35 protein-coding genes and 2 pseudogenes (2 of these 37 cut by a window edge) are annotated in these 57,671 nt (G+C 41.9%); 27 read left to right on the plus strand and 10 right to left on the minus strand.

Annotation, left to right across the window (positions count from 1 at the left end; genetic code table 11):
- The 11 genes and pseudogenes from QT327_RS09835 to QT327_RS09885 form a co-directional block, all read left to right on the plus strand.
- Position 1 (plus strand): annotated as a pseudogene (locus QT327_RS09835) (SusC/RagA family TonB-linked outer membrane protein); it begins 3,088 nt to the left of the window's first position.
- A gap of 11 nt (positions 2 to 12) precedes the next feature.
- Entirely contained in the window at positions 13 to 1,581 is a 1,569-nt protein-coding gene (locus QT327_RS09840) for a RagB/SusD family nutrient uptake outer membrane protein (RefSeq protein ID WP_289552723.1), read from the plus strand.
- Between the two features lie 18 nt (positions 1,582 to 1,599).
- Entirely contained in the window at positions 1,600 to 3,054 is a 1,455-nt protein-coding gene (locus tag QT327_RS09845; RefSeq protein ID WP_289552724.1) for an alpha-L-fucosidase, read from the plus strand.
- Positions 3,055 to 3,289: 235 nt separating this feature from the next.
- The gene (locus QT327_RS09850) at positions 3,290 to 5,758 is read left to right on the plus strand and encodes a glycoside hydrolase family 2 TIM barrel-domain containing protein (protein ID WP_289552726.1); all 2,469 of its coding nucleotides are present in this window, start codon (positions 3,290 to 3,292) and stop codon (positions 5,756 to 5,758) included.
- A 188-nt stretch (positions 5,759 to 5,946) separates the two neighbouring features.
- Positions 5,947 to 8,514 (plus strand): glycoside hydrolase family 95 protein, encoded by a 2,568-nt coding sequence (locus QT327_RS09855; protein WP_289552727.1) that lies wholly within the window; start codon positions 5,947 to 5,949, stop codon positions 8,512 to 8,514.
- Positions 8,515 to 8,525: 11 nt separating this feature from the next.
- The gene (locus tag QT327_RS09860; RefSeq protein WP_289552728.1) at positions 8,526 to 9,050 is read left to right on the plus strand and encodes a hypothetical protein; all 525 of its coding nucleotides are present in this window, start codon (positions 8,526 to 8,528) and stop codon (positions 9,048 to 9,050) included.
- Entirely contained in the window at positions 8,980 to 10,674 is a 1,695-nt protein-coding gene (locus tag QT327_RS09865) for a glycoside hydrolase family 31 protein (protein WP_289552729.1), read from the plus strand. The genes QT327_RS09860 and QT327_RS09865 overlap by 71 nt, the downstream gene beginning before the upstream one ends.
- Positions 10,671 to 11,855, plus strand: coding sequence for an alginate lyase family protein (locus tag QT327_RS09870; RefSeq protein ID WP_289552730.1), 1,185 nt, complete (start codon positions 10,671 to 10,673; stop codon positions 11,853 to 11,855). The genes QT327_RS09865 and QT327_RS09870 overlap by 4 nt, the downstream gene beginning before the upstream one ends.
- 126 nt (positions 11,856 to 11,981) lie before the next feature.
- The gene (locus QT327_RS09875; protein WP_242627349.1) at positions 11,982 to 13,868 is read left to right on the plus strand and encodes an alpha-L-fucosidase; all 1,887 of its coding nucleotides are present in this window, start codon (positions 11,982 to 11,984) and stop codon (positions 13,866 to 13,868) included.
- A 10-nt stretch (positions 13,869 to 13,878) separates the two neighbouring features.
- Entirely contained in the window at positions 13,879 to 15,135 is a 1,257-nt protein-coding gene (locus QT327_RS09880; RefSeq protein ID WP_289552731.1) for a glycoside hydrolase family 88 protein, read from the plus strand.
- 105 nt (positions 15,136 to 15,240) lie between these two features.
- Positions 15,241 to 19,425 carry a two-component regulator propeller domain-containing protein gene (locus QT327_RS09885; protein WP_289552733.1) on the plus strand — a complete coding sequence of 1,395 codons (4,185 nt, stop codon included), beginning with the start codon at positions 15,241 to 15,243 and terminating at the stop codon, positions 19,423 to 19,425.
- A 66-nt stretch (positions 19,426 to 19,491) separates the two neighbouring features.
- Here the strand turns inward: QT327_RS09885 and QT327_RS09890 are convergent, their stop codons facing one another.
- From QT327_RS09890 to QT327_RS09900, 3 genes are all read right to left on the minus strand, one after another.
- Entirely contained in the window at positions 19,492 to 20,493 is a 1,002-nt protein-coding gene (locus tag QT327_RS09890; protein WP_289552734.1) for an aldo/keto reductase, read from the minus strand.
- A gap of 76 nt (positions 20,494 to 20,569) precedes the next feature.
- Positions 20,570 to 21,487 (minus strand): helix-turn-helix domain-containing protein, encoded by a 918-nt coding sequence (locus QT327_RS09895; RefSeq protein ID WP_013666140.1) that lies wholly within the window; start codon positions 21,485 to 21,487, stop codon positions 20,570 to 20,572.
- 117 nt (positions 21,488 to 21,604) lie between these two features.
- Positions 21,605 to 21,856, minus strand: coding sequence for a hypothetical protein (locus QT327_RS09900; RefSeq protein ID WP_130857574.1), 252 nt, complete (start codon positions 21,854 to 21,856; stop codon positions 21,605 to 21,607).
- A gap of 109 nt (positions 21,857 to 21,965) precedes the next feature.
- On the opposite strand from QT327_RS09900, the gene QT327_RS09905 reads away from it, so the two are divergent.
- Positions 21,966 to 22,607 (plus strand): hypothetical protein, encoded by a 642-nt coding sequence (locus QT327_RS09905; protein WP_130857573.1) that lies wholly within the window; start codon positions 21,966 to 21,968, stop codon positions 22,605 to 22,607.
- Between the two features lies 1 nt (position 22,608).
- Here QT327_RS09905 and QT327_RS09910 read toward each other — a convergent pair whose 3' ends face one another.
- Genes QT327_RS09910 through QT327_RS09920 form a run of 3 tightly spaced genes read right to left on the minus strand, consistent with a single transcriptional unit; the run spans position 22,609 to position 25,321 of the window.
- The gene (locus QT327_RS09910) at positions 22,609 to 23,688 is read right to left on the minus strand and encodes a dipeptidase (protein ID WP_013666143.1); all 1,080 of its coding nucleotides are present in this window, start codon (positions 23,686 to 23,688) and stop codon (positions 22,609 to 22,611) included.
- 9 nt (positions 23,689 to 23,697) lie between these two features.
- On the minus strand, positions 23,698 to 24,822 hold the full coding sequence (locus tag QT327_RS09915) for a D-TA family PLP-dependent enzyme (protein WP_289552735.1): 1,125 nt from the start codon (positions 24,820 to 24,822) through the stop codon (positions 23,698 to 23,700).
- Positions 24,823 to 24,850: 28 nt separating this feature from the next.
- Positions 24,851 to 25,321: a RidA family protein gene (locus QT327_RS09920; RefSeq protein ID WP_289552736.1), complete on the minus strand. Its 471-nt coding sequence runs from the start codon at positions 25,319 to 25,321 to the stop codon at positions 24,851 to 24,853.
- A gap of 292 nt (positions 25,322 to 25,613) precedes the next feature.
- Between QT327_RS09920 and QT327_RS09925 the strand changes: the two genes are divergently transcribed.
- Positions 25,614 to 26,594: a sugar phosphate isomerase/epimerase family protein gene (locus QT327_RS09925; RefSeq protein WP_289552737.1), complete on the plus strand. Its 981-nt coding sequence runs from the start codon at positions 25,614 to 25,616 to the stop codon at positions 26,592 to 26,594.
- A gap of 167 nt (positions 26,595 to 26,761) precedes the next feature.
- Here the strand turns inward: QT327_RS09925 and QT327_RS09930 are convergent, their stop codons facing one another.
- A complete protein-coding gene (locus QT327_RS09930; protein ID WP_013666147.1) occupies positions 26,762 to 27,787 on the minus strand; it encodes a LacI family DNA-binding transcriptional regulator in 1,026 nt (341 codons plus the stop codon).
- Between the two features lie 236 nt (positions 27,788 to 28,023).
- On the opposite strand from QT327_RS09930, the gene QT327_RS09935 reads away from it, so the two are divergent.
- The 3 genes from QT327_RS09935 (at position 28,024) to QT327_RS09945 (ending at position 32,388) form a co-directional block, all read left to right on the plus strand.
- Positions 28,024 to 28,758 carry a rhamnogalacturonan acetylesterase gene (locus QT327_RS09935; protein WP_289552738.1) on the plus strand — a complete coding sequence of 245 codons (735 nt, stop codon included), beginning with the start codon at positions 28,024 to 28,026 and terminating at the stop codon, positions 28,756 to 28,758.
- A gap of 8 nt (positions 28,759 to 28,766) precedes the next feature.
- Positions 28,767 to 29,750 carry a pectinesterase family protein gene (locus QT327_RS09940; RefSeq protein WP_289552739.1) on the plus strand — a complete coding sequence of 328 codons (984 nt, stop codon included), beginning with the start codon at positions 28,767 to 28,769 and terminating at the stop codon, positions 29,748 to 29,750.
- 157 nt (positions 29,751 to 29,907) lie between these two features.
- On the plus strand, positions 29,908 to 32,388 hold the full coding sequence (locus QT327_RS09945) for a glycoside hydrolase family 95 protein (RefSeq protein WP_289552740.1): 2,481 nt from the start codon (positions 29,908 to 29,910) through the stop codon (positions 32,386 to 32,388).
- Positions 32,389 to 32,639: 251 nt separating this feature from the next.
- On the opposite strand, the gene pelA is transcribed toward QT327_RS09945, so the two are convergent.
- The 3 genes from pelA to QT327_RS09960 are packed head-to-tail and all read right to left on the minus strand — an operon-like array spanning position 32,640 to position 36,318.
- Positions 32,640 to 33,674 (minus strand): pectate lyase, encoded by a 1,035-nt coding sequence (pelA, locus tag QT327_RS09950; protein ID WP_130857568.1) that lies wholly within the window; start codon positions 33,672 to 33,674, stop codon positions 32,640 to 32,642.
- 2 nt (positions 33,675 to 33,676) lie between these two features.
- The gene (locus QT327_RS09955) at positions 33,677 to 35,317 is read right to left on the minus strand and encodes a glycoside hydrolase family 43 protein (RefSeq protein ID WP_446686257.1); all 1,641 of its coding nucleotides are present in this window, start codon (positions 35,315 to 35,317) and stop codon (positions 33,677 to 33,679) included.
- 2 nt (positions 35,318 to 35,319) lie between these two features.
- Positions 35,320 to 36,318 carry a pectinesterase family protein gene (locus tag QT327_RS09960; RefSeq protein ID WP_289552742.1) on the minus strand — a complete coding sequence of 333 codons (999 nt, stop codon included), beginning with the start codon at positions 36,316 to 36,318 and terminating at the stop codon, positions 35,320 to 35,322.
- Between the two features lie 337 nt (positions 36,319 to 36,655).
- Here QT327_RS09960 and QT327_RS09965 point away from each other — a divergent pair, with 337 nt between their 5' ends.
- From QT327_RS09965 to QT327_RS10015, 11 genes and pseudogenes are all read left to right on the plus strand, one after another.
- Complete coding sequence (locus QT327_RS09965) at positions 36,656 to 39,538, plus strand: SusC/RagA family TonB-linked outer membrane protein (protein WP_289552743.1); 2,883 nt, start codon at positions 36,656 to 36,658, stop codon at positions 39,536 to 39,538.
- An 11-nt stretch (positions 39,539 to 39,549) separates the two neighbouring features.
- Complete coding sequence (locus QT327_RS09970) at positions 39,550 to 41,214, plus strand: RagB/SusD family nutrient uptake outer membrane protein (protein WP_289552744.1); 1,665 nt, start codon at positions 39,550 to 39,552, stop codon at positions 41,212 to 41,214.
- Between the two features lie 370 nt (positions 41,215 to 41,584).
- Positions 41,585 to 44,686 (plus strand): SusC/RagA family TonB-linked outer membrane protein, encoded by a 3,102-nt coding sequence (locus QT327_RS09975; protein WP_013666156.1) that lies wholly within the window; start codon positions 41,585 to 41,587, stop codon positions 44,684 to 44,686.
- Between the two features lie 30 nt (positions 44,687 to 44,716).
- Positions 44,717 to 46,399, plus strand: a complete 1,683-nt coding sequence (locus QT327_RS09980; RefSeq protein WP_013666157.1) for a RagB/SusD family nutrient uptake outer membrane protein — start codon at positions 44,717 to 44,719, stop codon at positions 46,397 to 46,399.
- 122 nt (positions 46,400 to 46,521) lie between these two features.
- Positions 46,522 to 48,153 (plus strand): glycoside hydrolase family 28 protein, encoded by a 1,632-nt coding sequence (locus tag QT327_RS09985; RefSeq protein ID WP_289552745.1) that lies wholly within the window; start codon positions 46,522 to 46,524, stop codon positions 48,151 to 48,153.
- Positions 48,154 to 48,266: 113 nt separating this feature from the next.
- Positions 48,267 to 50,062 (plus strand): annotated as a pseudogene (locus tag QT327_RS09990) (glycoside hydrolase family 88 protein).
- A 139-nt stretch (positions 50,063 to 50,201) separates the two neighbouring features.
- A complete protein-coding gene (locus tag QT327_RS09995) occupies positions 50,202 to 51,743 on the plus strand; it encodes a tagaturonate reductase (protein ID WP_289552746.1) in 1,542 nt (513 codons plus the stop codon).
- Positions 51,744 to 51,746: 3 nt separating this feature from the next.
- A complete protein-coding gene (locus QT327_RS10000; protein WP_130857560.1) occupies positions 51,747 to 53,390 on the plus strand; it encodes a UxaA family hydrolase in 1,644 nt (547 codons plus the stop codon).
- Positions 53,391 to 53,506: 116 nt separating this feature from the next.
- Entirely contained in the window at positions 53,507 to 54,919 is a 1,413-nt protein-coding gene (uxaC, locus tag QT327_RS10005; RefSeq protein ID WP_013666162.1) for a glucuronate isomerase, read from the plus strand.
- A gap of 330 nt (positions 54,920 to 55,249) precedes the next feature.
- The gene (locus QT327_RS10010) at positions 55,250 to 56,692 is read left to right on the plus strand and encodes an MFS transporter (RefSeq protein WP_130857559.1); all 1,443 of its coding nucleotides are present in this window, start codon (positions 55,250 to 55,252) and stop codon (positions 56,690 to 56,692) included.
- A 233-nt stretch (positions 56,693 to 56,925) separates the two neighbouring features.
- Positions 56,926 to 57,671, plus strand: the 5' portion of a protein-coding gene (locus QT327_RS10015) for an MFS transporter (RefSeq protein WP_013666164.1). Its footprint extends 424 nt past the window's final position; the window shows 746 of its 1,170 coding nt (coding positions 1-746); it begins with the start codon at positions 56,926 to 56,928; its stop codon lies off the right edge, out of view.

Here is a 57,671-nt window from a genome sequence, read left to right on the forward strand (position 1 = left end):
AAACCTGATGTTATGAAGCTTACATTAAAAACAATATATATTACTTTGGCTACGCTTGCAGCACTTAGTCTAAATAGTTGTACAAAAGACTTGTTGGAGAAGGATCCAACCGATAAGATTTCGGAGCAGAATTTTTGGAAAACAAAAAGCGATGCGGATTTAGCGTTGGCAGGTTGTTATGAGTTCCTCAGTAGAGGATACAATGCAACATCCTCCACTGCAGCTCGTGGTGGTTGGGGTGGCGCTTCCATGCTCTGGGATGGGCTTTCTGACGATGCCTTCGTCCCCAGCAGTTCCAATAGCTTTAATGTGATTTCCCGGTCGGGAATAACGCCTACAACCGGCGGGATGCAAACGGAAGGGTATGAGATATCCTATCAAGCGATCGGTGCTTGTAACCGCTTACTTGCCAATATCGATAAGATCGCTACACTGAGTGAAGAGCAACGCAATATATATAAAGGCGAAGCAAGGTTTATCAGAGCGCACTACTATTTTTTACTTACTCGTTTGTATGGCGACGTTCCTTTAACGCTGCAACCATTAGGATTAGATGAAGCAAGTGCTATGTTGGCTCGAACGCCAAAAGCAGCGATCATTTCTGCCATTTTGGAAGACCTTGATTTTGCGATTGAACACCTACCTAACACTTCTTATAGCGGACATGCGGTGCGGGGATCTGCTTTAGGGTATAAGGTCAAAGTACTGCTCACCAATAAACAATGGGACGCTGCTGCCAACACGGCGCAAATAATTATCGACGAAAAAGTATTTTCTATTTATCAGGGAGGTTATCGGAATCTCTTTAGAAAACCCGGCCAAAATAATAATCCCGAGATTATGTTTTCAGCAAAGTTTCTGCCACCTAATATGTACAGTCCTGCTGACATGATGTATTCTTACTTGAAGGCCGTGCAACCTTTATACTATTTGGTAGACAGTTACACATGCACGGACGGTAAGCCTATTACGGAATCTCCTTTGTATGATCCGAATAATCCTTATGAAAATCGAGATCCGCGTTTGAAAGCATCCATTATTTATGAAGGCGTTTGGCGCGGGACAGATGCTTCCTCGGCCTTTGATCCCGTCTTTGAGAATGTGTTGGGCGGTTACCTGCCGCGTAAATATATTAACGAATCAAAATGGCCAACCAGCTATGCTACGCAAAGTGATCAAGATTGGGTATTTTTACGTTATGCCGATGTATTGCTTATGTACGCTGAGGCGAAAAATGAAAGCAGTGGACCCGATCAGACGATTATCGACGCACTGAATCAGGTCCGTTCTCGTTCCGATGTGAACATGCCCTTGTTTAACCTCAATGATAGTTATAGTCGGGAAGAACTTCGAGAAGTAATCAGGCAGGAACGGCGGGTTGAACTTGCTTTAGAGGGGCAACGTTATTTCGATTTAAAACGTTGGGGGGTTATCAAAGAAGTTATGGATACGATCCAAGATCCCGATGGTGCCGCAAGATTATTCCAAGCGCGTGACACGTTATGGCCGGTTCCGCAGTCTGAGGTCGATATCGCCCGAAGTTTAGGGAACGAGGGCTATAAGCAAACACCCGGTTTTTAACTGTTAACCTTATGTAAGATGAACAAGTTCGGACAATTGGCACGGATAATTTTACTCTCCATGAGCTTGGTACTTCCACTACAGCTTTTAAATGCACAAATACCGGTTGAGAAGGGTAAAGAGCGAATGAAATGGTGGACAGAAGCCCGATTTGGCATGTTTATCCATTGGGGCGTGTATGCCCAATTTGCTGGTGTTTATAAAGGCCACGAACAGGCAAGAGGTGGCACTGAGTGGATTATGAACCGTTGTAAAATTCCGGTAGCCGAATACCAGGCTGCTGCTAAAAAGTTCAATCCGGTGCACTACAACCCGGATGAATGGGTAAGAATGGCGAAAGAAGCCGGTATGAAATATTTGATTATTACCGCTAAACACCATGATGGATTTGCCTTATTTAGAACTGCTGCCAGTAAATGGAATGTAGTGGATGCAAGCCCTTATGGCCGCGATCTGTTAAAGCCTTTGGCAGAGGCCTGTAGAAAATATGGGATTAAGTTAGGCTTTTATTATTCCCAGGCCCAAGATTGGAATAATCCCGGCGGATCGGCAGCCAGAAAATTAATGCGAGAAGGATGGCCAAACCCTGATTCGGCTCGGATAGATGCATATACCTTAACTCATAAAGGGCATTGGGATCCTGCTCAGGAAACGGTTTCGTTTGATGAGTATATCAATAAGGTTTCTGTGCCGCAGGTAAAAGAACTGCTTAGTAATTACGGCGATATTGCGATACTGTGGTGGGATACACCAACGAATATGACGGATGAAGCGGCGCTTAAATTACAGGAACAACTTAAACTGCAACCCCATATTATCACGAACGATCGGTTGAAAAGACCCAACTTTCCGGGAGATACGAAAACCCCCGAGCAAAAGATTCCGGACTTCAGTGAACTGGATGGAAAGTATTGGGAAACTTGTATGACCATGAATGGGACTTGGGGATATCGAACTTCTGACAATAACTGGAAATCAAGCGAAACCCTTATCCAAAACTTAATCGATATTGCCTCTAAGGGAGGAAACTACTTGCTGAATATCGGCCCTAAGCCCGACGGTACTTTCCCCAAAGAAAGCATCGATCGGTTGAAAGCAATCGGTGATTGGATGAAAGTAAATGGGGAAGCTATTTACGCAACTAAGGCTAGTCCACTTGCTCCATTGAATTGGGGTAGATGCACCATGAAAGAGACCGGAAATAACACCATTCTTTATTTATCTGTATTTGACTGGCCCTCGGACGGGAAATTGGTTGTCCCTAAATTGAGAAACAAGGTGCTATCTGCGATGCTTTTGGCCAACGGGCAAATCATAAAGGCGGGTAACAAAGGGGATACGGTCTCAATAGCTCTTCCTTTAGAAGCACCTGATAAGGTGGCGACTGTTGTTAAACTGGAGCTAAAAGGTCATGTGGAGGCTGTAAAACACGGATTACCTGCAAAAATGATGAAAAGTGGTGCATTGGATTAAGTGGTTGATCGTTGAGTAGTGAAATGGTCGAGTAGTTAAGTGGTTAAATGGTTGAGTAGTTAAGTGGTTAAATGGTTGAGTAGTTAAGTGGTTAAGTGGTAAATGGTTGAGTAGTTAAGTGGTTAAGTGGTAAATGGTCGAGTAGTTAAGTGGTTAAATGGTTGAGTAGTTAAGTAGTTAAGTGATTAAATGGTCGAGTAGTTAAGTGGTTAAATGGTTGAGTAGTTAATACATTATGTTTAGGTTAAAATATTGTTTATTATATACACTTTTTTTTATAGGTTTCTTTTTAACCGCTCGTAGTCAAGAAACCCGTCGTATCGATAAAAGTTGGGAGTTTCTAAAAAGTGATTTAGGCGGTATTTGGGAAGCCGTAAGACCCGTTGGGAAAGGCAATCCGGAAGCGGTGCCGATTTGGCAGCAGGTTGACTTACCGCACTGCTTCAATGCAACTGACGGGGTCGATCCGGATGTAAATTATTACCAAGGTCCTGGATGGTATCGGAAAAACATAAAGGTTGATAACCCTTATCAAAATGGGCGGACGCGTTTGCATTTTGAAGGCGTCGGACAAAAAACGGAGGTTTATGTTTATACAACAAAGGTAGCTGAACATATCGGTGGCTACGACGAATGGGTGGTGGATATTACGGATGCGGTAAAAACCTTTACCGCAAACCCCATCTGTGAAAAACAATTTCACGGACAGGTTCCTATCATTGTTCGAGCAGATAATTCCCGTGACCTGGAAATGATTCCCTCCGATCTATCCGATTTTAATCTATATGGGGGTATCTATCGGCATCTTAACCTGCAATATATACCACAAGCTTCCATTGATAGGGTTTTTACTAAAGTGAGTGTGGATCCTCAAGGTAAGGAGGGTTCGTTGCACATCAGCACACGGTTCTTGCGTGATGGCGGCAGCCGAAATTTAAAAGTAGATATCCGTCTTTTAGATCCACAAGGGGAACAGGTGGCACAATTTGAAAAAGAGGTATCGACACAAATAAAAGAAATTGATTTAGCTTGCCTGAACGTTAAGAAGCCGATTTTATGGAGTCCTGCCCAGCCGTCATTATACAAGTTAATCGTGACTGCAAAAACAGGAATGGATAGCTGTACGGTAGAAGAAAAAATAGGATTTCGACATTTCGAGTTTAAAAAGAAGGGGCCATTTTATCTGAATGGAGAGCGTTTGTTACTACGCGGTACCCATCGGCATGAAGATCATGCCGGTGTTGGGGCAGCCATGACGGATTCCATGATCCTTAAAGAAATGCAACTCATGAAAGAGATGGGGGTTAACTTCATCCGATTGGGACATTATCAACAGTCGAGGGTTGTTCTGAATGCCTGCGATAGCCTCGGTATGCTGGTTTGGGAAGAAATTCCATGGTGCAGGGGTGGCCTGGGAGGAGAACAGTATCAAGCGCAAGCGCGACAAATGTTGACTAATATGATCGAGCAGCATTATAATCATCCGTCCATTATTATCTGGGGATTGGGAAATGAAAATGACTGGCCAGGCGATTTCTCAGTGTTTGATAAGGAGAAAATTAGAGCCTTTATGAAGGAGCTGAACGATCTGTCTCACCGCTTAGATCCATCAAGAAAAACAGCTATTCGGCGCTGCGACTTTTGTAAAGATATCGTAGATGTTTATTCGCCGTCTATCTGGGCTGGTTGGTACCGAGGTTTGTACACTGATTATAAACAGGCTTCGGAAGAGGAAATGAAAAAAGTCAACCATTTCCTTCATGTCGAATGGGGAGGTGATAGTCATGCACGCCGACATGCCGAAAATCCGGACAAAGCCTTAGCGAAGATTACAACAGGAGATGGGGTGGATGAAAGAGCGGGGGATGCGTCGCTGTATGGTGGGGCAGCGAGGGTTTCAAAAGATGGTGACTGGAGTGAAAGTTATATCTGCAATCTGATTGATTGGCACTTGAAAGAACAGGAAAATATGCCTTGGTTAACGGGAACAGCTTATTGGCCTTTTAAGGACTTTTCTACACCGGTGAGGCCGGATAATCCAGTACCGTATGTGAATCAAAAGGGTGTTGTAGAACGTAATTTAAATAAAAAGGAAGCCTATTATGTGTTCCAATCTTATTGGGTTAAAAAGCCAATGGTACGTATTTACGGGCACACTTGGCCAACGCGCTGGGGTGAACCGAATGAAGAAAAAATGATCAAGGTCTATTCCAATGCAGAAGAGGTGGAGCTTTTTGTTAATGGAAAAAGTATGGGAATTAAAAAAAGAAATGTACAGGATTTTCCTGCCGCCGGTTTACGATGGATGGTGCGGCTTCGTGAAGGTGAAAACCATTTTAAAGCCGTAGCAAAAAATGGAAAAGAGATGGTGAGCGATGAACTTAGGCAAAACTATCTAACAGCAAAATGGGATAAACCCGTACGAATGAACCTACAGGAAGTCGACCGTGAGGGTGACATTGTCACCCTTCAGGCTGATTTGCTGGATGCGAAAGGTGTCCTGTGTTTGGATGCCCAAAATTGGTTACACTTTTCAGCTGTGGGTGATGGAAGTTTGATCGACAATCAGGGAACCTCCGATGGCTCGCGGAAGGTGCAGGCTTACAATGGTCGGGCGATGATTAAAGTGCGCCTAGCAAAGGGGAAATGTGTAGCTAGCGTGCAGTCGGAGGGGATGGAAACGACTTTTGTGAACTTGCAATAGTTAAATCGTAAAGGAGTAGAGTCGTTAAATGCTTGAGTAGTAGAGTGGTTAAATGGTTGAGTAGTTTAGTGGTTGAATAGTGGGTGTCTACATTTTAGCATGGCGCGATCGAACACTTAATAAATACAAAGGAATGTCGATGACGATTTGAATCCAAGTTTGAGCGTGGGATAATAACCAAATAGAAAATGAATAAACCTAAGATCTCTCTTTTTGTGTTCGCAAGCTGTGTCTTTGCCACATTAATGGGTAATACGCAAGAGCAAGAAAAGTTACTAAAATTATGGTATACGAAACCGGCATCGGTTTGGGAAGAGGCCTTGCCGTTGGGCAACGCCAAAACAGGGGCCATGGTATTTGGGGGTGTTCAAGTAGAACGCTATCAACTGAACGACAATACCCTTTGGTCGGGCTTTCCTAATCCAGGGAATAATCCAAATGGCCCCAAAATACTCCCGCGGGTACGAAGGGCCATTTTTGACGGCGACTATGAAAAAGCGGCAAGTTTATGGAAGCAAATGCAGGGTCCCTACTCGGCTCGCTATTTACCGCTTGGCGACTTATTACTCGATTTTCATCGTCCCGATTCATTGACTACTTCGTATCAACGCGATTTGGATCTTGATAAGGCCCTGTCTACGATAAAATATACTTATCGTGGAGTAATGTATACACGTGAGACCTTCATCAGCCGACCTGATAAGACGATGGCTATACGAATAACAGCGAATAAACCGGGTGCAGTCGCCTTTGATGTCGCGTTAACAAGTAAATTGAAACATCAAACAAAGGCCACTCGTCATGATTATCTGATACTTCAAGGGAAAGCGCCCAAATTTGTCGCAAACCGTGAATATGAGCCACAACAGATTGTTTATGACGACAGGGATGGCGAAGGTATGAACTTCGAAATACATGTGAAAGTGCAAGCAATAGGCGGTGAAGTAAAAACGGACGACAATAGATTGTGTGTTTCAGGAGCCGATTCGGTAATACTTTGGCTAACAGAAGCAACGAGCTTTAACGGTTTTGATAAATCGCCTGGTTTGAACGGGAAGGACCCCGCCGTAGAAGCGGCAGCTTGTATGGAACGAGCTTCAAAATCAAGCTATCAGGAAGTGAAGTCGCGGCATATAGCGGACCATGCGGCACTCTTTCGCCGAGTGTCTATCGACTTAGGGAAAGATCCGGAAGCTGTGCGATTACCCATTGATGAAAGGATGTTACGTTTAGCAGAAGGGAAATCGGATAATGCGCTACAGGCTTTATATTATCAGTATGGCCGCTATCTATTGATCGCTAGTTCTAGGCCGGGAGGGAGGCCGGCAAACTTACAGGGAATATGGAATGATATGGTTCAACCGCCTTGGGGGAGTAATTATACCACCAATATTAACACCGAAATGAATTATTGGTTAGCAGAAAATACCAATCTCTCCGAATGCCATCAACCCTTGTTTGATTTTATGAAAGAATTGGCAGTTAATGGAGCGGTGACAGCTAAAGTGAATTATAACATTGACGATGGATGGGTGACACATCATAACTCCGATTTATGGGCAAAAACATCACCTCCCGGCGGTTACGACTGGGACCCGAAAGGCATGCCTCGGTGGTCGGCATGGCCTATGGCAGGTGCTTGGTTTTGTACGCATTTGTGGGAACATTATCTCTATACCGGCGATAAAAAGTTTCTCAAAGAGGAAGCTTATCCTTTGATGAAGGGAGCCGCTTCTTTTATGCTACATTGGCTTATTGAAGATCCCGGTAGCCATTATCTTATTACTAACCCGTCAACTTCACCTGAAAATACGGTTAAAATCGCTGGAAAGGAGCATCAGTTGTCAATGGCTTCTACCATGGATATGGCAATCATAAGGGAATTGTTTAATGCCTGTATTCGTTCTGCCGATATTTTGGGAAGTGATAAAGATTTTAAAGAAAAATTGATAATGGCTAAAGCAAAACTTTATCCGTATCATATCGGCCAATACGGACAATTACAGGAGTGGTACCAAGATTGGGATGATCCAGCAGATAAACATCGGCATATCTCTCATCTATTTGGTCTTTATCCAGGTAATCAAATAACCGTACTCGGCTCTCCGGAATTGGCAGCAGCAACCAAACAGTCGTTGATTCACCGAGGCGATGTGAGTACTGGCTGGTCAATGGCTTGGAAAACCAACTGGTGGGCTCGCTTACAGGATGGAAATCATGCTTACAAGATTTTGAAGGATGCGTTGCGTTATATCGACCCGAATGAAGAAAAGGAACAGATGAGCGGAGGTGGTGCATATCCGAACCTCTTCGATGCACATCCACCGTTTCAAATTGACGGGAATTTTGGCGCAACCGCTGGCATGACCGAGATGTTATTGCAAAGCCATGCCGGAGAAGTTCAATTGCTGCCTGCCTTGCCAGACGCTTGGCCAGCAGGCAGTATAAAGGGCATAAAGGCACGCGGAAATTTTACAGTTGAAATCAATTGGGCAAATAGGAATTTAACACGTGCGCTTATTCGTTCGGAATTGGGGGGGAATTGTAGATTAAGAACACCTATTCCGGTTAAAGTGTTGGAAACTACCGGTCAATCTTTGAGAAATGCTTCCCAAAATGAATTATTAATGAAGCCTGAAAAACCACGCTTTGAGCAAAGTGGGCAGGCTTCTTTGCAATCCCTGAACTTAAAAGAAACCTATGTAATAGATTTTCCAACGGAAAAAGGGCGAATATATACGATTGTGCCCTTGTAAAACTCATTTGAATGAATAATATACGTTATTATAGACTTTTATTTTTTCTGCTCATAACATGCTTTAAAAGTTACGGACAGGAAATTAATTGGACGGAAGTATTGCCAGGTGTTTGGAAAGGTGTCGTAGGGAAGCCTGAATCTTATAACTTATTAACTGCCGCTGGTGTGACGCCCCGGTCGGAAGCAATTCGAAAGTTGAGTAATACTTCATTTCCGTTCGTAATGGCTGATGTTTATGGAGGTACGGTGGATGGAAAAACCTACCTGCGTTTTCCTTTGGATTCGTTGGAACAACTATTTGGTTTCGGTCTTCACTTTCAGTCCGTGCATCAGCGAGGGAAAATTTTGCGATTACATGTCGACCATTATGGAGGGGTAGATAATGGCCGAACGCATGCACCTACCCCTTTTTATGTTTCTTCAAATGGTTATGGCGTTTTTATCAATAGCGCACGTTACTTGGATGTATACGCTGGTTCTGCAGTGCGAAAGGATAGTAAACACCCCCCCTCAAGCAAAGGATCGCAACGTTGATAAAACCTGGACAGCACGACCTTATAGCGATGCGGTTGAAATATTGGTCCCTGCTGCGGGTGTGGAGTTTTATGTCTTCGGTGGACCGACACCCTTGGATGCCGTTCGTCGATTCAATTTATTTAATGGGGGTGGTGTATTGCCGCCTCGCTGGGGATTAGGTTTTACCCAGCGCGTCCAACGACTGTACAATGCTGAAGAGGTGGAAGAGGAGGTGAAAGCTTTTGAACAAAGGGGATATCCTTTGGATTTTGTAGGCTTGGAGCCCGGGTGGCAAAGCAAATCATACCCTTGTACTTTTGAATGGGATCCAAAGCGCTTTCCCAATCCAGAAGCTTTGGTGCAAAGATTGCTAAAAAAAGGTGTCCGAATTAATTTGTGGACGAACCCCTATGTTTCTCCCGCGTCGCCGATTTTTAAAGAAATTAAACCTTTTACCTCCTCCCATACGGTATGGGTAGGCTTGGTGCCCGACTTAATGATGGCGCAAGCTAGAAACACCCTCTTTTCTCAATGGCAACGAAGCCAAGTCGATATTGGCATTAGCGGTTATAAGATAGATGAAGTTGATGGAGGCGATCACTATTTGTGGCCTGATGTGGCATCCTTTCCTTCCGGTTATGCTGCCGAACAGATGCGGCAGACCTATGGCGTGCTTATGCAGCGATATAGTACGGGCTTATATAGAAAGGAGAATAAGCGCACTTATGGTTTAATACGAGGATCCAATGCGGGTGCGGTATCATTCCCTTATGTTATTTATAACGACTATTACAAGCATGAAGATTTTATTACCGCATTGGTAAATAGTGGTTTCGCCGGCGTGCTGTGGACACCGGAAGTTCGTGCTTCCAAGAGTGAAGAGGAATGGTTACGGCGTTTCCAGTCGACTATTTTTTCTCCGATGGCCATGATTAATGCCTGGGCAAGCGGCACAAAACCCTGGTCTTTTCCCGATGTGGAGGCGCACGTAAAAGAAGCAGCACTTTTGAGAATGCGCATGATGCCTTATTGGTACAGCGAATTTGCTAAATATCATTTTGAAGGAACGCCGCCATTTCGCGCTATGAATTTAGAAGAGGGTTTTACGCTAGGGGAATCAAAAAAGGTAGTGACAAACGATCTGGAAAAGAATCCTTACGCAGAAGCATATCATCGAGAAATTAAGGATCAATATATGGCGGGTGAATATCTTCTGGTGGCACCCATGTTTGCGGGGCAGACGAGCAGAGAAGTGCTATTGCCGAAAGGCAACTGGTACGACTTTTACACGGGAGCATATGTAGGCAATGGCGAAACCATCACCGCCACACCGGGCTTAGATAAAATACCGGTATATGTGAAAGATGGAGGAATAATACCATTCATGCCTCCTTTGCTACATGCACCTAAAGCTGGTGAACAAGTCGCTATTGAGGTTAGGCACTATGGTAAAAAAAACGGTGAATATGATTTATACGAGGATGACGGCGAAAGTTATGATTATGAAAATGGAGAATATAGTTTTAGAAAGATAAAGGTTGAACGTGGGAAGGAGGGCAATTGGGAGGGTTGGATAGCACCGCCCGAAAAAGGGAAGCCAAATACGATCGAAAAGGTAACGTTTAAATTCATGACGCCATGAGGTATTTAGACTACATGATCTATGTATGCTTGCTGGTGGGTAGCTTGTGCGTATCGTGGGTAGACCTGGCGATCGATACGTCTTATGAAAAAGAGGCGGAACAAATTCTAGGCAAGCAGATTTTACGGCGAGCAGCATGGGCTATGCAACAGCAACCGGTAACGATTACAGCGGAGCAATCGTCAAGAAGCAGCGGGGAAAAGCACGATTTCTTTTCTGAAGGTGATTATTGGTGGCCTAATCCCGCGGATCCAAATGGTCCTTATATACAACGTGATGGTATGACAAATCCGGATAACTTTGTCGCTCACCGCAAGGCAATGATCCGCTTTAGTCAGATAGTAGGTGCCTTGGCTTCCGCTTATCGGCTAACTAATGACGAAAAATATGTTATGCATGCCTTGAAGCATCTGGAAGCATGGTTTGTGAATCCTGAAACGCGGATGAATCCTAATCTTTTGTACGCACAGGCAATTAAAGGACGCTTTACCGGGAGGGGCATTGGTATCATTGATACCATTCATCTCATGGAAGTTGCACAGGGAATTTTAGTCATGAAGGATGCTGCGGTTTTTTCTAATGGACGGCTAAAACAATTTAAAGCATGGTTTTCGGCTTATTTAGCGTGGCTGATCAATCATCCCTATGGTAAGGATGAAATGAGTGCAGAGAATAACCATGGGACCTGTTGGACAATGCAAGTGGCTTCCTTTGCGAAGCTCGTGGGTGATGAGCAATTGCTGGATTTTTGTCGCAAACGATACAAGACGGTTTTGTTACCTAATCAAATGGCACAGGATGGTAGCTTTCCACGTGAACTTAAACGTACCAAACCTTATGGTTATTCGCTTTTCAATCTGGACGCCATGGTTATGTTATGTCAAATAGCTTCCATACCGACGGATAATTTATGGGATTTTCAATTGGCAGATGGGCGTTCGATAAAAAAGGGAATGACCTTCATGTTTCCATACATAAAAGAAAAGGACACTTGGCCCTATGCAAAAGATGTGATGTATTGGGATTATTGGCCGGTTGCACAGCCCGCTTTATTGTTCGGTGCGAAAGCCTTCGACGAGAAGCTTTGGTTAGCCACGTGGAAAAAGCTCGATCATGAGCCAAAGGTAGAAGAAGTAATTCGAAATCTACCAATTCGAAACCCTATTATTTGGTTTAGGTAGTTGAGTCGTTAACTGGTTAATAGTTGAATAGTTGAGTGGTTAAATAGTTGGGTTGTTAATGGTAGAATAGTAAAATAGTTAGTGTGGGTCGAAGACGATTGCAGAAATCTGATAACGGATAAAATAATGAGAAAACGAAATTACCTTTTATACTTTCAAGTCTTTAGTATTGCTTGTATGCTGAACACTGCGCTGTATGCACAGGACGTGGGTGACGAGGGAACAAAAATGTACAATGATCCAAAGATGCGGGATATCACAGCTATTGAAGAGGCGAAAGCGGGGTGGTGGACCGCCGCCATGCGTAAACACAACCAACGGATTGCTTGGTGGCGGGAAGCCAAATTTGGTATGTTTATTCATTGGGGAGTTTATTCGCATGCAGGTGGCGAATGGAAAGGCAAGGAAGTGGGCGGTTATGCGGAGCATTTGATGCGTAAGGAGAAGATCAGTCGACGTGATTACTTAGCTTTGGCAAAGCAATTCAATCCGGTACATTTTAATGCAGAACAGTGGGTACTGGCAGCAAAAAAAGCCGGGATGAACTACTTTATCGTTACAGCCAAGCATCATGACGGCTTTGCAATGTATAATACGCAATATTCCGATTTTAATAGTATAAAGCAAACGCCTTTTCATCGTGACCCCATGGCCGAAATAGCACAGGCTTGCCGCAAATATGGTATGAAATTCGGCTTTTACTATTCGCACGCTTTTGATTGGGAACATCCGGATGCGCCCGGTAATGATTGGGAGTACCATAATCCCGGTGGTGATAAATTGATCGGAGGTGCCGATTGGTATGATAAGCATCCGGGATGGCTTCCGAAAGCCCAACGATATGTAAATGAAAAGGCCATTCCACAAATTCGGGAGCTATTGCTTAATTACCACCCGGATATATTATGGTTCGATACGCCGCACAAATTACCTTTCTCGGAAAATCTGCGTATTTTGAAAGCAATACGAGAAACTGATCCTGAGGTCGTCGTTAACGGCCGCCTCGCGCGTAGTACGGGCGGAAATTTTGGCGATTACTTGAACACGGCCGACAGACCCGCGGAATTTTATCCGGTAAAGGGCGACTGGGAGGCCATTCCTACTACCAATGAATCCTACGGATACTCCAAATATGATCATAGTCATAAACCCGCCTCGTTCTTTATCCGTTTATTGGCAAAAGCCGCTTCAAGAGGAGGTAACCTACTCATGAACGTCGGACCAATGGGGGACGGAGCCTTTGATCCAAAGGATACGCGGATATTGGATAGCATTGGAATTTGGATTAACAAGAATAAAGAAAGTATCTATGGATCAACTCCCACAACTCTACCTGTTCAATCCTGGGGCGTAGTTACGCAGCGCGAAGATAAATTATACTTACATGTGTTCAATTGGCCAAAGGACGGAAGGTTACTGGTTGGAGGTCTGAAAAACGAAATCCGGCGAGCATATTGCTTAAATAATCAGAAAAAAAACTTCGCTACAGCGCGGATCACCTTAGAAGATCTCGCTATTGAGCTTCCTGCTCAGGCGCCGGATCCAGTTAATAGTGTAATCGTTATTGAATTGAAAAATAAGGTGTTGTCGGTAGATAACGCCCGACTTTTGAATGATCATATTCCAAATCGTTTACTTGCCTTTGATGCTATATTGATCGGTAAGGAATTTAAGTATGGCGATGGGAAGTCGAACCGATACTATGTTGATGGATGGAAAACTTGCAAACAAAAAATGTACTGGCCAATTCGTGTCATCAAACCTGCACCTTACCGGTTAAGGATAAAATATAGTGCTAACACCCTAGGTAGTTTATACGAGATCAGTATAGGTGAAAAGATGTTAAAAGGCGAAACCAAAAAGAATAAACCGAACGAAGATTTTGTAATAGATGACTTAGGGGAAATCGCACTTACTGATTCACGGTCTATGCTTGAGCTCAAAGCTGATCGAATAGTGGGAGATGAACTTATGAAACTGTTTGAAATTCAGTTAATACCTATTAATCCTTAAAAAACTAGTTATGATTTTTATATTCGTCAATACCCGTCAGTCAGACCTGAAACAACCGAAGCGAATTGCATCCCAATGCAGTGTTGCAATTGCATGCCAACTATTGTTTTACTATTTGTTCCTTCCGCACTTGTCTTATAGCCAAGTAATCCCAAAAGAAAAAGAAATGTGGCAATTGGCTGAAAGACAATCCAAATTAATGATCAAGGAGTTAGCGACTGTTCACCAATCAGATACCTCCTTGGTTTCTCCCCGGTCGCTGTCAGAAAAGGGGGATTTAATTGTGGTAAAGCGAAGCGATTGGACAAGCGGTTTTTTCCCGGGTGTGTTATGGTATCTTTACGAGTATACGGGTAACCAAGATTGGAAACGGGAAGCCCGTAGGCTTACGACTATGACAGAAGACGAACAATACAATGGCAGAACGCACGATATGGGCTTTAAAATCTATTGTAGCGTCGGTAATGGTTATCGCTTAACAGATGATCCGCATGATCGGGAAGTACTTATTCAAGCCGCAAAAACCTTGGCAACCCGTTTTAATCCAAAAGTGGGTTGTATACGCTCTTGGGATCATAACAACGATAAGTGGGATTTTCCTGTTATTATTGACAATATGCTCAACCTAGAGTTGCTGTTTGCAGCTACCAAGCTCACGGGCGATTCTTCTTTTTATAAAATTGCGGTCAGCCATGCAAATACAACCATGAAGAACCATTTTCGCGCCGACTATAGCACCTACCATGTTGTTGATTACAATCCTGAAACGGGTAATGTGCGAAAAAAGAATACCCATCAGGGATATCGCGATGAATCGACTTGGGCAAGAGGTCAGGCTTGGGCTTTGTATGGATATACAATGTGTTACCGCGAAACAAGAGATCGCCGTTATTTGAAACAAGCTGATCATATAGCTAAATGGCTTTTCAGCCAGCCTAATATGCCAAATGACTTGGTACCCTATTGGGACTTCAACGCTCCACAAATACCAAATGAACCCAGAGATGTGTCAGCCGCTGCAGTTATGGCTTCTGCATTATTGGAACTAAGTGGTTTTAGTCAGGAACGCAATGCATACCGAGAAAAAGCTACACGCCTTCTAAACAATTTGATAGACCACTATACCACTAACATAGGTAGGAACCGCGGCTTTATTCTCATGCATAGCACGGGTTCTAAACCGGCAGGAATGGAGGTGGATAAGCCTTTAAGCTATGCCGATTACTATTTTTTGGAAGCGCTATTAAGAGCGAGAAAGCTAAAGTAATAACGCATCCAATTTGTTTTGGCCAGATCACAAAACAAGCTCATTGTTTCTAATATATTCCGTACTTTTACGCTAACCAAATAGTGTTAACCTAGTATTCAATCAATGAAATGTTTTTTTGCGAAGCCTTTGTTGGTAGTGATTAGTCTTTTAACAAGCTTCTATATTTTGGAGGCAAAAGATATCCGATTTTTACATCTCGACGTAACTGAAGGGTTATCTCAAGGAAGTGTATTTGCGATCGTACAAGACTACAAGGGTTTCATATGGATCGGTACACGAGATGGTTTGAATAAATATAATGCACGCAAATTTATTGTTTATAGAAACAATCCAAAAGATACTACTTCATTAGGTGATAATTTCATCCAGTCGATTGCAGAAGATAGCAAGAAACGATTGTGGATCGGTACAGGAAATGGCCTTAATCTGTACGATCGTGCACTTGATAATTTCAGAAGGATTCCCTTAGCTAATGTTGAAACAGCAAGTTCTCCAAGCGAACCCGCGGTCCATTTTATTATGGAAGATCACGACCATCAGGTGTGGGTGGGAACCAATCAAGGGCTCTACCGGATTAAGGAGGATACGCAAATTGTTGCGGAACTGGTTTTTAATAATATCTCTGTAGACATCGGTGACGAAAAAAGATATTTTAAGAATATTCGATCAATTTATGAAGATAGTGAACATAAACTATGGTTTTGTACTGATGAAGGTGTAGTTTCCACAAGCTATGTGCCCCCTTATAAGAAGCTTAGGATTAACCGCGCTTATCCAACTTATGCAAGGTTAACGGAAGCGCGTGACCAGCGTGCCGTAGCCATTTTGGAAATAAGTCCTCATGTTTTCTGGATTGCAACAAAAACCAACGGTATAGCTGTGCTGAATGAAAAAACAGGCGAGATTAGCTACCACAAACATATCGAAGGCGATCCATACAGTCTGCCTAGCAATGATATCCGATCTATTACCAAAGATCGGAAGGGAAGACTGTGGATAGGAACATTTAATGGCTTAAGCTTATATGAACACGGACGGTTTAAGAGTTTTCACGCTAATGACAATGACGAGTACAGCTTAAGCAACAATTCTATCAGGCCGATATATCAGGATAAAAGGGGATCCATATGGATTGGAACTTACTTTGGTGGCCTGAATGTGATTGATAATGATATACCGGCTTTTAAAAATTTTGCCCATCAACCTCATAACAATAGCCTAAGTTATAATGTAGTAAGCTCTTTCGCCGAAGATGGTATGGGCAACCTAATAATCGGAACGGAAGGTGGCGGGATAAATTACTTAGATAATCGTCAACTTAAATTCAAACATGCTAAATACCAAGCAGGGGAAGCGGGAAGCCTGAGTCACAATAACGTGAAATCGCTATGTATTGATCGTGAAGGTAACTTATGGATTGGAACATACGATGGAGGCCTCAACTTAAAGCGGAAGGGTGCAACGAATTTTGAACATATTAAGCATAACCCAAACAATGATCGTTCACTTTCCAATGACAATATATATGCTTTAGCTGAAGATAGTAAAGGAGACTTATGGGTAGGGACTTACGGTGGCGGTTTAAACGTTAAGCGTAGAGGTGACCGAACGCTTTCTTTTGACAAATATAATCTAGAAAATAAAAAGCTCTCCTCTAACATGGTTCGATCCATTTATGAAGACTCACAGGGAAATCTATGGGTAGGAACACAAAACGGATTAAATCTAAAGCGACGAGGCAGTGACTATTTTCAGACTTTTGTTTGCGATCCCAATAATCCTAAGTCTATTAGCGGAAACGACATCATCAGTATACACGAAGACGGGTTGCATCGCATTTGGGTAGGAACTTATATGAATGGACTGAATTTATACCATCCCAATGATAACAACTTTACGCACTTTAATGCAAATATGGGACTGCCCGGAAATAATATTTTCGGAATCTTGAGTGATGACCATCACAATTTATGGTTAAGCACCAATGCGGGCATATCTTGTTTTAATCCGAATACAGAGAGCGTTCGAAATTACAATACCATCGACGGATTAATTGGTGATGAATTTATTTACGGGGCGTATCATAAGCTGGCCAATGGTACCTTAGCTTTCGGAAGTTCGGCAGGGTTTACATTGTTCGATCCGGACAGTATCAGTATCAATTATTTTGAACCGCCTGTAGTTTTTACGGATTTACGCCTGTTTAATAAGAAAATAGTGCCGGGAAGCCAAAGTGTCATCGACAAAGATATTTCTTTATTGGATGAGTTGGTCCTTAATCACAAGCAATATGTCTTCAGCGTAGAATTTAGTGTTTTGAATTATATACATGCTGATAAAAATAAATATGCTTATTTGTTAAAAGGATTTGATAATGACTGGAACTTTGTAAATACACCCATTGCCACCTATACTAATTTAGATCCCGGGACTTACGAGTTGATGGTTAAAGGAACCAATAATGATGGGATTTGGAGCAAACCAACAAGCCTTATAATTCATATTTTGCCGCCACCTTGGAAAACTTGGTGGGCCTATGGTCTATACCTATTACTCGTAAGTATAGTCGCCTATTTTGTAATCCAGTTCCTTAAAGGAAGAAATCAATTAAAACACGAATTACTACTGGAGCACCTCGCTTTGGAAAAACAGAAAGAGATACACGAGGCAAAGCTTAACTTTTTCACGAACATATCGCATGAATTTAGAACGCCGCTTTCTTTAATTGTAGGGCCTATTGAGCGTTTGCAGGAAGAAGATTTGCCAACAAATGCGAAGCCGCTTTTGCATAATGCTTATAAGAATGCAAATAGATTGCTGAATTTAGTAAATCAATTACTCGATTTTAGAAAGCAGGAGAGTGGCCATCTTGATTTACAGATACAGAAAACAAACCTTGTGCGGTTTGTGGAAGAAATTGTAAGTAATTTTCTATTCCTTGCGGCAAAAAAAAATGTTCAGATTACTATTGAAAATAAAATAAATGATGGCGTCGATGTTTGGATAGATCATGAGCAGATGGAGAAGGTGCTCACCAATTTACTTTATAACGCCTTTAAGTTTACCGATAGTGAAGGGCGGATCAAGGTACAGATCGAAAAAAAAATAGAAACGCCGACATACCCATCCGGAAACTGTATTATCGAGGTTTGGGATACCGGTTGCGGTATTCCGGAAAAACATCTTCCTTATATATTTGCTCAATTTTATCAGTCGAAATCCTATGAGGATCAAACCCACACCGGTTCTGGAGTAGGTTTAGCATTGGCTCAGGGTTTGGTGAAAATGCATCATGGAAATCTTTCCGTGCGAAGTAATCTCGCAAAGGAGTTGAATGATTTTAACACGGTATTCCGAATTGAATTGCCGCTAGGGAAATCACACTTCAAAGCAACGCAATTATTAGCAAATGAAAACAAAATGGAGCTACACAAAGTGAACGATTTAAACGATGCGCTCTCTTGCGACGCAAAAGAGGACGAAGTAGTTGATAACTCAACTAACCAGTCGGTCGTGCTGATTGTAGAAGATAATGTAGAATTGCGACGATTTATTGTGGGAAGCTTGCAGGATAAATTTAAAGTACTCGAAGCTGGAGATGGCTTGGAAGCTTGGCCGATTGTTGAATCAATACAGCCGGATATTGTGGTAACAGATGTAATGATGCCTACATGCGATGGAATCAGCTTACTTCGTAAGATCAAAGGAGAAAAAAATACGAATCATATTCCCGTCATCTTATTAACGGCGAGAACCGCAGACCCCTATATGATGGAGGCTTTCAAGGAAGGTGGAGATGATTACATTACGAAGCCTTTTAGCTTTAAATTGTTGGCGTGGAAAATTGCCAATATGTTGGAAAGCAGAAAACGACTTAAAGAGAAGTTTGTTCAGGAGTATTTATTGCAACCACATAAGACTGATGTTGTGGAAACAAACAGCTTTATGGACGATGTGATCACAATCGTAGAGGAGAATTTAAACGATGATAACTTCAGTGTGCACGCATTGGCAAGCGAAGTGGGAGTCAGCCGCACGGTGCTGTATCGTAAAATAAGGCAACTATCGGGCTTGAATTTAGTGGAATTTATTAAGGTTGTACGTCTTAAGAAAGCAGCACAGTTGCTTGAGACGAATAGCGGGTTAACTATTAGTGAGATCGCCTATAAAGTCGGATTTTCTGATCCGAAATATTTCAGTAAATCGTTTAAAGCTTTTTATCATAAATCGCCAAAAAGGTATATAGAAGACGTGATGGAACAAAAGAGCAAACTAAACATGATCTAAATGTAAGGTGTTCTATAAGCAAGTTATTAGACTTTCCCGAACACCTTACATCTTCATCTGATCAATTTAATTATTTACTAACTTTAAAGCCCCTTCACTGTAACGTTGGCCCGTATTTGGATATTTATCCATGAGTTTCTGTATCTCGTCTAAATCAGACTGACTAAGATGAACGTCTACGGCTTTTGCATTCTCTTCCAAGTACTTTCTTTTTTTGGTGCCTGGAATAGGGATCATGTCTTTTCCTTGTGCAAGCACCCAAGCTAAAGCCAATTGAGCAGGTGTAATTTGCTTGTCGTTGGCCATTGCAGCAAATTCGGCTGCTAACGACTGATTATTAGCGAGGTTTTCACCGCTGTATCGAGGTAAGGTTTTTCTGAAATCGCTTTCGTCTAAACTGTTGACATCCAGTGCATTGGTTACCAAACCTCTGGCGAGCGGTGAATAGGGAATCAAACTAATATTCAGTGCGCGTGCTGTGTCTAAAATTTCACCTTCTACATCCCTGGTCAATAGCGAATACTCACTCTGTAAAGCCGCGATCGGGTGTACAGCATGGGCTTTTTTCAAGGAACTTGCCGAAGCCTCGCTTAAGCCAAGGTAGCGTACCTTTCCTTCTTTCACCAATTCAGCCATGGCGCCGAAGGTTTCCTCTACGGGAATGTTTGGATCGACACGATGCGCGTAATAGAGATCGATGGTATCGATCTTAAGCCTACGAAGACTATTTTCTACTGCTACTTTTAACCAAGCTGGAGAGCCGTCAAAATAGGTGCCCGAGGCGGCGCTAGGGCCTGCTTTACCATCTTTAAAGCGGAAACCAAACTTGGTAGCGATAAAAACTTTATCGCGATTTGGAACAAGCACCTTTGAAATAAGCTCTTCGTTTGCGCCGTTTCCATACATATCAGCTGTATCCCAGAAGTTGATACCTAAATCAAGCGCTTTATGTAAGGTTGCTATACTTTCGTTATCGTCGGTTGGGCCATAAGCAAAACTCATCCCCATGCAACCAAGTCCTATAGCAGATAATTGGGCTGTTGTGTTACTTAAATTTCTGTATTCCATATGTTATGTTTTTTTAACAAATTTAGGATGAATAAGATAGGCTGTCCTATACTAATCAAACGACTTATTATAAAATTCACACATGCACATACTGTTCTCTGAAAATGCCCGGTGTCATCCGCGTTTGTTTTCTGAAAAAGTTGTTGAAGTACGGTGGATAGGAAAAACCTAAACTATAGGCGATTTCCGAAATGGTCCAATCTGAATGAATGAGAAGTGCCTTTGCTTCTTTAACTAACCGTTCGGCAATATGCTGCGTGGTTGTTTTGCCGGTGATTTCTTTCACTGAACGATTTAAGTGATTTACATGCACCGAAAGAATGTTCGCGTAATCTTGTGCAGAGCGGAGCCCCAATGTCCTTTCTTGACTATCGATTGGAAACTGCCGTTCTAAAAGATCCAAAAATAAATCGCATACGCGTGAAGCGGAAGAATGTGGTAAGTAACTTCGTACAGGTTGCATTTTCATCGCTTCATGAATAATCAATTGGAGATAATTACGCAGCAGATCGTATTTATGCACGTAGTTAGTGGTAATCTCCTCCATCATCTTTTCGAAAAGCTCACTCACAGCCCGACATTGTGCCTCGTTTACAAAGAAAACGAAGTCGCCACCCACCTTAAACAGCGAGAGCTGATTTAAAAGAAAATGTGGGCTGTCAGTTTGTAAAAAAGACGCCGTAAAGAGGCAAAAATAACCTTCCTGTTTATCACTGATTGCTTCCCATGAATAGGGAACGGTAGGATTTGAAAACAGCAAGGCAGGGCGATCGATATCTACCCACTTATCTGCATAGTAAAGTCGTCCGGAACCAATGATTAGTGAGATTTTATAAAAGTCCCGCCGATTGTATGGTGTAGATCGAAAACAATTCTCCCGTGTAAATACATTAAAGTGGCCCAAACCATTGGCATTATTGGTTGAAAGGCCAAATGGATTAGCCCGTGGGTTTCTATTATAAAAGTCTTGTAAGCTCTCTGCTTTATTGATCATATTTGTTCTCCGTTCCTCATTACTAACGAAAATACGAAGATTATAGTCTTTTGTCAATTAGGCAATAACACGCCCAACCCATCTTTATGAAAGTCCTACAAAGCCTACGGCTTACAGCTAATTACCAGCTAGTTCCTTCTGCTCAATAGCTTTTCCAATCGAAGTTAGACTGGCTTGGTCCAGTTCACCCCAAAGCTGTACCCACTCGTTGCTTTCTTCCTTTCGAATTTCTGCTAGCTGCTTGTCTTTATCAAAACAGCTATAATAAGGTGCGCCATCACTTGTTTCCAGTTGATCCACGCGTAGTGTTTTTTCCGTTCCTTGAATATGAGCCTTTATATTAAAGGAGATGTCCGCTGTATCTGCCATAACAATCGTTTTCTATCCTATTTGAAAAACAGTTAATATATTATATTGTTTGTATATTAGTATAACCGTGCTGCGGATTTGAAAGACCAAACATGATATACTAATTTGCATGAACGTAATAATCCACGAAAAAAAGTGGCTCCATATAGGCCTATTCTTACTTATCGGTATATTGGGTTTAGGGGTGCTGAAGGCTTTGATACCGGCTGCCTTTCTAAAAAAAGTGACCGGGACGGTACAAGAAATACAGCAAAAGTATAGTGCTGAGGGAGATAAAAAGTTAATCCTAATTTCATTTAAACAACAACCACTGCTTAAACATAGCTATGTAAATAAAGACTATCTTCCAAGCCCGCAAGTGAGTGAAATTAAAGAGCAATCGCAACTGGTAACTTACATATCGAGGAATGGAGGGGATCGTTTTTATGGGCTTGAATTAACTGATGGTACGCTTATACAGTCGAAGCGATGGGATTTATTGTCAGCCTATTTAAATCATTCTTTCGTGATTTTTACGTTAATGGCAATTCCCATTGGACTTTACCTGATTTACGGAAAGAAATTATTACAGTATAAACGTGATTGGATAGGATTTGCTATCTATGCCCTTACGCTGGCCTTTGTTTGGGGAAAACTGCATATTTTCTTGATGATATTACTGGTAATTGGCTTAATTCAAATAGGAAAAAGACTTTCAAAGCAAAAGGATGAGCAGGTGACAAACGACATCGATCTACCTGCTCAAACCTAAATTAATTGTTTTGCCATGCCTTCCTTAAGAACCGTAGCCAATTGCCATGACATATCTTCACAATATCGTCGGCTGTATAGCCCCGGTCAGCCAGCTTTTCATTGAATGATTGTAGGTCGGCAATCGTCTCCAAATCATACGGGCATTGCTCTTTCCCAAAGGCACCATCCAAATCTGATCCAATACCGACGTGGTTGCAATTTCCGGCTATTTGACAAATGTGATCGAGATGATCTATCAATACGTCCAGATTGCACTGCATCTCTTTCGGTGTGGAAATGCCACGCTGCCAATTGGGAACCATCATCCAAGCATCTAAAGCGCCACCTATAACGGCCCCTCGTTCAATCAGCACTTTTATTTGTTCATCGCTAAATTGCCGATTGTGATTAACCAACGCTCGGCAATTATTATGGCTCGCCCAAACAGGTCCATTGAAATGATCCAATGCCTCCCAAAAGCTATCATCACAAAGGTGTGTTGCGTCCAATATGATGTTGAGCTTCTCCATTTCTTCCAATAATTTACGCCCTTCGGGTCCCATAAAGCCTGTTGCATCCGTCCCTTGGGCATAACGACCAGGTCCGTAATGTGCCGGGCCTACCGCACGAAGCCCACTTTGCCAAGCTAGGTGCAAATGCTCAGTGGTGATTAGAGAGTCCGCTCCCTCTAAACTTAAGATGTAGCCAATCGCTTTCTTTTCGGATGGAGTGCCTTCATCCTTCCATAAAGTGACATGCGCTTCCAATGACGTTAAATTGTTTATTTGACGCATCTCACCTTTGGCCTCCATGGCCTTGTACCACGCCAATTGCCCTTGCGTTTGTGCCCAGGCCTGTTCAGGCGAATGCCATCCGGGTAACGGATTATCGGGTGCAACATATCGGGCAATTTGAGTGGCTACTACAAGGCCTATACGGCCTTTCCGCAATTCAGGTAAAGATACCACCGCCTTCCCGCGGTCGGGTTTATCAGTCAACCCTTCTTCTCGTTGGTTGATTTCCTTAACAGATTTGGTTAAATCTCGGTTCCATTCCAAGGCATTCATGCTCAAATCAAGATGGGCATCTATAATAAACATAGTATGTCTTTAAATTGTAAGTTTTCGTTTCCTGGCAATGATCTGCCACTCGCCGTTCCACTGATTATCTGTAACCGCAAATGCGGTATCGTATAAAGCAACTGTCGGACAAATGTGATACGGCATTCCGTACAGAACATCGCCAACTGTATAATCGCCGGTATCGGAAACTTCTATAACAAGATGTTCCTCACTATGCGATATAGCACGGGCCTCCGGTGCGTTTATAAAAAACACTCGTTTACCCAGCTCATTTTCGGAAGCAATAGCTTTATGCCCTAAGTCTAAACAGAGCCTTTTATCATCTATAATTGAGATAACCCTACTAAGGACAAGGGCTGCTATTTGAAAGGGTTGCTCCGTGAAGAGATTTTGATAACCCTTATCCCAAAAGATAAAGGTTCCGGGACTACATTCTACATCGTCCCGCTCGCTCGCAGCATGAATCGGAAAGGTTGGTGTCCCGCCTGCAACAATGATGAGACGCCGTTGGTAAAGCGCATTTAATTGTACAATAAGTTGCTCGATTTCCGTGAAGTAGCGATGGCATTGATTTTGACGTGCCTCTAGTGATGCTTCATGAATATGGCCATCATAACAGTGTAAACCTAAAAGTATCAAATTCGATAGCGATGAACATTGTTCGGCAAGAGCAGAAACTTTATCGGTTTTAATACCGGTACGGTTCATGCCTACATTGATGTCGAAATAAATATTTAGGTTGAAGCTTTCAGCAAAGGCCACCTGATTTAATTGGCTGGCAATATCAAATTGATCAACCAGGCAGGCGAAAGACGTATTGGGAAATCGCTTTACAAGCGCGATAAAGCGATTAATATTAGGTCCGACAGGTTGGTATGCCAGTAATACATCCTGAACGCCACAATCGCCTAACAGCTCTGCTTCCGCAATTGTGGCGCATTTGAATTTGTTGATACCTGCTAGTTGCAAAAGCTGTATGGCGTCAGCCGATTTGGATGTTTTGATATGCGGGCGAAGCTTGTCGACTGATTTAACCATCGACATCAGCAGCTGAATATTATTTTTTACAAGCTCCGGGAAAACAACAAGTGCAGGTGTCGATATATCTTCTACATTGCTAATTCTATATGTAGAGGCTATTTCAGTTTCCATATTATCAGATTAGTAGATTGGCCGATTCTTATTCTATTTCAAACAGTGCTTCTACTTCCACCGGAATATTGTCGGGTAAACTTCCCATACCGACGGCACTCCGTACGCCGATACCGTTTTCTTCGCCCCATACTTTTGCAAATAATTCACTGCAACCGTTAATAATATAAGGATGTTTCTCAAAATTACCGGTACAGTTTACCATGCCCAAGACTTTAATAACACGTTTTACTTTATTAAGGCTTCCTAAGTTCGTTTTGATCGTCGAGAGCATCGTTAACCCTACCTGTTGCGCCGCCAGTTTACCGTCTTCCATATTGATGGTTTCCCCGATGCGGCCTATAATGAGACTTTTATCGTCTCGGACAGGGCCATGTCCCGAAAGATAAAGATACTTTCCATCAATTAAATAAGGCTTATATACACCTAAAGGTGCCGGTGCAGGAGGTAAACTTAACCCAAGTGCTTCAAAATTCTTATCAGCGTCTATAAATTCCATGTTTTTGTTCTTTTTGTTATTTAGTACGTCTATAAATGTAGGATATTGTTTCTATTTGGCAAAACCTTTCAAAGCGATATGCCCTAAGCCGTAAGCCATATGCCTCTTAAATAGCAAAATAAGAATAAAAATACGTGTCGCGTACGATTCTATATGAACTTTTTTCAAGTAAATGACAACTTCGTCATAAAAGCTTAGTGCTTACTGCCAGTTGCTTACCGCCAACATCAACTTGATTTTACCATAAATAAGTGTAAATTAGACGAGCTAAATTATCCTATAACACTTGAATATGGTATCTAGAAGAAAATTTATAAAGCAATCCGGCCTAGCCGTTGCTTCTGCTATGGTAAGTAGCCAGGTATTAGCCGCATGTGGTAACAAGCGTCCTCAGGAAGCGGAAATAGGCTTGCAATTATACACAATGCGTGATGAGCTTGCGAAAGACGCGAAGCAAACGATCATGAAAATAGCTAATATCGGTTATGGACATGTCGAAACTTTTTATGATTACGGTACAGAAAAAGGCTCCGGCAAATATTGGGGCTTAAGTACCGAAGAGCTAAAAAATGTGTTGGCAGACAATAATCTGCAGACCTATAGCGGGCACTATCAGCTGAATAATTTTCTAACAATGGGGAAGGGGCAAGAGGACGAGTTGAAAGCACAAGCAGATATTGCCGTTAAGCTTGGTCAACGTTATCTAATTGTTCCGGTACCACCCTTTAATCTTATCGATAAGTTAACGCTTGAAGACTTTAAATTTATGGCAGAACAGCTGAATAAAGGTGGTGAATATTGTAAAAGCTTGGGACTTAAAATTGGATACCATAATCATTTTTGGGAATTTAGAAGCTATGGACCAGACAAAAGAACAGGATATGACGTACTTGTTAGCGAAACGCAACCTGACTTGGTTGCTTTTGAATTGGATATGTTTTGGGCAATAAAGTCCGGCGCTCATCCAATAGAACTATTTGCCAAGTATCCTAAGCGTTTTGAAATGTGGCATGTAAAGGATATCGATAAATCAAAACCGGATGTTATTGTTGGCGAGGGAAAAGACTCACTCCCTTCGATGGATATCTTAAAGGACATCAAATTTGCAGAAGTTGGAACAGGAGCAGTAGATTACAGGGCGATCTTCAAAAAGTCGGAGGAAGCAGGTTTAAAACACTTCTTCGTTGAGCAGGATGGTATTTACATGGAGAACCATTTTGAAAGCATCCGATTGAGTTTTAATTATATTAAAGATAATTTGATTGGGAAATAGTTAAATAGTTGAGTGGTAGAGTAGTTGAGTCGTTAAGTGGTAAAGTAGTAGAGCTGTTTAGTGATTCGGCAATAAATAATAGAAAAGTAGTAGGAGCCGTAGCACCAACTATAACTTTGCTAAGTGATATAAATGAAGCTGAAAGCTGATTTCCGATTGTCTAAAGCCTACAGCAGTTTACCCGGAATCCGTTCGATCAACTCCGTTCCTAATACGATGGATTCGTGCTCATAGACGGGATATTTACTTTCAATGAGCTGAATTAAACGATCAGTCGCCACCCTGCCCATTTCAAAGGCAGGTTGGCGTATACTCGAGAAATCGGTGCTGAATAAATCCAGTACGTCACTGTTTGAAAAACCGGCTATAGCTGGCATATAAGCCTTGTCGCCATATTTTTTGATTGCCGTTAAGCAACCAATACTGAGGCGATCGCTCGCCACGAAAATCGAATCGGGTTTTTCATCCATCGATAAAAAATATTGAACGGCAGCATCCACCTCTTTTTGATTACTGCCTCCATGATGACAATACGTAATGTTAGCCTCCTCAATAGGAATACCATTTTCTGTTAGCGCCTCTCTATATCCCGCTAACCGTTCCTTTGTAATAGAAAGATGGGGTGCATTCGCTAAATGAGCGATCTTTCTGTAACCTTTTTCTATCAGGTGTTGAGTCGCCATTTTTGCACCATTTCGATTATCGGAAGACACTTTGTGCGTGGCTAGCCCATCATAGATGCGATCAAAAAAGACAATTGGTAAACCGGCATCATGGAGTTTCTTAATATGATCAAAATTGGTCGTTTCAGCGGATAGAGAGATGAGAATACCATCTACTGATCGGTTTGCTAAATGTTTGATATTCATCACTTCTCGGTCGTACGAGTCATGCGTTTGCGTAATAATGATATTATAGCCATTTTTATACGCAATGGATTCGATACCGTCAATTGCCTGCGAAAAAAAGCTGTTTGCTACCTCGCAAACCACCACCCCGATGGAATAACTCTTACGTTGTTTTAAGCTTAAAGCAATCGGATTTCGTTTATAGTTGTTTTGTTCGGCATAGGCCAATACCCTCTTTTTTGTTTCCGGATTGATCTCATAACTATCACTTAAAGCCCGGGAAACGGTAGAAGCGGATAGATTGAGTGCTTGAGCAATGTCTTTTATTGTTATTGGTTTAAACACATTTAGCTTTTTTGAATATCAAACTTAGCTAAAAATGACTTTAAATGCAACGATTTCCAATAGCTTGGTCGCGATTTTTGTTAATTGGAAGATATCGTGACGGTTAGGTGCAAACGATACCGGTATCGTTTGCGCTAATTTTCTTGTTTGGCTTTTCCATCTTTGTTTAACAATTATGTAAACTTGCCGGTAAACGCTTACAACCAAATTAGAAATCTTAACGTACCAACTGAGAAATGGAAAAGAAAAAATTACTGCTTCTGCTGTTTTGTAGCCTGTTGTTGTACGCTTTCACCAAAAGACAACCTACTACCCTATGGATGATGGGCGATTCAACGATGGCTATAAAAGATGCCGATAAGTACCCTGAGACGGGCTGGGGCGTCCCTTTTGCCACTCTATTTAAACCAAGCGTGCGGGTGAGAAATATGGCAAAAAATGGGAGAAGCACGCGCTCGTTTATTGATGAAGGTCGGTGGCAGGAAATCTACAATCAACTCAAATCGGGCGATTATCTTTTTATTCAATTCGGACATAACGACGAAAAGGTGAATAAGCCAAAGGTAGGTACGGATATAGCCACATTTAAAGCCAACCTAAGTATGTTTGTCGAAAAAGCCCGCGAAAAAGGGGCTGAGCCGGTGTTGTTGACTTCTATTGCACGACGCAATTTTGAACAGGGAGTTTTGGTTGATACACATAAAGGTTATCCGGCGGCAACTCGGGAGGTGGCGGATAGTTTACAAGTGCCCCTAATTGATCTTACCGAGAAAACAAATCGCTTGTTAACTAAATTGGGTGAACGGAAGTCCGAAAAACTCTTCCTCCACTTAAAACCGGGAAATAAAAACTATCCGGAAGGGGTTGTCGATAATACACATTTGAATAAGGAAGGAGCGATGACTGTTGCCAAATTAGCTGTGGAGGGGATAAAAGAGCTAAAGCTCAGCCTTGTCAAAGAGTTTAAATAAGATACATCATGGGAAGAGCTTTAAGCAGTATTGTTTTCTTAATTATCAGTATGGCTTATGGGTTAGCATCGGTAAAGCAATCGACAATCGTTGTAGCACAGGATGGTTCGGGAGACTTTAAAAGCATTCAGGAGGCTTTCAATGCTGTTCCGGATTACAGCAAAAATGTTACCACTATTTTGATAAGACCCGGTGTCTACAAAGAACGTCTCCTTTTAAAGTCCTCAAAGCGGCGTGTCAAATTACTGGGAGAAGATCCTCATAAGACCTTGTTGACCTACGATAATTTTGCTGCCAAACTTAATCCGGAAACAGGAAAGAACTATGGCACTACCGGATCTTCTTCTTTTTTTATAGAGGCGGATGATTTCACCGCTGAAAATCTAACATTTGCGAATTCCTCCGGACCCGTGGGACAAGCGGTTGCTGTTAACATAACCGGTAATCGTGTAGCATTTAAAAACTGTCGATTCTTAGGCTTCCAAGATACACTTTATACAAAAGGGCCCCAAGATGATAAAAGCAAGGAAAGTTTGCAATACTTTGAAAATTGCTATATCGAAGGAACGGTAGATTTTGTTTTTGGCGCAGCAACCGCTCTTTTCATGGAATGTGAATTGCACAGCAAAGGTGATGGCTATGTGACGGCAGCTTCTACTCCACAAGGCAAATCCTATGGTTATGTATTTATCAACTGCAAACTAGCAGCGGCAAATGCTGCCATTTCTGCGGCTTTAGGACGACCTTGGCGTCCTTATTCGAAAGTGGTTTATATTAACTGTGATATGGGCGAACATATTCGTCCTGAAGGTTGGGACAATTGGGGAAAAGAAGAAAATGAAAGGACCGTTTTTTATGCGGAGTACAATAGTCAGGGCGCTGGCGCAAATTCCGACAAAAGGGTCGATTGGGCTAAGATTCTGAATAAGGAAGACGTTGAGGAATATACTAAAGAAAAGATATTAGGTGATTGGGCTCCTTTTAACCGTTAATGTTAATATGGTCCTATAAGCGTAAACCGTGTTGTATACGGCCGTATCAATCAGGGGAATAATAATTTTGCATACATCCGAATGCCAACGTTGGAAAAATGGAAGGTTTTTAGTAATATTGAACCTGATAACCGATTATGCCATTAAGTTATATCCTATGATGCAAACAACCTTTCTACAGAAACGTGCATATATCCTTCTTTTATTAGTTGTGTTCATTTACTCAGCAGTTAATGCGACCGGATCGGATTCATACAAACTTTGGTATGATAAGCCCGCGGCCCATTGGAACGAGGCCTTGCCTATCGGTAACGGTCGGTTGGGAGCGATGCTATTTGGTGGTGTAAAGCAAGATCATCTGCAGCTGAACGAAGAGACCATTTGGTCGGGCGGACCGGGAAATAATAGTAGCAAAGATTTGTATTCGACTATGCAGGAAATACGGCGTCTGTTATTTGCAGGAAAATACAAAGAGGCTCAAGACCTTTCGAATAAAGAAATGCCAAGGGAACCGGAAGCAAACAATAATTACGGTATGTCCTATCAACCTGCGGGTGATTTATGGATTGATTTTTTACATGAGGGTGAAACAGTGGCATATCGGCGCGAATTAGATATTGCTGATGCGTTGTCTACGGTGACTTATAGAGTAGGTGAGGTAACCTATAAAAGAGAGTACTTAGCCACAGCTCATGATCAGGTAATAATGATGCGCGTGACCGCTGATAGAGCAGGAAGTATAAGCTGCAATTTGAAATTGAATACGCCGCATCTCATACATCAACAACATTTTATTGGCAATCGAATCTATGTAAACGGCACCTCGGGAGATAAGCAGAACAAAAAAGGTCAGGTTAAATTCTCAATTGCTGTAGAACCGAAAGTAAAAGGGGGGGCGCTACAAGCAGAAGGAGAAATGTTGCGTGTACGTCAAGCGGATGAATTGACGGTGTATATAGCTATCGGAACAAATTTCAATAATTATCATGATTTGGGTGGGGATGCTCGCGAACGGGCTGATGATTACCTAAACACCGCGTTGAAAAAAAGCTACAGAAAAATCAAATCAAAGCATGTAGAAGATTATAGGCGATACTTTGATCGTGTATCGTTAGACCTGGGCCAAACAGTTGCTATGAATAAAGCCACTGATCAACGAGTGGCGGATTTTCATTTAGGTAATGATCCGCAATTGGTGTCGCTTTATTTTCAATTTGGCAGGTACCTGTTGATCTCTTCTTCCCGTCCAGGCACGCAGCCTGCCAATTTGCAGGGAATCTGGAATGATAAATTATCACCTCCTTGGAGTAGTAAGTATACCGTTAATATTAATACCGAGATGAATTACTGGCCTGCCGAGGTAACCAATCTGAGCGAGATGCATGAACCTTTGTTTGCTATGCTCGAAGATTTATCGGTTACAGGAAAGGAAAGCGCCTGGAACTATTACCGTGCTCGGGGTTGGAACATGCATCACAATACCGACATATGGCGTGTTACGGGGATTATCGATGGTGGTTTTTATGGTATGTGGCCAATGGGTGGAGCGTGGCTTTCGCAACATATTTGGCAACACTACTTGTTTAACGGAGACAATGCCTTCTTGGCTAAATATTATCCGATACTGAAAGGAGTAACGCAGTTTTATGTAGATGTGCTGCAGGAAGAGCCGAAGCATAAATGGTTAGTCGTAGCGCCATCGATGTCACCCGAAAATTCTTACCAATCGGGTGTAGGTATCTCAGCCGGGACTACTATGGATAATCAACTGGTTTTTGATGTCTTTTCAAATTTTCTGGAAGCAGCACATGTTTTGCAGGTAGACGAAGATTTTATGGACACTGTAGCTAGTAAACTAAAACGATTGCCCCCAATGCAGATCGGTAAACTCGGACAGTTACAGGAATGGATGGAAGATTGGGATCGCGCAGATGACCGTCATCGGCACATATCTCATCTCTATGGATTATACCCCGCTGCACAGATATCACCTATTCGGCACCCTACTCTTTTTGAAGCCGCTAAGAAGTCACTTGTTTTCCGGGGCGACAAATCAACTGGTTGGTCTATGGGTTGGAAAGTAAACTGGTGGGCAAGGTTACTGGATGGCAATCGTGCTTATAAATTAATAGCTGATCAACTGAGTCCTGCTGCTAATGATGGCAACGGCGAAGCAGGCGGTACTTACGCTAATCTGTTAGACGCACATCCACCTTTTCAAATTGATGGAAATTTTGGTTGTACCGCGGGAATAGCTGAAATGCTGATCCAATCGCATGATGGTTGTTTACACATTTTGCCAGCTTTGCCCGATCAGTGGCAGAATGGTGAGGTGAAAGGATTGAAAGCCCGAGGTGGCTTTATTGTGGACATAGCATGGAAAGATGGTAAGCTACAAAAGCTGAAGGTACATTCTCGACTTGGAGGCAATTGCAGAATCCGGATTGCTAGCGCGAAGATGGTCGATAAACTTGCTGTAGAGAAAGCAATAGGCGAAAATTCGAATCTCTTATATAAGGTACCCGAAATTAAAGAACCAATTAGTCACATAGGTAAATTAGCGGCAAATTATACGGAAGAATTCGAGGAATATGATTTACCAACTAAAAAGGGAAAGACTTATTTTCTCTTAAAGTAAGATACTTGTGAAAGCCCATTTACATTCTTGTTCCATTCGAGCTATATCCGATATAGGTACGCACTATAGAAACCGAAGGAATACCCAATGGGTAGCGGAGATATACCGAATGACAGGTGGATATAACGTGGACTAAAGGTGGACTTGATGTGGACTTAACGTGGATTTAGACAACTTGTGATACCTTTTAAAAAAATGAGATACTAATTGTGAATGAGAAAGGATTTACAAAGATACGAATAATTACCCCATTAAAATTGGTTCAACTTCCATTTTTTATAGGTCTTCCTTACTTTATCTCCCCAATTTCCATACCAAGCATAGCCTACGCGGCGCTCGTTTTCAATAGCTGAAAGTGTCTGACGAGGTACACCATCGCGTCCGACAAATAAAGGTTCTTGCTGCTTTAAATCATAAAAGCGAGCCCAGCAGTCGGTTCCCGGTTGGTGAACCAGTACACGATCTTTTCCACTAGGTTGCGTTGAATCTTCAATAATTACAGCTTCTTTATTCTCAATTTTATGATCGGCAAACCATTTCACACCAGTTTCGATTGCTTCTATTAATAGAGGTGATTTTGGCTGGTCCATTAGGAAAAGCAAAACATCACTAGACTCAGCAGCAGCAAGCGAAGGTAATTCATAAACCCTCGCTTTTGCCGGTTGTAACCTATCTTTATCATATTGTGCTGCCCAGATTGTTTTTTGTCCGTTTATTATAACCTGCGTTTTCAATATACAATCGACACCCAAATAAAGTGCCTTTTTTGCCTTTTGCTTATAGTCTTCTCCAAGAATACCAAAGCTGTTTGTTGCTGCCACAATGTCTTGCATAATCCGCAAGACATTGATCATTGCGCGATCATTATACGTGATTTGCGATCGATAAAGATGGGTGTCGGGATAATACTGCGGCCACCCTCCATTGGGATATTGAGCTTCTATAAGATAATTAATGCCTTTTTTTGCCGCACTTAAATATAATTTATTCTGCGTTTTCTCATACGCCTTGATCAGGTAGCGGATTTCGCTACTGGTTGCATTATTATCTATCGTAGCATCCGTTAAATCTTTTTGTTCCTCAGCAAGCGCAATTTCTGATGTCGTAAATACATGCTGATAGTCCACTTTTTGTTTGTTGAAAAATTTGGACCAGCCACCGCAGCTTCTTTGTAATAACAACATGTTTTCAGCCGTTGGATCCGTTTTTTCCTGCTCCTGTACAAAACCAAAGGAGCAGAGCAAAAAAATTAAACTAAGCCACCGAAAACATTTCAACGCAAGCATACTTATTTTTCTATTCTAAACCAGTCGTAATCGCCCCATCCGGAATCGTTGATTTGGGTTGAACGGGTACTAAAAAGGCCAACTTTTGCGCCAATCCATTGCCCGGGAGTGGCCTTAAATAAGGCATCAATTTCTATAAATGTCTTGCCATCTTCGCTATAGCTAAACTGACATTGCGCGCCGGCATTTACACGGACACGAAGGTAAAGCGTATTTGTTTTTATTTTCGAGATAATTCTCTCCTTTTCTGTTGCACCTTTATGTGCATCTTTCGCTTCTCCGTATACCAGCGCTATGCCGTCTTGCCCGTTTTTTAGACTTAAATGGGCATAACTTTGCCCCATGATAATTAAACCGGTTTTTTCATCCTTTATTTTCTCATTCGGTGAGAAAGTGACCTTTGTGGTTGCTGTAAATACTTCCGTGGGAAATTTTTGTAATAATATATTTGGAACATCCCATAAATTGCGGGCGCTGTCCGGAGCCTGCTGTGTATAAAGTCGCAGTACGCCCTTTTCAGGATAAAAGAACGACCAAGTGGCCTTCGGATTGGCTTGCCATTGCCATTGTTTGCCCATGGCTCGATCATTGAACTCATCACTTTCGACAGGTGTTTGTATAGGATAGTTTTTTCCCACATTCGGTTTTTGATGGGATAAAACCGGTTCACCCGTTCCTTTTCCTTCCACATCTTTCCCTATAACAGGCCAGTCCTTTACCCATTTCATGGGTTGAAGATGCACCACTCTTCCATAAGCATCTTTATCCTGAAAATGAAGGAACCAATCTTCACCTTTCTGCGTGTCTACCCATCCACCTTGATGAGGCCCATTGATGCTTGTATTCCCTTGTTCCATGGCTACATGCCTTTCGTAAGGGCCGTAGATGTTTTTTGAACGTAGTATGAGCTGCCAGCCCGTGGCTACTCCGCCAGCTGGCGCCATGATATAATAATATCCGTTCCGCTTATAAAATTTAGGTCCTTCAATCGTAGGATCTAAAGCATGCCCATCATAAACAATCGTACCCTCGTCTAGGTTTTTTGTGCCATCAGCACTTAACCTCTTGATGGCTATGATACTTTTAATACCGGCGCGACTACCGGCATATGCATATGCAATGTAAGCTTGGCCATCGTCATCCCACAAAGGGCAAACATCAATCATTCCTTTACCTGCTTCAACAAGCACCGGCTCCTCCCAATCACCCCACGGGTCTTTTGTTTTGATCATATAGATGCCAAAATCAGGATCACCATAGTAGATATAGAACTCACCATTATGATGACGGATGGATGGTGCCCAAACCCCGTTGCCATGTTGCGTTTTTGAGAAGTGATCAAAGGGCGGCTGCCTTTTTAAGGCATGTCCAATAAGCTGCCAGTTTACCAAGTCCTTCGAATGTAAGATTGGTAAACCGGGAACGGCATCAAAGCTGGAAGCTGTCATGTAAAAATCATCACCTACCCGAATGACGTCGGGATCGGAATAATCGGCGTCAAGCACGGGATTCTTATAGGTACCGTTGCCCTGATCGGCCACCCAAACCTGCGAGACATAAGGCTTGTCTTGCGCTGTCGATTTTATGAGGGAACAAACTATTAACAATAAGGATAATAAGCCTGTGTTTCGTAGCATTTTCATGTTTACTTGTTAGTTGTCGGATTCCAAGGATCCTGGTAATTTAATATCTGCTTAAGCGTATAAGACTCTATGTCTTTTTCTGTCAGCTGTTTACTCCATTTCACGCGAGCTGCTGCATGAGCTCCCGGTCCTTCACTGTGGAATTCTGCATAATAAGCAGTTGATTCGTTTGCCGGGTTACGCCAGTTGTCCCATCCTTGCGGAAGGATATGTGGACCCATATGGCAGCGTATAAAGACTGTCTTGGCATAAGGGCGCCAAGGTCGGCCAAGATACACCTTCGTTGCTTCTTTATCTGCAGTAAGCTTGCAATCTAAAAAGACAAAGCCGAAGGCTTGCCGTGGTGTTGTGGATGCTGCTGTAATATACGAGTTACTTAAACTATGAATAGTACACCGTTGAAAAACTGCAGTAGCCTGTCCAAATATAAAATCGGTGGTTCCTTCAATATAACAATTGACGTAGTATTGTCGACTGTTTTCCGTGGCTGTATAGAGTGTGTCTTGATTCCCCAAGAGCCTGCAGTTTTTTATGACAACCCGATCCGCTTCCACATGCAAAGCCACTGCTTGGCCAACGCGACCCGCTGTATTTTGTATTGTCAGTCCTTCAGCGGTAAAATCATTTCCCTGCACCAAAACCGTATATGAATTATAGGTTGTAAAGGCTTTTTTTCCAAAGGCATCAACCGTATCCGTATAGGACTTCCCGGAATAGTCTGCGTTAGTAATGATTGTTTGCCCGGTACCGTCTCCAATGAAAGAAATATTCGTTTTCCATGACGGGATAACTATCTTTTCTCTATAAACACCTTTTCGGATATAAATCCGAACCTGTTGCTGTGATAAGTCGCGCACGGCATTGACTGCTTCTTGAATCGTACGGAAGTCGCCATCGCCCTCTTGGCTAACAATAAAGCGATCCGGATAAACGGTTTGGGAAAAAATCGAATGATGAAATATACAGCCGAATATAATAATCAATAGTGCGATCCTCTTCATAATATATAGGAAGGTTATGGATTTTCTGATTGGTCCGTAGAACAAGAATAGGGAGAATTTTTATAATGCTAGCAGGGCAGAACGATAATTTTTACGCAATCGTTTCCGGGATCGATTGCGTAAATTTCAAGTGATGCCAACGTTGGAAATACACTGGGATAATTCTATACTTGCGAATCAGATGCTAAGCAATTAAAATCACAAGCCAAAATTAATACTAGCTAATCAAAATGATGCAATTACCTAAAAGAATCAGCAGTTTTTTTATTATGTTTTTTTGTCTGACGGGGATTAACTTATCCTTGCGGTTGGACAAAATGGGACCGTTACAGGAAAGGTGGTCGATAAAGAAGGGTTACCCCTAATTGCTGTCAGCGTGTTGGTGAAAGGAACCACCACTGGCACCAGTACAAATAATCAAGGAGAATTCAGCTTAACACTGCCTGCGATGCCAGCTACCTTGGTTTTTAATTATGTGGGATACAAAACCCGGGAGATACCAATTGATGCACCAAAGAGATTATCAAATGTCGTGTTAGAAGAAGACGCAACTAACTTGGATGAGGTAGTAGTAATCGGCTATGGCACGGTTAAAAAAAGGGATCTCACAGGAGCAGTCACTTCAGTCGCGCGTGAAGAGCTAACAAAATTACCTACTACGAATGTAATGGAGTCAGTACAAGGAAAAGCGCCTGGAGTAGATATTGTGCGACAAAGCGGTTCTGCCACATCCGGTGTAAGCATTACTGTGAGAGGTAATCGCTCCATTACCGCTGGCAATGGACCACTCTTTATTGTTGACGGGATGCAATATTCCAGCATTCAGGATATCAACCCCAATGACATTGAAAGTATGGAAGTGTTAAAGGATGCCTCTTCCACTGCCATATATGGTTCAAGAGGAGCGAATGGTGTGATCATTGTCACCACCAAGCGAGGTGTATCCGGTGCTCCTAAGGTTTCCTTTAATGCTTATTACGGCGTACAAAACGTGGCGGGATATCCGCGCGTAATGAACGGACAGGAATATGTGGCTTTACGTAGGGAAGCTTATCGTACTACGGGTGTTTGGAGCGGTCCGGCCGACGATGCCAAAATATTCAGTAATGAGCAACTCAGTTTTATCGAAAACAATGTTTCTACCGATTATGCGGATATGTTATTAGGAACAGGACATCAACAGGATTATCAGCTAAACATTTCCGGGGGTACGGAGAAACTGAAATCTTACTTCTCGGTTGATTTTTTCAATGAAAAGGGACTATTCGAAATGGATGATGCCAGACGCTATACCGCTCGGTTAAATCTTGATTACCAAGTGGCCGGTACACTTAAAGTGGGAACGCAAACCCAGTTAACTTATTACGATCAAAACAAGCGTGCCGATCCGCTTAATCAGGCAAATAAAATTAGTCCGCTGAATACACCCTTTGACACAGAAGGTAATTATATTATTTACCCCGGACAGGGTGGGGCCATCAACCCCTTGGCAGATGAGCAACCAGGCAATTACAAAAACAATGTAAAAACACTCCGTGTATTCCCAACCGTTTTTGCGGAGTTTAAACCCGTTGAAGGATTGAGTATTCGCGGTAACTTTGCAGTAAATCTTTCTAATTTACGCGATGGTTTATATGAGGGTTCCTACTCAATTCGTCGTAACGGAGCGAATTCACGCGCTACCTATGTGACAAACAATGGGTTAGGCTATAACTGGCAAGCAATTGTGAATTACCAGAAGACTTTCGGTGAACATGATTTCAGTATAACAGGTATCAGTGAATACCTTTATAATGATACCGAGAATGCGACAGCGCAAGGGGAAAATCAATTATTAGACAATAATTTCTTTTATAACCTTGGTTCGAATACGCAAAACCTCGCTATAACCAGCGCTTATACCGAAACAAAACTACTATCGTATGCCGCTCGGGTAAATTATGGTTATAAAGGAAAATACCTGTTGACACTAACGGCACGGACGGATGGTGCTAGTCAGCTGGCTGTAGGGAACAAATGGGACTTTTTTCCTTCTGTAGCGGGCGCTTGGCGTATCGTAGATGAGGGATTTATGAAGGAGCAATCGTTGTTTAGCGATCTTAAATTGCGAGCAAGTTATGGTGTTTCCGGCAACTCTTCAGTCGTTGCTTATTCATCGCAGAGTACGCTCACCAGAATCCCTTTTGCTTATGGTGACGCGTCTGCTCCTGGATACGGTTTTCCAAACAATTCACGAAACCCCCAGTTAGGTTGGGAAAAATCGGCTAACACCAATATCGGGTTGGACTTCGGATTGTTCAAAGGAAGACTAAACGGTACCTTAGAACTCTATCACACCAGTACGAGCGACTTATTGCTCGATAGAATCCTGCCACCTACTTCCGGCTATTCTTTCGTTACACAAAATATTGGTAAAACAGAAAATAAAGGTATTGAGTTTATGTTAAATGCGGCTCCAATAAGCAACAACCAATTTAAATGGAACAGTACGGTATCATTTACCAAAAATATTGAAAAGGTGAAAGAGCTGATCGATAACCAAGATGTGATCAGCTTGGATGCTCGTTACGTAGTTGTTGGCTATCCCGTTAATTCTTATTTCGATTATGAAAAGCTCGGTATCTGGCAACTAGGAGAAGAAGAACTAGCGGGTCAATATGGTCAAAGACCCGGTGACATACGAGTAAAAGATCAGAACGGCGATAACGTGATTACCGCAGATGGTGATCGCGTAGTAGTAGGCTCGCAAGTGCCTAAATGGAGCTTGGGTTGGAACAACGATTTTAGCTATAAAAATTTCGATTTAAACATTAATGTTTTTGCGCGCATTGGACAAATGATCAACGCCAATTACCTGACCCGATACGATCCCCAAGCCGTTGAAAATAGCACAGCTGATATTAGTTACTGGACACCCGAAAATCCTAGTAATCAATGGCCACGGCCTAATGCCAATTTAAGTAGAACAAGTATGCTCTATACTTCTACCTTGGGTTATACGGACGGCTCTTTTGTGAAATTGAGAAATGTAACCCTAGGGTATACTTTACCCACTTCCGTGACGGATAAATGGGGCTTAGCTAAATTGAAGGTATATGTGTCGGGTAGAAACTTGGCGATGTGGACCAAAACCATTAACGGATACGATCCGGAGCGTGGAGGCGGTGAATCAGCTCCCTTAACGCGCTTAATTGTGGCAGGTATTAATGTTAACTTTTAAAGGCTATTATAATGATTGTACATACTAGATATAAAACAGTTTTAATCGCTACTTTTTTATTGGCAGCTGGACTAACTTCATGCAAAAAAATGCTTGATGAGGAGAACCTCAGTGGTATTACCGACGAGACTTTGTATACAACACCTAAAGGTTTTGAGACCTTGGTTAATGCCGCTTATAGTTATCAACGTTGGTGGTATGGTAAGGAGCGTGGCTATAATATAGGAGAAACTGGTACCGACTTATGGACCAATGGTGCGGGTGATGTATATCCGGATCTTACGACCTATCAAAATCTTCAAGCAACCAACGGCGCCTTACAGGAAGTATGGTCTAATTTTTACAAGGCCATTAATGTATGTAATGCCGGTATCGCAAGAGTCGGAAATTCGGGGATGGATCAGGCACTGCAAATACAGCGGACAGCGGAATTTCGATTTCTGCGCGCCTTCTATTACTATCACATTGTAGAAACCTGGGGAGGCGTCCATTTGACAACCGAGGAAACAGTAGGTGTCGTTACAGAAGCAAGGAAATCGAGTGTCGATGATTTTTACAACTTAATTATCGAAGATTTACGTTTTGCTGTTGATCATTTAGCGCCTACTACCGCTGATTATGGGCGCGTAACAAAGCCAGCTGCGGAGGCGTTTTTGGCACGTGTATACTTAACCAGAGGGTTGAATGCCGAAGCGGGTGCTTTAGCTAAAAAGGTAATTAGTGATTATGGTTTTGCTTTACTGCCTAATTATGCTGACTTATGGAGAATGAACAATCTCCAAAATAGTGAAATTGTTTATGCCGTTAATTATTCTTCTAATCTGAACGATAATGACAAACAGGACGATAATGTTTATCCGGATGGAGATAATAGAGGGTCAAATAGTGCCCATATGCTTTTCCTGATGAAGTATGATGATCAACCGGGAGTGATTAGAAGCTTGGAATATGGTCGGCCTTTTAACCGTTATCAGCCATCAAGATATTTATTATATCTTTTTAATGAAAACATCGATAGCCGATTTGAAGCCTCTTTTCAGAACGTATGGTATTGTAATCAACCGAATGCGTCGGGAAGACCTGCAGGGATGAATGTTGGCGACACAGCCGTATTTATTTCAAAGTATACGGTTCCGGCCTCGGTACGTGCAACAAAAAATTACACCATCTATGATGATGGCGATATTTATAATACAGATGGCTCATCGAAGAATCGGCTACGTTATATTTCACTTAAAAAGTTCATGGATAACACCCGAGGAAGTATAAACGAAGCGCAGAGTGTTCGGGATGCTTTTGTTATTCGCTTAGCCGAAATGTACTTGATCGTAGCCGAAGCTGCCTTTAAAACCGGCAATAACGAGGAGGCCGTGACTTATTTGAATATTATTCGTGAACGTGCTGCAAAAGAAGGACATAAAGAAGAAATGGATGTTAACGCTGCTGATGTAACGCTCGATTTTATATTAGAGGAACGGGCAAGAGAGTTCGCGGGAGAGCAGATGCGATGGTTTGATTTAAAACGTACCGGAAAATTAAAAGAAAGTCTGCAAAAATACAACCCACATGCGATTACTTATTTCAGAGATTATCATATGCTTCGTCCAATCCCTCAAAACCAATTAGACGCCGTAACCAATAAAAGTGAATTTACTCAAAATCCGGGATATCAGTAGCAGGTGGTTGAGTAGTTGAATAGTTGAGTAGGGAAGTAGTTAAGTAGTTGAGTTGTCAAGTAGGGAAGTGGTGAATTAGCCAATGTGATGATTAGCCAATGTGATGATTAGTCTTTATACTTACCTGCTTACCGTCAGGCAGGTGTCCTGATACTTATATCTTGATTACTCAAATTAGCCTCCAGCATATTGCCTATTGCTTAAGGCTTAAAACTACGCAATCGTTGCCGGCAACGATTGCGTAGTTTTTTACGAGATCTCTTGAGGGGATTTCTTTTTTATCCATGTATCTTGTAGCTATCAACGAGCCAATCATAGCTTTTTGATTAACCAATAAATCCACAATTTCTATTAACTTATTAGAACCATTATGACTAAAAAATTATGGACGCTTTTTGGGCTCTTATTTTTCAGTTATTGCTCTTCGTTTGCCCAAACAAGATCAATTACCGGAAAGGTCGTCAATACAGCGCAAGAGCCGCTACCTGGTGTAACGGTAGCCGTAAAAGGAACAAGTACAACTACAAGTACAAATGATGTCGGAGCGTTTAACATACAGCTGCCAAATACGCAGAACCCCGTGTTAACCGTTACCTACCTGGGTTACAAAATGCAGGAAATTCCTATTAACGGACAACAAACCCTCACAATTACTCTAGAAGAAGATGCAACAGGTTTAGACGAGGTGGTCGTAGTCGGCTACGGGACGATGAAAAAAGGAGACCTTACAGGTGCCGTCGGTTCGGTCACTTCCGAGACTTTAAAAGCTCGTGGAACTACCTCTGCTATGGCTGCTTTACAAGGCTCTGTTCCGGGGGTCGATATCAGCTCCACCTCAACAAAACCCGGCGGTGGATTTAATATCCAGATCCGGGGGCAAAACTCGTTAGCGGGTGGAAGCCCTTTGTATGTTGTGGATGGCGTAGTGATGGGCGATATCAATTTTTTAAATCCAGCCGATATTGAGCAAATTGACGTTTTGCGTGATGCCTCTTCGACAGCCATCTACGGTTCGCGCGGCTCGAACGGCGTTGTTATTGTGCGAACAAAGAATGCTGGCAGTAATCATGGTTCGCGAATGTCAGTGACTTACGATGGTTTCTACGGCATTCGTAAAATTGCAAGATTACCGGATTTTATGAGCGGACGAGAATGGGTAGACTTCCGCACGTCGGCCTACTATACTTATAACACCAATTTAGGTCAGTATGAATTAACGCCCGCTAATAGAAATTCTGTTTTACAGCGAAGCCCGCTATTGGAACAACGTCTATTTGATGAAGATTATGAAGATTGGCTTGCTTTGGGTACACAAGATGGGCATCAGCAAAATCATTATGTAAATATTGGTGGAAGCTCAAGTGATCTAGCTTATAATCTCGGTTTAGGTTATCAAGATGAAGAAGGTAATTTTATCAACGAAAACCTAAAGCGATACAATATGAAATTGAGTATCGACCACCGGGGATCCAAGTTTTTTTCGGCAGGAGGTACCATTAATTTATCCCATACCGTTACTAATCAAGGAAGCCAGTACGGCTATCGCGATATTATGCGAATGCCCGTTATCTTGCGTGCGTATGATGATCAAGGTAATCTTATTCAACAACCCGGTATTGCCGCATCTATTCAAGGTAGTGGAAACTTTACGAGCTCACCCAATCCACTGCAAGAGATTAATAGCGGTAATCAAGAGACTAGACGGTATGACGTGTTAGCAAGCGCCTACGCGCAAGTAAACCTGTTTGATGGATTCTCTATAAAAAGTACCATCATGCCACGATTTACCCGTGAGCGAGTGGGACAATACTATGACGTTGTGCCAGGTAATAGGAACCAGAATGAGGCTTATCAACAAAATGATGAAAGTTTGGAATATACCTGGGATAATCAAATAACCTATAATAAGACCTTTAATGATAATCATCACTTAAATGCCACCCTTATAAACAGTTTTTATAAAACTCGATTTGAAAGAATACAGGCCGCTACCCAGAATTTACCTTACGATTCTCAGTGGTATAATTTATTTACAGGTAACTTAATGCGGGACAATTCACTAACTTCATATAACGAGTCTGGTTTGATCTCTTATGCCGCACGTGTTAACTATGATTATAAAGGAAAGTACTTAGTTACCGGAACAATCCGTTATGACGGAAGCTCTAAATTGGCCGACAAATGGGCCTCTTTTCCTTCCTTTGCACTAGGTTGGCGCTTATCAGAAGAAGAATTTATGAAGGCCGATTGGCTCTCCGATTTAAAGGCTCGATTTAGTTTTGGTTACTCGGGAAACAATAACGGAATTAGCCCTTACGGATCAATGCAAACACCGATTTCGGATGAATTGATATGGTATGATTTTGGCGATGGTAATGCAGTTTCCGGCCTCCGACCAGGCTATCCAGTCAATCCTGCAATTACGTGGGAGAAGACACGGGAGCTGAACTTCGGACTGGACTTTGGTTTTTTCAATCAACGACTTTATGGATCACTTGATGTCTATGATAAGTTGTCCGATGGCTTGTTAATGAGTAGATCGTTGGCTATTGAATCGGGTGTTGCTACCATGACAGATAATATTGGTTCAGTAAGCAATCGCGGAATTGAAATTTCCCTAAACTCAACCAATATCCGTACGCCTAATTTCCAATGGACTACCTCTCTGAATTTCGCTCATAATAAAAATGCCATCGAATCTCTTTATGGTAAAAAGGAAGATGTAATGGGCGAAAAAAGGTTTATCGGACACCCTATTGAGGTAATTTACGACTATCGTGTTGTAGGAATTTGGAAATCGGATGAAGTGGAGGAAGCTGCGCGATGGGGGCAACAGCCGGGTCAGGCACGAGTAGAGGATATTAACGGTGACGGCATTATTACAGCGGCTAACGACCGGGTAATTTTGGGTAGTCCTAATCCTAAATGGACTGCCAATCTTCGCTCAACTTTTAATTACAAAAGCTGGGATTTATCAGTTGATTTGTTTACTCGTCAAGGGATTTTTGTACAGGATCGATTTTTGGAAGAATTTGGCCCAGGTAATACGCAGCGTGGAAGACCTAAAATTCGCTTCGATTATTTCGTGCCTCAAGGGATCGATAGATACGATTGGAATAATTGGGGTACAAAAGAAGACGGATCTCCCTCGGCTACTTGGTCACCTACCGCTGGAAACGAAAACGGGAAATATCCGGCTATTAATAACGCCGGACCATATTATGGCAGTAACGGACAATATACTGACGCCTCTTTTGTAAAAATAAGAAACATTATCTTGGGTTACACGCTTCCAAGCAAAATGTTGTCGAAAGCGAAAATAAGTCAGTTACGCGTATACCTTAACATACTTAACCCATTCACTTTTACCAAATACGAAGGTTGGGATCCGGAATATGCAACTACCTCCTTACAGAACGGTAATGGTCCAAGTACAGTTACTTATCAATTGGGTGTAAATCTTAAGTTCTAATTTGATTATTGACGATTTAATATAACGATCATGAAGCGTATTTTAATATATATAGTTCTTACATTGTTACTCAGTGGCTGTAAGAAATTTTTAGAGGAAGATAATAAAGGAGGGATCACGAACGAAGAGTTCTATCGAACCGAGGCGGGTTATGAAACTTTAGTAACAGCCTCTTATTCATCCTTACGTGAGACGTTCCGACTAACTCCCTGGTTGCTGGTAGCGGGTACTGATATGTATCAACGAGCGAGAGGTACGGGTGATCGATCTATTCAGGAATACGAACAACTTTATGCCACGGATTCCTATGTAAAGGACTATTACCAACTCTGTTATAAAGCTATTCAAACTGTTAATATGGCTATTTTTTATAATGATATAGCCGAAATTGACGCGGAGAAAAAAGCAACTTACCTAGCTGAATTGCGCTTTTTGCGCGCTTTTTATCACTTTCTTTTGGTGGAGCAGTTTGGCGGGATCTATATTAATACAGAAGCCACTTTTGAACCGCGATTAAATATGCCGAGAAACAGCTTGGAGGAATGCTATACCTTTATCATTGGCGAAATGGAAGCAGCCCTTCCCCTTGTCGGAACAGCTAAGGCGCGAGTAAATAAAACAGTCATTAACCATTACTTAGCGAAAGTGCATCTCACCAGCGCATGGGACCTGAAACAAGCGGCTGATTTTGAAAAAGCAAAGACTTATGCCTTGGCTGCGATAAATGGCAAAACAATTAGTATTCCATTTGAGCAATTATGGAGCCCTTATAATGAAAATAATGATGAGATCATTTTTGCGATACAATATGATTTGGAATCCATTGCTTCCAGTACGGACGGAAACAATCAACAGGGTATTTTCGGTCCCTACTTAGGTGGATCCGAGCTAAATCATAAATACATGAGTGCTCAATTATACCCTTCCTGGAATTTACATACTTTTTATGGAGAGAATGACGCTCGATACGATGCAACTTTTATGCTAACCATTTATGATCAATATTTTGATTATTATGATGCCAGCAAAGATAAATCCAGCATCTTGATCAGAGCCTATTATCCGCGCGTTTGGGGTAGAGAATATACAAGCGCCGATTCTTTAGCGTGGGCAAATCAACACCAGGGACAAATAGCAAGTAATTTCCGGTATTACCCGTTTAAGTACGATGAAGAGGCTTATAGAGCCTTCTATGACGCGGATATGAGTACACCGGTTATTAAAAAGTTTGATAGTCCGCAAACTCGTACCATATTTCAGCAAACAGCCAGTGTGCGAGATATTGTATTGGCACGTTTGGCCGAAACCTACTTCCTTTATGCAGAAGCTTGTATTGGATTGAATGATTTCGCCAGTGCAGCAACTTATGTACAGGCGGTGTTGGATAGACCGGGTAATGCAAAAGACGGCGGACGGTTAAGTCCGAACATAGATATCGCCACAGCCGCTGGCCAAAGTCAGGCACTTGATGCTTATCTGATTGAAAGTGCGAAAGAGTTTGCGGGCGAATATTTAAGGTGGCCGGAGTTGAGAAGAACAGGGAAATTGAAAGAATTTTGTGCCAAATATAACTATGATATCAAACGGATTGGAGTCGATCGCGCCTTTAGAGGACCAGACGGTCAAGATAAGATTTTGCGACCGATTCCACAGGACGCTATTGATCTCAATGAAGCGGAAATCCAACAAAACCCAGGATACGAAGCCAGATAAAAAAACAGCGCAATCGTTATCGGTAACGATTGCGCAAATAAAGACCTTTAAATGTTTGAAAAGATTAGCGGATAGCCTTAGAATTGTAGGGGCATAACCGATTGATACCTTGATAATGCTTTATGAATAAGATACTGAAAACTGTTATACTCTTAATTTTTACCCATGGGGCATTCGCCCAAAAACTTGCTGAACCAACTGTCTCATTACCTACTTTTAAAAAGGATACGGTATCAATCACTGCTTTCGGAGCGATTTCCGGTGGACGTCATTTAAATACGGAATCGATTAATCAAGCTATTGATCAAACACATAAGAAGGGTGGAGGCGTGGTCTTAATTCCTGCAGGTGTATGGCTATCGGGGCCTATTACCTTAAAGAGCAATATAAACTTGCATTTGGCCGCTAACGCGTTGCTGCAGTTTACAAAAGATTTTTCGCAATATTCCTTGGTACAGACCAGCTGGGAAGGGATCCCGCAGATGCGGAACCAATCGCCTATATGGGCCTTAAATCAGCAAAATATAGCGATTACCGGGAAAGGGGTTATTGACGGAAATGGTGATGCTTGGCGAATGGTGAAAAAGGCGAAAATGACAGAAACGCAATGGAAGAAGCTTATAAGCTCCGGAGGCGTTCTTAACGAAAAAGGAGATATTTGGTATCCTTCTCAGAGTTCTTTGAAAGGAGCTTCTTATAAGGATCCCGGACTTGTGGAGAAGGGGAAAAATGCACAGTTCTATGAGGAAATAAAGGACTATTTGAGACCGAATATGATTTTGCTCGAGAAATGTGAGCGTATTTTACTGGAGGGTGTAACATTTCAAAATTCAGCTGCTTGGAATATCCATCCCTTAATGAGCGCCGATTTAACCATACGGAATATTAATGTACGCAATCCTTGGTATTCCCAAAATGGAGATGGCTTGGATATTGAGTCTTGTAAAAACGTACTGGTGGAACAAAGCACCTTTGATGTAGGTGATGATGCTATCTGTATTAAAAGCGGCAGAAATGAAGCGGGTAGGGAACGTGGTATGCCAACGGAAAATCTGTGGGTACGGAATTGTACGGTTTATCATGCGCATGGTGGTTTTGTTGTGGGAAGCGAAATGAGCGGCGGTGCGAAAAATTTATATGTTGACAATTGTACGTTTATCGGAACCGATATCGGTTTACGATTTAAAACGACACGTGGAAGGGGAGGCGTAGTAGAAAATGTATATATCAATAACATTTTCATGAAAGATATTCCCGGAGAGGCTATTCTGTTCGATATGTATTATGAAGCAAAGGATCCGATCGTGTTAAGTGGAGAACATTGGGAACCTCCTAAAGTGGAATTTTTGCCTGTTACTGAAGCAACACCGCAATTTAAGGATTTTTATATTAATAATGTGGTTTGCGATGGGGCAGCTAAAGCGCTCTTTATCCGAGGCTTACCTGAAATGCACATAAAGAATATTCAATTGACTAGGCTTGACATGGTTGCTAAAGAGGGCATCGATATACAGGAAGCATCCAATATAAGCCTGCGCGACGTAAAGTTGCAGGTTGAAGATGCTTCTAAGCAAATTGCCTATATTTTAAACAGCAATGATATAAAACTGCATCAGCTAGAAGTGAAAAATGCAAATATCTTTCATCTTCAGGGCGAACGTACTTCTACAGTTGATGTGCAAGGCTTGACGGGAGCTCAACCGGTTATTAAAGCCGATTTTGGTGCCAATAAAAACGTTATAAACATTAATTAAGATAAGGAATGGATTGGATTTTTAAGCGGCTCTTGTTGCTATCGCTCATGATAAGCTATTTTAATGTACAAGCACAGGAAGTAAAATATAGTGAGTTGATGACGCAAACGGCTATGCGACTTTGGCCTGATGCTTTTACACTGGAAAAAAATCAGCCGGCTAAATGGAGTTATGACTTGGGGGTAATTCTAAAAGGAGTAGAAGGGGTTTGGAAGAATACAGCGAATAAGCGCTATTTCGATTATATCCAGCATAAAATGGACCATTATGTGCAGGAAGACGGTACCATCAATGCTTATAAAATGGAGGATTATAATATCGACTTCATTAATAACGGAAAAATCCTCTTATTTCTATATCAGGTAACTGGAAAAGAAAAGTACTTAAAAGCAGTCCGGCATTTAAGAAAACAACTTGATACACATCCACGAACCAAACAGGGTAGTTTCTGGCATAAGAAGATCTATACACATCAAGTCTGGTTAGACGGCTTGTACATGGGACAACCTTTTTATGCGGAATATGCAAAGCTGTTTAACGAGCCGAAAGCTTTCGACGACATTAGCCGTCAATTTGCTTTAATTGAAAAGAATACGCGTGACGAAAAAACGGGTTTATTATACCATGTTGGGACGAATCGAAAGAACAACAGTGGGCTAATAAGGAAACGGGTCGGTCACCAAATTTTTGGAGCCGTGCGTTAGGATGGTACGGCATGGCCTTGGTAGATGTACTGGATTATTTTCCTAAAAATCATTCCGGTAGAGATACGATTGTAGCTATTTTGAATCGTTACGCAGATGCAGTTGCCAGGTTTCAGCAAGCGAATGGTCTTTGGTACCAGGTGACCGATATGCCTAGTAGAAAAGGAAACTACCCAGAGGCTTCTGCTTCATCGATGATTGTCTATACTTTAGCAAAAGGTGTGCGTTTAGGATATTTACCTGCTAAATTTTTGAAAAATGCTGAAAAGGGTTATACGGGTATTTTGAAAGAGTTCATTGAAAAAGATGAACAGGGCAATGTCAACTTAAACGGCACGGTGAAAGTTTCCGGTTTAGGAGGAAAACCCTATCGTGACGGCTCCTTTGAATATTACATGAGCGAACCGGTCATTCAAAACGACCCGAAGGGGATCGGTGCTTTCATACAATGTGCAGTTGAAATGGAAATGGTCCCTAATTTGAAATTCGCTAAAGGAAAAAAGGTGCTGTTGGATTATTATTACAACCATGAAACAAGGAAAAGCTTACTAGGGCAGCAAGAACGTTATCATTATACCTGGGAAGAGCAGGATAACGGTGGTTATTCCCTGTTAGGGTACATTTTCCGTTCCTACGGTGCAGTTACTGATTCATTGGGAGTAAAACCTACAGAAGAAAATCTTCGAAAGGCCGATGTATATATCATCGTAGATCCTGACACCGAAAAGGAATCTGCCCATCCAAATTATTTGGCTACTCCTGAAATCGATGTAATTGTTAAATGGGTTAAAAATGGAGGAACACTTGTATTGCTTGGAAATGATGCCGGCAATGCTGAGTTTACGCATTTTAATGAGCTTGCAGGCCATTTTGGTGTTCAATTCAATGAAGACAACCATTTGATGGTGAAAAACAATCAATTTGAACAGGGAGCCGTTCAAGTCGATAAAAGTAACCCTATATTTAAAAGGCCCTATAAATTGTATATCAAGGAAATCAGTTCACTTCGCGTTTTTGCTCCTGCCACACCAATCGTTGGAACAAAAGGGTTAAATATCATGGCCATTAGCAAATACGGCAAGGGAAAAGTGTTTGTGTTAGGAGACCCATGGATATACAATGAATATTTAGATGGAAGGAAGTTACCTGCAGAATACCAAAATTTTCAAGCAACACATGATTGGGTGAAATGGTTAGTGAAATAGTTAAGTAGTTAAGTAGTGAAATAGTTAAGTAGTGAAATAGTTAAGTAGTGATAGCATACAGGTTAAGTACCATTGGTGATCGTATTTAAGAACTACTCAACAACTTAACTACTCGACAACTCAACATAAAGCAATAAAAATGGAACGTTTAAACAATAAGTTTTTGCAAAAGGGTACGTTACCTGTCGAGGTTGAAGTGCCCGCGGCCAATTGGAAGGAATTGCCGGTAAAGGTAATACAGTTTGGTACGGGCGTATTATTAAGAGGTCTGCCTGAATATTTTATTGACAAGGCAAACAGAAAGCAGGTATTTAATGGAAGAATCGTTGTGGTGAAATCTACGGCAAGTGGCAGAACAGATAGCTTTGAGGAGCAGGATGGCTTATATACCCTTTGTGTAAAAGGAATTGAAAACGGAAAAGAAATCGAAGAGATCAGTATTAATTCTTCCATTAAGGAAGTATTAACCGCTTCGGAAAATTGGGGAGAAATATTACGTTATGCAGAAGAACCGCAATTGCGGGTAGTAATATCGAATACAACGGAAGTAGGTATAATGTATGATAAAGATGATAAGATTACATTGAACCCACCGCATAGCTATCCAGCTAAATTATTGGCTTTCTTGTATAAACGTTTTCAGTACTTCGGTGGTGATAAGGAGGCGGGAATGGTTATATTGCCAACAGAATTAATCTCAGACAATGGAAAAAAACTGAAAGAAATTATAGTGAAATTAGCTGAGCAACATCGGTTGGAGGCGGCATTTTTACATTGGCTTGAAGATGCCAATTATTTTTGCAATACATTGGTGGACCGGATCGTACCAGGAAAGCTTCCCTTCGAAGAACATCAAAAAATGCAGGAGCGTGTAGGATATCAAGACGACTTAATGATCATGGCGGAGCCTTTTCGACTTTGGGCAATAGAGGCGAAGGATCCGAAAGTTGCGGAAATTTTATCATTCAGTACCGTGGACGATGGAATGGTCATCACTTCAGACATAAGTAAATTTAAAGAGTTAAAGTTACGGCTGTTAAATGGTACGCATACCTTTTCGTGTGGACTAGCTGTTTTAGCTGGTTGCGAAACTGTAAAAGCAGCCATGGCTGATCCTCTTTTAGAAGGCTTTATAAAAAAACTACTAATGGAGGAAATTGTTCCAACCGTTGTGTCTCGCGGTGGTATCGAAAACGAGGAAGCCAAGCTTTTTGCCGAAAAAGTGCTGGATCGTTTTAGAAATCAGTCACTCGACCATAAGTGGATTAACATTACATTGAATTACACGTCTAAAATGGAAATGCGTAACGTAGCGCTTATAAAAGGATTTTATGATGCAGTAGGTGAGGCACCGGAGTTTATGGCCATGGGCTTTGCAGCTTATATACTTTTTATGAAGGCGAAGCGCAGTATTGACAATACCTATAAAGGTTATACTAACGAGAAGGGGTATTATACCATTAATGATGAACATGCCGCCTTATTTGAGGGACTGTGGAGTAAAGAACCGGAACAAGTGGTTGAAGCAGTTTTGAATGATCAACGCATATGGAAACAGAAGCTGACACTCCCCGGTTTTCAGGAGAAGGTACTGCATTATTTACGTTTATTAATGGATAATAAGGTTAAAGAAGTAATAAAAGAGGCTGTTAATAACAAAAAATACAATCAGCTTAATTAGGTTATGGGAGCAAGGGTTTTAAAGATACATCCGAAAGACAATGTATTGGTCGCGCTGCAAGATTTACAGCAAGGAGAACAAATCGTATATCAGTCGGAAACATATCTGCTGAAGGAAGATATTCCGGCAAAGCATAAGTTTTATACGCAGGATTTGGAAAAAGGAGCGGAGGTTCTCATGTACGGAACGCTCGTTGGGAAAACACAATATCCCGTGAAGGTGGGGGAACGTATGAGTACGGATAATCTAAAGCATGCGGCTGCAGCTTACGCATTCCGACCCTACAATTACCATTGGGAAGCCCCGGATGTATCCAAGTTTGCTAATAGAACTTTCAATGGATATCACCGGTCTAATGGTGAAGTTGGAACGGCAAATTACTGGTTATTTATACCTACCGTTTTCTGTGAAAACAGAAACCTAGACGTCATAAGAGAGGCATTGCATAATGAATTAGGGTATGCCGTGACAGATAAATACAAGAGGAAGGCGCGCTTACTGAAGGAATGGTACCGACAAGGTAAGGACCTTGCTTCAGTTGATTTAGATTTGCAGGAAGCATGGGTCCCAACCGATCGGGTTTTCAAAAATGTAGACGGCATTAAATTTCTGAACCATCAAGGTGGTTGTGGTGGTATTCGACAGGATGCGGCGGTATTAAGTAAGCTTTTGGCAGCTTATGCCGATCATCCGAACGTGGCCGGTGTAACCGTGCTCAGTTTAGGATGTCAAAATTTACAGGTGCAGGACTTTTTAAATGACTTAAAAGACCGTAATCCAAACTTTGACAAGCCGCTTTACATTTTCGAACAGCAGCAGTCTAAAAGCGAAGAACAAATGGTTACGGAAGCGATTAGACAAACGTTCATAGGTTTAGCCGAAGCTGATAAATTGGAACGGAAACCTGCACCGCTCAGCAAGCTTACACTCGGTGTGAAATGCGGAGGCAGTGATGGTTTCAGTGGTATCTCTGCCAACCCTGCTGTAGGCTACTGTGCTGACCTACTAGTAGCACTGGGGGGGAAAGTTTTATTAGCTGAATTTCCGGAACTATGTGGGGCCGAGCAAAATTTGATAGACCGCACAAAGAATGAAGAGGCTGCAAAAAAATTTATAACCCTTATGGGGGCCTATAGCCAAGCGGCCGAAAATGCCGGTTCGGGATTTCATATGAATCCTTCTCCCGGAAATATTAAGGATGGCTTGATTACGGATGCCATTAAAAGTAATGGTGCCGCTAAAAAGGGTGGGACAGCGCCGGTAGAGGATGTGTTAGACTACACGGAACCAGCTATTAAACCGGGTTTAAACTTGGTTTGCACCCCTGGTAATGACGTAGAAGCAACCACGGGTAAAGCAGCCAGCGGAGCAACACTGATTTTATTTACAACAGGTTTAGGAACGCCCACAGGAAATCCCGTATGTCCGGTAATTAAAGTCGCCACCAATTCTTCGCTCGCTTCTCGTATGGCAGATATTATTGATATTGATTGCGGTCCGATTATTTCCGGTGAAAAAACCATCGAAGAAATGGGTGAGGATATTCTGGAATATTGTATTCGGGCAGCAAGCGGTGAGGTGATTCCCAAAGCAGTGCAATTGAATCAAGATGACTTTATTCCTTGGAAGAGAGGGGTGTCTTTGTAGTTGCTAGTTATTAGTTGTTAGTTGTTGGTTATTAGTTATTAGTTGTTAGTTATTGGTTGTTAGTTATTAGTAGAAGCAGGCATAAAGCGTACGCCTACTGCCTAAAGCTCACGAGTATGAAAAAATTCTTAGATAAAAATTTCTTATTAGAAAGTAATACAGCGCAAACATTATATCATGAATATGCGGCGAAAATGCCCATTATCGATTACCATTGTCATTTGTCCCCTCAACAGATAGCCGAGGATGCCCGATTTGAAAATATTACACAAGTATGGTTATATGGCGATCATTATAAATGGCGGGCAATGCGTACGAATGGTGTAGATGAACGCTATTGTACCGGCGATGCCAGTGATCGGGATAAGTTTTTAAAGTGGGCTGAAACTGTACCATATACCCTAAGGAACCCCCTTTACCATTGGACGCATTTAGAATTGCAGCGGTATTTTGGCATTGATAAAATACTGGACGCTAGTACTGCTGAAGAAATATACGATGAAGCGAGCGATTTACTTAAGAAGCCGGAATATAGTGTCAGGAATCTATTAAGGAAGATGAATGTAAAGATTGTGTGTACAACAGACGATCCGACAGACAGTTTAATATATCATCAACAGCTAAAAAAAGAGGGCTTTGAAATTCGGGTACTACCTGCCTTCCGGCCAGATAATGCGATGAACCTTTCTGTACTGTCGAAATTCCAGCAGTATGTAGAAAAATTGAGCCGCGTTTCGGGGGTAACTGTTCAAAATTTTGATGACTATTTGCAAGCGCTGAAAGTTAGACACGATTATTTTGCTGAAAATGGATGCTGTGTGTCAGATCATGGGTTAGAGGAAATTTATAACGAATCCTACAGATTAGAAGATATTAGAACCATCTTCTCCAACGCATTGCAGGGTAAAGTTATTTCTGATGAACAGCATAATCAATTTCGATCGGCCATGCTAACCTATTTCGCTGAATGGGACCACGAAAAGGGATGGGTGCAACAGTATCATTTGGGTGCACTTCGAAATAATAATTCAAGAATGATGCAAAAATTAGGTCCTGATACGGGTTGGGATTCTATCGGTGATTTTTCGCAGGGAAGGGCTCTAGCGGGTTTCCTTGACAAACTGGATAGTCAGGATAAATTAGCTAAAACCATCCTGTATAATCTTAACCCGGCAGATAATGAATTAATAGCGACCATGATTGGCAACTTCAACGACGGTTCTTCGGCCGGAAAGATTCAATTCGGCTCCGGTTGGTGGTTCCTTGATCAGAAAGACGGTATGATCAAACAGATGAATGCGTTGTCGAATATGGGACTGATCAGTAAATTTGTCGGCATGCTGACTGACTCGCGAAGCTTTCTGTCTTATCCTCGTCACGAATACTTTAGACGAATCCTTTGTAACTTGTTCGGCGAAGAAGTCGAAAACGGTGAGTTACCTGAGAATTTACCTTGGATTGGCAAAGTTATCGAAGATATTTGCTATCATAATGCCGCTAGTTACTTCAATTGGCCTACAGAGGGGTGAGGGATAAGGTGTAGGGTGTGAGGTTTAAGGTATAGAGTATAAGGTATAGGGTGTAGGGTATAAGTATACGGTTTTAGGTATATTAGGGGATAAGGTTTAAGAGATGAGGTGTCAGAATAAGATTTTTTCTTGATACTTACCTGCCTGCCGGTAGGCAGGTGTCTTGACACCTATATCCTGACACCTATATCCTAACCACAGAAAGCCGACTCTACGCTAGGATTATTAGCCAAAATTTAATATCATTGTAGCTGAATAACTAACGTAAGGAAAACGTATGAATGTGCAAACGTTTTCTTTTAACCTAATTAACATTTATTGCCATAAATCATGAATTCTAAAGAGACAATAGGTAAGTACAGATGGACAATTTGTACACTGCTATTTTTTGCTACTACGATCAACTATATGGACCGTCAGGTGCTTTCCTTAACATGGAAAGATTTCATTGCACCTGAATTCAAATGGACCAATAATGATTATGGTAACATAACAGCTTTGTTCTCTATATTTTACGCGATATCTCTTTTGTTCGCTGGTAGATTCGTAGATTGGTTAGATACAAAAAAAGGTTTTCTATGGGCAATAGGAATTTGGTCGATCGGTGCCTGTCTTCACGCATTTTGTGGTATTGCAACGTCAGGGTTGTTAACCGGCAAATGGTTCGTAGGGTTTGAAGGCGCGAAAGAGGCACTAGCCCTCGTTGGCGATTCTGCAAAAATTATATCAATCAGTGTCACGCTTTTTATCTTTGCTCGACTTGTATTAGCGATAGGGGAAGCGGGTAATTTTCCGGCGGCAATTAAGGCGACGGCTGAATATTTTCCGAAAAAAGATAGAGCCTTTGCTACCAGTATTTTTAATGCGGGTGCAACGGTAGGTGCACTTGCGGCTCCTGTTACCATACCGTTTATAGCCGAAGCCTATGGATGGGAGATGTCCTTTATCATCATAGGCGCTTTAGGGTTCATATGGATGGGATTTTGGGTGTTTATGTACCATAAACCAGAGGTACACCCACGCGTTGGAAAAGCGGAACTCGACTATATTCAGCAAGATTTAATAAACGATAGGAAGTTGGTTGACTATGTAGAAGAAACAACCGATAAAGCTTCTTTCGTTAAATGTTTGAAATATAATCAGACATGGGCATTTGCCTTTGGTAAGTTTATGACTGATGGAGTTTGGTGGTTTTTCCTCTTTTGGACACCTGCTTATTTAAGTTCCGTATACGGTATGGATTCTACACAAAGTGCCTTACCTCTTTTTGTTTTATACCTTATTACCCTGCTTTCTATAATTGGCGGTTGGCTTCCAACTTACTTCGTCGATAAAAAAGGGATGAATCCGTATGAGGGCCGTATGCGATCGATGTTGATTTTTGCCTTTTTCCCTTTGTTAGCGCTGTTTGCTCAACCTTTAGGACATATAAGTTATTGGCTTCCTGTAATTATTATCGGTATAGCTGGTGCAGCACATCAGGCTTGGTCTGCCAATATTTTCACCACCGTAGGTGATATGTTCCCCAAAAAAGCTATTGCTACGATTACGGGTATCGGCGGTATGGCTGGAGGCGTGGGTTCTTTCTTTATTAATAAGGGTTCCGGAATGCTCTTCGATTACAGCAAAGAAACGGAGATGTCCTTCATGGGTTTTCATGGTATTGAAGCTGGTTATTTTATTATATTTTCCGTTTGCGCGGTTTGCTATATCATTGGCTGGGTAGTTATGAAATCGCTAGTACCTCGATATTCGCCTATTACGGATTTATAGTTATTGGTTGCTAGGTTGAATAGTTGAGTTGTCGAGCAGTTCTTAAATGTGATCGCCACTCAACTACTTAACTAGTATAAAAACTCTACTAATCCCAAAAAAAAATTTATGTAATCTATGTTCTTTTTATGAACTTTGCGTAAGAATTGGATATTGAAAAGAGAGCCAAACTACACCTGCTCTTATCGTCTTTGGCTCAATTTGAACCGATTCGTTAAGTTTATTAAATAAACGTGGAAACTCATATACTTCCTGCTACTGCGTATAATCGCAACCGTGTCCGTTTGGCTGTATCTCTTTTTTATTTTTGTCAAGGCTTGGCTTTTGCCTCTTGGGCAAGTCGTATTCCGGATATTAAAACTAAACTTCATCTTTCTGACGGGCAATTAGGTAGCTTACTATTTGCACTACCGCTAGGCCAATTGGCTACAATGGCGCTCTCCGGTACCTTAGTAACTAAGTTTGGCAGTAAAAAAGTGTTAACCGTAGCTGCCGCTTTATATGTGGTTGCACTTACTAATTTAGGTTTAGCTTCTCAGGGTTGGCATTTAGGTGTTTCCTTATTTATATTTGGAATCATCGGTAACATGTGTAATATAGCAGTAAATACACAAGGGGTTGCCGCAGAGAATCTTTTCGACAAACCAATCATGTCCTCTTTTCATGGGGCTTGGAGTATTGCAGGGTTTACAGGTGCTTTGGTAGGCCTACTGATGATCAATCTACATATTGCTCCTTATCTACATTTTTGGATTATCGCAGGCCTGGTATGGATAAGTATCCTAATCAATAATAAGTTTCTTGTAGCAGGGGTAGGACCGGCCAGTACTACTAAAAAGAAATTATTCTCCAAACCTGAGGGGGCTTTGCTACAATTGGGTGTGATAGGCTTCTGCAGTATGGCTACTGAAGGGGCGATGTTTGATTGGAGTGGCGTATATTTCAAAGATATCGTAAAAGCGCCGCAGGCATTGGTACC

Source organism: Olivibacter sp. 47 (assembly GCF_030372825.1).
GTDB lineage: Bacteria > Bacteroidota > Bacteroidia > Sphingobacteriales > Sphingobacteriaceae > Olivibacter > Olivibacter oleidegradans.

What these genes read in the sequence shown, in the direction of transcription:
- QT327_RS09960 (WP_289552742.1), bottom strand. Translation starts at nt 36,318, where the DNA reads ATGAAGAGGATCGCACTATTGATTATTATATTCGGCTGTATATTTCAT.
- QT327_RS09845 (WP_289552724.1), top strand. Translation starts at nt 1,600, where the DNA reads ATGAACAAGTTCGGACAATTGGCACGGATAATTTTACTCTCCATGAGC.
- QT327_RS09840 (WP_289552723.1), top strand. Translation starts at nt 13, where the DNA reads ATGAAGCTTACATTAAAAACAATATATATTACTTTGGCTACGCTTGCA.
- QT327_RS09895 (WP_013666140.1), bottom strand. Translation starts at nt 21,487, where the DNA reads ATGATCAATAAAGCAGAGAGCTTACAAGACTTTTATAATAGAAACCCA.
- QT327_RS09935 (WP_289552738.1), top strand. Translation starts at nt 28,024, where the DNA reads ATGGAAAAGAAAAAATTACTGCTTCTGCTGTTTTGTAGCCTGTTGTTG.
- pelA (WP_130857568.1), bottom strand. Translation starts at nt 33,674, where the DNA reads ATGCTTGCGTTGAAATGTTTTCGGTGGCTTAGTTTAATTTTTTTGCTC.
- QT327_RS09940 (WP_289552739.1), top strand. Translation starts at nt 28,767, where the DNA reads ATGGGAAGAGCTTTAAGCAGTATTGTTTTCTTAATTATCAGTATGGCT.
- QT327_RS09860 (WP_289552728.1), top strand. Translation starts at nt 8,526, where the DNA reads ATGAATAATATACGTTATTATAGACTTTTATTTTTTCTGCTCATAACA.
- QT327_RS09905 (WP_130857573.1), top strand. Translation starts at nt 21,966, where the DNA reads ATGAACGTAATAATCCACGAAAAAAAGTGGCTCCATATAGGCCTATTC.
- QT327_RS09870 (WP_289552730.1), top strand. Translation starts at nt 10,671, where the DNA reads ATGAGGTATTTAGACTACATGATCTATGTATGCTTGCTGGTGGGTAGC.
- uxaC (WP_013666162.1), top strand. Translation starts at nt 53,507, where the DNA reads ATGAAAAAATTCTTAGATAAAAATTTCTTATTAGAAAGTAATACAGCG.
- QT327_RS09890 (WP_289552734.1), bottom strand. Translation starts at nt 20,493, where the DNA reads ATGGAATACAGAAATTTAAGTAACACAACAGCCCAATTATCTGCTATA.
- QT327_RS09875 (WP_242627349.1), top strand. Translation starts at nt 11,982, where the DNA reads ATGAGAAAACGAAATTACCTTTTATACTTTCAAGTCTTTAGTATTGCT.
- QT327_RS09850 (WP_289552726.1), top strand. Translation starts at nt 3,290, where the DNA reads ATGTTTAGGTTAAAATATTGTTTATTATATACACTTTTTTTTATAGGT.
- QT327_RS09975 (WP_013666156.1), top strand. Translation starts at nt 41,585, where the DNA reads ATGACTAAAAAATTATGGACGCTTTTTGGGCTCTTATTTTTCAGTTAT.
- QT327_RS09880 (WP_289552731.1), top strand. Translation starts at nt 13,879, where the DNA reads ATGATTTTTATATTCGTCAATACCCGTCAGTCAGACCTGAAACAACCG.
- QT327_RS09980 (WP_013666157.1), top strand. Translation starts at nt 44,717, where the DNA reads ATGAAGCGTATTTTAATATATATAGTTCTTACATTGTTACTCAGTGGC.
- QT327_RS09925 (WP_289552737.1), top strand. Translation starts at nt 25,614, where the DNA reads ATGGTATCTAGAAGAAAATTTATAAAGCAATCCGGCCTAGCCGTTGCT.
- QT327_RS09915 (WP_289552735.1), bottom strand. Translation starts at nt 24,822, where the DNA reads ATGGAAACTGAAATAGCCTCTACATATAGAATTAGCAATGTAGAAGAT.
- QT327_RS10010 (WP_130857559.1), top strand. Translation starts at nt 55,250, where the DNA reads ATGAATTCTAAAGAGACAATAGGTAAGTACAGATGGACAATTTGTACA.
- QT327_RS09865 (WP_289552729.1), top strand. Translation starts at nt 8,980, where the DNA reads ATGTATACGCTGGTTCTGCAGTGCGAAAGGATAGTAAACACCCCCCCT.
- QT327_RS09920 (WP_289552736.1), bottom strand. Translation starts at nt 25,321, where the DNA reads ATGGAATTTATAGACGCTGATAAGAATTTTGAAGCACTTGGGTTAAGT.
- QT327_RS09900 (WP_130857574.1), bottom strand. Translation starts at nt 21,856, where the DNA reads ATGGCAGATACAGCGGACATCTCCTTTAATATAAAGGCTCATATTCAA.
- QT327_RS10000 (WP_130857560.1), top strand. Translation starts at nt 51,747, where the DNA reads ATGGGAGCAAGGGTTTTAAAGATACATCCGAAAGACAATGTATTGGTC.
- QT327_RS09955 (WP_446686257.1), bottom strand. Translation starts at nt 35,317, where the DNA reads ATGAAAATGCTACGAAACACAGGCTTATTATCCTTATTGTTAATAGTT.
- QT327_RS09985 (WP_289552745.1), top strand. Translation starts at nt 46,522, where the DNA reads ATGAATAAGATACTGAAAACTGTTATACTCTTAATTTTTACCCATGGG.
- QT327_RS09910 (WP_013666143.1), bottom strand. Translation starts at nt 23,688, where the DNA reads ATGTTTATTATAGATGCCCATCTTGATTTGAGCATGAATGCCTTGGAA.
- QT327_RS09885 (WP_289552733.1), top strand. Translation starts at nt 15,241, where the DNA reads ATGAAATGTTTTTTTGCGAAGCCTTTGTTGGTAGTGATTAGTCTTTTA.
- QT327_RS09855 (WP_289552727.1), top strand. Translation starts at nt 5,947, where the DNA reads ATGAATAAACCTAAGATCTCTCTTTTTGTGTTCGCAAGCTGTGTCTTT.
- QT327_RS09995 (WP_289552746.1), top strand. Translation starts at nt 50,202, where the DNA reads ATGGAACGTTTAAACAATAAGTTTTTGCAAAAGGGTACGTTACCTGTC.
- QT327_RS09945 (WP_289552740.1), top strand. Translation starts at nt 29,908, where the DNA reads ATGATGCAAACAACCTTTCTACAGAAACGTGCATATATCCTTCTTTTA.
- QT327_RS09970 (WP_289552744.1), top strand. Translation starts at nt 39,550, where the DNA reads ATGATTGTACATACTAGATATAAAACAGTTTTAATCGCTACTTTTTTA.